The sequence below is a fragment of the Halolamina rubra genome, from assembly GCF_000739555.1.
In the GTDB taxonomy this organism is placed as follows: domain Archaea; phylum Halobacteriota; class Halobacteria; order Halobacteriales; family Haloferacaceae; genus Halolamina; species Halolamina rubra.
Map to the genome: position 1 here is coordinate 1 of NZ_BBJN01000013.1, position 47,402 is coordinate 47,402.

A 47,402-nucleotide genomic window follows, 5' to 3' on the forward strand; every position below is an offset into this window, starting at 1 on the left:
CCGTGGTCGCCGTGCCCGTGGCCCGCGTCCGCCAGCGCCCGCTTCCAGCCCGGGAGGTCGCTGACCTCGCCCTCCTCGAACCGTTCGGTGTCGAGCAGCCACCCCGGGTCGACCTCGGAGAAGGAGGTGCGGACGGTGTCGGCGTCGGGCTGGAGCGCCGCGACGAGCGCCTCGGCCTCGTCGAGTTCGTCGTCGGTGCAGAGGTCGGATTTGTTCAGCACGACCGCGTTCGACACCTCGATCTGCTCGACCAGCAGGTCCGACAGCGGGCGGTCGTCCTCCTCGGCGGCCGTCCGCTCGGGCGTGCCGTCGCCGCCGAACGTGTCGACGAACAGCCGGGCGTCGACGACGGTCACCAGCCCGTTGACGCGATACCGGGCTGCGGCGGCGGACTCGGTCGTGAACAGCCGCGCGACCGGCGCTGGTTCGGAGATGCCCGAGGACTCCACCACGAGGTGGTCGAACTCGCGCTCGCGGGCGAGCCGGACCACGGCGGTCTCGAGGTCGTCCTGGAGCTCACAGCAGATGCAGCCGTTCGAAAGCTCCTCGACGCCGCCGGTCACGTCGGTTTCGGACCCCTCGGCGACGAGCTCGGCGTCGACGTTCACGTCGCCCATGTCGTTGACGAGGACGGCGATGTCGCGGTCGCCGGCGTTCTGCAACAGGTGGTTCAGCAGCGTGGTCTTCCCGGCGCCGAGGCTCCCCGAGAGCACCGTGACCGGGATGCGATCGTTCATGCGTGTGGGTGGGTGCCACTCGCTTTTCAACCTCCCGGCAGCGGCTGGCGCCGCCGGCGGCCGACCCCGCAGCCGCGCCGACGACAGCTTTTACCGCGTGAACTCGTACCATCGGCACGATGGATCTCTCCGAACGGATCGACGCCTACCTCGACAGCCTCGAGGAGTGGCTCAGGGGGCTGTACCACGGGATGATCAGCCACCCGGCCTACGAGAAGATCGAGAAGGAGGCCGAGGACCTGGAGGACGCGTTCATGCTCGCCTGCTTCCCGGACGCCTTCGGCATCCCCTCGCCGGTGTCGTACTACACCGCCGAGATCCTCCCCTACCTCGAAGACGAGTTCGAGGCGTGGGAGCGGCGACTCTGGGACCGGGACACGATGATCGAGCGCAAGGGCCAGCAGTACCACTTCTGATGGAGCCGTTCGTGTTCTTCGGCGGGAAGGGCGGCGTCGGCAAGACCACCGTCTCGTGTGCGTACGCCCGCAAGTGCGCCGACGCGGGCGTCGACACGCTCGTGGTCTCGACCGACCCAGCCCACTCCGTCTCAGACGTGTTCGACCAGGAGTTCGGCGACGCCCCCGAGCCCGTCGAGGGCGTCGACGGGCTCGACGCGCTGGAGATCGACCCCGACGAGGAGGTGACCGCCCACCTCGACGAGATCCGCAACCGGCTCTCCGACCAGGTGTCGGCGTCGATGGTCAACGAGATCAACAAACAGCTCGAGATGGCCCACCAGACGCCGGGGGCCTACGAGTCGGCGCTGTTCGACCGCTTCGTCGACGTGATGAAGGAGAGCGACCCGTACGACCGCGTGGTGTTCGACACCGCGCCCACGGGGTCGACGCTGCGCCTGCTCGGGCTCCCGGAGTTCCTCGAGGACTGGGTCGACCGCCTGATGTACAAGCGCCGCCAGAGCATCGACCTGTTCGAGAAGGCCGCCATCGGGCAGAACGAGCCCCGGCGGGTGATGGAGGGCGACCCCGTGCTCGAACGGCTGCAGGACCGCAAGGAGTTCTTCGAGTTCGCGGGCGGCGCGCTCCGGAACGACGCGGCGTTCTTCCTCGTGTTGAACCCCGACCAGCTCTCCGTCAACGAGACCGCGCGCGCCATCGACGACATGGACGCCGAGGGGCTCGGCGTCGACGGGCTGATCGCGAACAAGCTCACGCCCGCGCCCGACGACGACGAGAACGGCCGCGGCGCGCGCTACCTCCGCGACCGGATCGAGACGGAGACCGACCGGCTGGATCAGGTCCGCGACTCGCTCGCCCCGCCGCTGCTGGCGGAGATCGAGACCCGTACCCGGGAGATCCGGGGGGATCTCCTGGCCGACGTGGCCGCCGAACTCGACGTGTCCGTCGGCGTCGAGGAGCCGACGTTCGTCTGATCGGTGGCCGCTGAGCGCCGTATCTTTTTCACATCGACCGGTCCACCCGTAACGATTGGCCAACGCTTAAGTCCTGCACACCAATCTCTATCACGAAGGTACGTGACACAATGACTCAGGTAATTTGGATCGTGGCGGCGGTGTTGATCACGTTCTCCGTCGGGTACGTCGGGTACTCGAAGTACCTCTCGCAGTTCGTCGACCTCGACGACTCGCGTGAGACACCGGCCCACAAGTACGAAGACGGGCAGGAGTACGTTCCATCGAAGAAACCAGTGCTGCTCGGGCACCACTTCTCGAGCATCGCGGGCGGCGCGCCGATCGTCGGTCCGATCACGGCCGGCGCCATCTGGGGCTGGGTCCCCGCGCTCGCGTGGGTGGCCATCGGGAACCCCCTGATGGGCGCCGTCCACGACTTCGTCTCGCTGTCCGGATCGATGCGGCACGAGGGGAAGTCGATCGGCTACATCATCGGCGAGTACGTGGGTGAACGCGGGAAGAACCTGCTGCTGTGGTTCGCGTTCCTCACCATCATCCTCGTCGTCGCGGTGTTCGCGCTCGTCGTCGGGATCGTGCTGAACGCGTTCCCCTCGGCGGCCACCGCGAGCTTCGTGTACATCGCGCTCGCCGTGGTGTTCGGGTTCTACCTGTACCAACTCGACGGTCCGTTCATCCCCGGGACGGTCGTGTTCGTCGCGGGCGTGTTCGCGGGCGTCTGGTTCGGTATCAACAACCCCATCGCGCTGTTCCCGGCCGTCGAGGCCGGCGCCTACCCCGAGGGGACGATCGTCCTGCTCGGCTTCCTCGGCAACGGGGCGTGGCTCCCCGGCGCGACGCTCGAGGCCAGCGCGATCCTGACCCCGAACGTCGCGGCCTGGGTGCCGACGATCCTGATCTACGCGGCGGTCGCGAGCGCGCTCCCCGTGTGGACGCTGCTCCAGCCGCGTGACTACCTGTCGTCGTTCCTCCTGTACGCGGGGGTCGGCGGCGCGCTGATCGCGATCATCGCCGGCACGCTGCTCGGCACGGCCAGCCAGCCGCTGGTGGTCGCCGACAGCATCGCCGCGTTCGAAGGGTTCCTCGGCGTGCCAGCGGTCTCGCCGTTCCCACTGTTCCCGATGCTGTTCGTGACGATCGCCTGCGGGACGATCAGCGGGTTCCACTCGCTGGTCTCCTCCGGGACGACAGCCAAACAGCTCAACAAGGAGAGCGACGCCCGCCTGATCGGCTACGGCGGGATGCTCGGCGAGGGGCTGCTCGCCGCGGTCGCGCTCTCGACGCTCGCGGTCGCCGGCGGCGCCGAAGCGGCAGCCGGCGGTGGCATCGGCGGGGCGCTGCCGAACTTCGCGAGCGGCGGCGGGATCATCCTCACCAGTCTGGGGATCCCCGCCAGCTTCGGCGCGCCGTTCATGGCGCTCGTGCTCGTGAGCTTCCTGCTCACGTCGACTGACACGGCCGCCCGACTCGGTCGGTACATGATGGAGGAGATCATCGGCACGCCCGGCAGCGGTACGGACACCGGGCTCTCCGGCGATCTCGACTCCTTCGCCCGCGGTCGGTACACGAACCCGATCATCCAGTGTGGCCTCGGCTACGTGCTGGTCATCTCGGGCGAGTGGGCGACGCTGTGGACGCTGTTCGGCGGCGCGAACCAGCTGCTGGCCGCGCTGGCGCTGCTGACCGCGACCGTCTGGCTCGCCAACTGGGACGAGTCCAAACAGCTGGTCTCCACCGGCGTCCCGATGGTGCTGATGGTGTCCATCACCATCCTCGGCATCTCTTGGGTCGCGTTCAAAGAGCAGCTGTACGACCAGCTGATCATGGGCGGCGCGAGCGGGCTCGGTGCCCAGATCTCCGCGTCGGTCCGGATCGTGCTGGCGCTGGTGCTGATGTACCTGGCGCTCTCGCTGGTCAAGATCGGCTACGACAACATCAGCAACGTCCGCGGCGGCAGCGGTGCGACGCCGGAACCGAGTGACGACTGATCGGCATCGTCACCCTGTCGGACCGAGTGACGGCTGATCGTCACTCCGGATCGCGCGACGACTGACCGCCGCCGACACGCGGTCTCGGCGGCGACGGACGCTGCGACGCCGGTCGGCCACGACGCGTGGCCGCACCGTCACGGTCCCCATTACCTTCCCTCCGCAGAAACGAGCCAGCGACAGCTACGTCCAGAACCGCTTGGCGAACCGCGAGAGGAAGCTCTCGCTCGGGCGCTCGACGTCGCCCCAGAGCGCGAACGCCTCGGCGGTGTCGGCCTCGGTGCTCGCGATAGCGGTCTCGCTCTCGGGAGCGACGACGACGAGGTTGATCTCGTAGTGGCCGTAGTAGCCGTACGCCAGTAGCTCCCGCTCGCGGAACCCCTCGACGAACTCCCGGACCGAGTCGGTGAGCTCGTCGGCGACGACGACGAACGTGAACTCCGTCCCGAAGTGCTCCTCGCTCGGGACGATCCAGTCGTCGGCGAGCTCGTGGCCCAGCTCGACCAGCGACTCCAGGTCGGCGACGGTCGGACGGGCGCTCCGGCGGGCGAACAGGTACTCCGCGCGGTCGTGGTCGGCGTAGCTCAGCGCGGGGTGGAAGAACTGCTTCTGGGTGCGTACCCGGAACTCGCCGTACAGGTCGAACGGCTCGCCCGCGACGCGGTAGTCGCGTTCGAGGTCGTAGCTGAACATCAGCCGGTCGCTCACCCGGTCGAAGTACTCGTCGTCCCAGGTCGGCACCTCCTCGCGGACCTCCTGGGGGAGCTCCTCCGGGTCCCGCGCGTCGGCCTCGGTCATCGGCGCCCCCCGAGATCCCGGTCGCGGTCGCCCGTCGCGGTTCGGCGTCTCATGGTCGACTGTGGCACACGGTCGCGCAAAAACCCGTCGCGTGGCCGGCGCCGGCACATCTATCACTGTGGACCCGTAACACACCCTCATGAGCGACGAACAGCCGACGGAAGCTTGCGGGCGCTGTTCGATGACCACCGTCGTCGACGCCGTCAACGCCGACGGCGAGGGGCCGAAGCGTGACCCGTTCGGCGAGGAGCGCATCGAGGTCGACGAGTCGTCGATGCGTCGGATCTCCCCGGTCGCGTGGATGGGGAAGGTCACCGGCCGCCTGAACGCCGCCGTGCAGCGGCTGACGTACGGCAAGTAGTTCTCGGAGCCGGGCGTCGCCGCCGACTCAGCGGCGCTCGCTCGCGCGGTGGTCGTAGTGTGTCGCCGCCTCGTCCCAGCGAGCGAGTAGCTCGCGGGCTTCCTCGGGCACGTGCGCCCGCTCGTAGTTCTCGCCAGCGAACGCGGCGACGGCGTCGTAGTCCGCAAACCGGATCTGGGTGACGAACTCGACCTCGTCGCCGGCCTCCCTGCGCAGCAGGTCGTAGCCGCGATAGCCGTCGCCGGAGAGATTCTCCAGCAGTCCGTCGTCGGGGTCGACGAGGAACCGTTCGTACTCGTCGGCGTCCTCGGGCTCCGTCCAGCCGTGCCAGACGCGGACGATCGCGCCGCCCGTCCGCCCACCGTCTGCGTCGCCCGCCGGACCGTCGTTCGGGTCGGTCGCCGGATCCCCGCTCACCGAGTGACCTCGTGCTCGAGGACGCCGACGCCCTCGACCTCGATCTCGACCGTGTCGCCGTCCTCGAACGGGCCGACGCCCTCGGGGGTGCCGGTGGCGATCACGTCGCCGGGTTCGAGCGTCATGTACTGGGTCGCCTCCTCGATCAGCGCCGGCACGTCGAACACCATCTGGTCGATGGTGGCGTCCTGCTTCACCTCGCCGTTCACCCGGGTCTGGATCGTCGCGTCGTCGGGGACGTGCTCGGGGTCGGCGACGCAGGGGCCGATGGGCGCCGCGCCGTCGAACGCCTTGCCGCGGACCCACTGGGACTCGCTGCGCTGGTCGTCGCGGTTCGACACGTCGTCGACGCAGGTGTAGCCCGCGACGTACTCCATCGCCTCGTCGGCGTCGACGTGCTTGGCCTGCTTCCCGATGACGACGCCGAGTTCGGCCTCCCACTCGACGCGCTCCTTCCCCGCGGGGAGCGTCACGGTGTCGCCGTGGCCCGCGACGGTGTTCGGCCCCTTCAGGAACAGGAGCGGCCGGTCCGGCACGTCGGCGTCGTGCTCCTCGGCGTGGGCGACGTAGTTGCGCCCGACGCAGACGACCTTGCTCGGCTCGCTGGGGGCGAGCAGGTCGACCTCGTCGAGGTCGTACTCCTCGCCGGCGAAGCTGACGGAGTCGCCGTGCCACTCGCCGTCTCGTACCGCGCCGCTGGGGTCTCGGAAGCGTGCGTGTCGCATCACAGTGAGCGTCGCTCCCCCGTGGCTAAGTCGTTCCGACTGCGGCGAACGCGGCGGGGGAGCCGGCGTCTGTCACCCTCACCAGCGCACCTCGAACCCGTCGAGCTCCCGTGGCTCCTCGTACGCCACCGCGACGCCGTCGACGCTGGCGCGCGGGCTCCCGGTGTGACACCAGCCGATCATCGACTCCACCGATCGCGGGTCACCCTCGAACACCGCCTCCACGCGGCCGTCGTCCAGGTTGCGGACCCACCCGTCCACCCCGCGGCGGGTGGCGGTCTCCTCGGTGTTGGCCCGGTAGCCGACGCCCTGTACCGTTCCGCTGACGTGGACGTGTGCCCGCACGTGCTCGTCGCTCATGGTCGGTGGATCGGCTGAGCGACACTTAACTTCGGTGTCGAGCCCCGGCCCGGAACCGGGCAGGCAAAGTAGCCCCACGCCGAGTGCCCGACCATGGAACTGTTCGGAACGGCGGGGATCCGCGGCGACGCCCGCGAGCGGGTGACGCCGTCGCTGGCCCTGCGCGTGGGGCAGGCGGCGGCCGAGGACGCGCTGGAACGGGCGGGATCGGACGAGTCGGTCGAGTTCGTCGTCGCCCGCGACGGTCGCGAGACGGGGCAGGCGCTGGTCGACGCGATGGCGTCCGGGCTCGCCTCGGCCGGCGCGGACGTGGTCGAGATCGGGCAGGCGCCGACGCCAGCGCTAGCGTACGCCAGCCAGGGTCGCTACGGCGTCGCGCTCACGGCCTCCCACAACCCGCCGGCGGACAACGGCATCAAGCTGTTCGAGGACGGCGTGGAGTACAGCGGCGAGGCCGAGGCCCGTATCGAGGGCCGGATCGAGGCGGGCACGGAGCCGACCCACTGGGACGCGTGGGGCAGCCGCGAGGGCGCAGCGGTGCTCGACGACTACCGCGAGGCAGTCGTCGCGTTCGCCCGGCAGTTCGGCGCCGACCTCGACGGGCTCCGGGTCGTCGTCGACTGCGGCAACGGGATGGCGGCGCTGGCGACGCCGCAGGTGCTCCGCGAGCTCGGGGCGGAGGTCGTCACGCTCAACGGCAACGTCGACGGCCACTTCCCGGGCCGCGGGAGCAAGCCGACCGAGGATACGCTGGGGGACTGTATGCGGTTCATGGGCGACGGCGAGTTCGACCTCGGCATCGCCCACGACGGCGACGCCGACCGGATCGTCGTGCTCACGGGCGACGGCGAGGTAGTCCACGAGGACACGGTTCTCGCGATGCTGGCCGAGGAGTACGTCGCCGCAGCGGACTCCGAGGATCCGGCGGTCGTGACGACGCCGAACGCCTCGGCGCGCATCGACGAGCGCGTCCGCGCCGCCGGCGGCCGCGTCGAGCGCGTCGCGCTGGGCTACCTCCACGACGGCATCGCCGACGCACGCGCCGGCGGCGCCGACGTGGCGTTCGCCGCCGAGCCGTGGAAGCACGTCCACACGCGCTTCGGCGGCTGGATCGACGGCGTCGCCTCCGCGGCCGTGCTGGCCCGGCTGGTCGCCGAGATCCCGCTCGCACAGCGCCGCGAGCCGATCCAGGAGCGACCGTACCGGAAGGTGAGCGTCCCCTGTGCGGACGACGCCAAGGTCGACGCGATGGCGCGACTGGCCGAGACGCTGCCGGAGCGGTTCCCGGAGGCCAACGTCGACGACGAGTACGGCGTCCGCCTGGAGCTGCCGGACGCCTCGTGGGTGCTTGTGCGGCCGAGCGGGACGGAGCCGTACCTCCGGATATACGCGGAGAGCGAGGACGTGGAGACGCTCTCTGAAGCCGCGAGGACGGTCGTCGAGGACGCGATCGCCGACGCAGAGTGAGACCAGTCACGGCGAGCGGGCGACCGCGACCTCCGGTTCGCGGTTTCGGAGCCGATGCCGTGACTGGGTGAGAACCGAACCGCAGTCGATCTCAGGCCGACGCGACCAGGCGGTCGTGTTCGACTTTGAGACAGCGGTCCTGTACGAACTCGAGGCCGGCGGCCTCGGCCAGTTCGGCGGCCTCGTCGTTCGCGATCCCGAGCTGGAGCCAGACGGCGCCGGCGTCGTCGCGGGCCTCGTGGCGGTCGATCACGCTCTCGACGATCCCCGGCGCCTCCTCGCTGGGTCGGAACACGTCGACGAGATCGATCTCCGGCTCCACGTCCGCGAGCGAGTCGTACGCTCGCTCCCCCAGGATCTCGTCGGCGAAGGGGTTGATCGGGACGATTCGGTACCCCTGGGACTGCAGATACTTCGGCACGTCGTGGGCGGCCTTCCCCGCGGTCGTCGAGCAGCCGACGACCGCGATGGTGTCGGCGTCGAGCAGGTCGCGCAGGCCGTCGTCGTCGGTGATGGGCATGGCCGGCGCTTCGGGCGCCACCGGCAAAAGGGGTCGGCTCAGGCGTCCGCGAGGTGGACGACCGGGTCGGCCTGCTCCTGCAGCTCGACGACGCCGTCGAACAGCTGCTTGAGGGTGTTGAGCGTCTGCTGGTCGTGGGCGGTCTCGTCGATGCAGTAGAGCCCGAGCCCGTCGACGCTCTGGACGCGACCGGTGAACACGTGGAGGAAGCGGAACACGGTCTGGAGGTCCGAGTACATCAGCAGCGTCGTCAGCGAGTGGAGCATCACGCGGTTGCGCTCGATGTTGCGGTCCTTGTAGAACGCCTGCAGGAACTCCGAGAGCTGGATCCCGATGCCGGTCATGTCCACCGGCGAGGAGGCGTACTTCACCCGGTCGCGTTCCGGCACCTCGTCGCCCTGCTGTTTGGTGACGCAGTCGACGACGGCGACGGGCCGGCTCTCGTAGCCCGTCCGCTCGGCGAACTGCTCCAGCATCCGGTCGGCGCTGTCCTTGGTGGTGACGATGATCGAGCCCTCGCCCCGCTCGGTGCCGGCGGCGAGGATGTCGAGACAGCGCGCCCGTTTCCCAGCCAGCGGCGGGCCGGTGAGGAGGATGTTCGTCCCGGGCTGGACCTCCGCGTCGAGATGGGGGTGGAGGTCGTACATCACGCGAGGGAGGGAGGGACAGCCGCACCGAGGCCTCCAGTCGCGCGACGCGTCGGCTGCCCGAGGGTCATTGGATAACTGGGAAATGATCTGACGCGTTATTATTCTTTGTGATTACCCGTGGGCGTCGACGCCGACGGCGTCGCCGGAACCACCAGACTGAACCGAGTGACTTAACTATGGGTCGGCAGTACGAACTGGTACAGGGCGCTTAGCTCAGCCTGGACAGAGTACTTGGCTTCGGACCAAGCTGTCGCGGGTTCAAATCCTGCAGCGCCCACTCGAAATTTATCCGAACCAGTTACAACTATCACGCTGGCTCCCCGGTCAGCCGATCGGCAACTTACGGCGGGTACACTTTTCTCGGCGTCGACCGATAGCTCCACACACATGTCCGCGGAGGAACTCTGCGAGCGCCACACCTGGGCGTCCGTCGGCGTCGTCGCCCGCGACGGAACGGTCTCGAGGATCTGGGAGTGTGAGAACTGTCCGGTGTGGACCGCCCAGCCGTTCGAACCCGACCACGAGCGGTCCTGGAACGACACCTGGCTCGCCGAGCGCTGAGATGCAGCTATCCGGGGAGCTGCTGCCGCTGGTCTCCGTCGGCGCCGTCGCGCTGTACACGCTCGTGACCGCCGCGAGCCGCGCGATCGACCGCGTGCTGGCGCTCGCGGAGTACTACGACGCGAACGAGGTGCTGGTCGGCATGACCGTCCTCGCGGTGGGGACGAGCCTGCCGGAGCTGAGTTCCCACCTGATCGCGTCGCTGGGCATCCTCTCCGGCCTGCTCGACTACCAAACGACCTCGGCCGTGGTCATCGGCGGCAACACGGGCTCGTCGACGGTCCAGCAGCTCCTCCTCGTCGGCGTGCTCCTGATCGGCTACGGCCGCCTCAAGCTCTCGACCGCGGTGATCCGCGAGAGCTACCTGCCGATGCTGGCCAGCTTCGCGGTGGCGCTCGCGGTCGCCTGGGACGGCACGATCAGTCAGCTCGACGGGCTGGCGCTGCTCGGCCTCTACGTGGCGTACGTCGCGGTCGTCGTCAGCCAGCGCGACAGGACGCAGACCCTGCGCGAGCGGCCGAGCACCGATCCGCGCCGGGACGCGCTCGCGGCGGCGGGACTGCTCGTGCTGGTGTTGCTCGCCGCCTCGCTCGTGCTGTCGGCGATCCAGGCGACCATCCAGATGCTGGCGCTCGGGGGTTCGATGATCGGGGTCGTCACCATCGGCGTCGCCGCCGCGCTGCCGGAGCTGACGACCGTCACGGACGCGATCCGCCGGCGGTCGCCCCACGTCGCGCTGGGGACGCTCGTCGGCAGCAACATCGTCAACACGCTCCTGGGGATCGGGCTCGGCGGCGCGATCTCGACGTACTACGTCCCGCCGGTCGTCGTGCGCTGGGACCTCCCGTTCAAGCTCCTCGTCGGCGTCGGGCTACTGGGCTGGACGATGTACGTGAAGGACGGGGAGCTCACGCGGACGGAGGGCGGCTACCTGCTGGGGCTGTACTTCCTCTTCGTCGTCGGCAGACTGCTGCTGTTCCCGGGGCAGTAACCACCCGGTTCCGAGTGACTTACTCCCCCGAGAGCCGGGATCAGTCGTCCTGGTACTCCTTCTCGAACCCGCGGAACTCGGTGCGGTGGGCCTCCTCGTCGGCGAGGACCGTCACCGCGAGATCCTCGGTCACCGGGTCGTCGGCGGCGACGGCGGCGTCGATGAGCGCGCGGTAGGTGTCGATCGCGTCCTCCTCGGCGTCGAGCACCCCGCGGATCACCGAGAGCACGTCCGTCGAGTCCTCCGGCGGCTGGAGGGAGTCCTGCCGCGCGACGAAGTCGGCCGAGCTGGGCGGCCGGGCGTCGAGCTGCTTGAGGCGGTTGCCGAGCTGTTCGGCGTGGCCGAGCTCCTCCTGGATGTCGGTCTGGAGGCTCTCCTTGATCTCCTCGGCGCGGACGCCGTCGAGGACGATCGCGTTGGTCTGGTAGTTCATCACCGTCTCCATCTCGTCCTGGTACGCCTTGCGCAGCAGGTCGATGACCTTCTCAGAACTCATACGTTCGTAGTTACGTCTAAACAACGATATATCCGTCGGCGGTTCTCGGCTCGCGACATCGACCGACGGTGGCGTCGACGGCGGACCCGCGTTTGGACCCCGTCGCGGACCTACTCGTAGGTGTGCACGTCGCCGGTCGTGTTCGCCTCGATGTACCCCCAGTCGTAGTCGACGCCGAGGCCCGGACCCTCCGGAACCGAGACGGTGCCGCCCTCGACCGCCTCCATCATGTCGGAGTAGTCGCCCTCGTACACCGGCGGCTGGGTGTTCTGGCAGTGCGGGTGGACGAGCGCCATCTCGTAGTAGTTCGAGTTGCGGCAGGCGGCGATGCAGTGGCGCTGGGCCGGCCCGGGGGCGTGGAACTCGATGTCCAGCCCGAACGCCTCGGCGACCCGGGCGACCTTCATCGCGCCCGTGATCCCCGCGTCGTACTCCGGATCGGCCCGCAGGAAGTCCGTCGCGTCGTTGGCGGCGAAGTCGGACTTGAGCTCCAGCCCGCGGACGTGCTCGGTCTGCAGGATCGGCGTGTCGAGCTTCTGGGAGAGCTTCCGGTGGGCGTGCTGGGAGATACCGCCGTCGCGGAACGGGTCCTCGTACCAGAAGAACTCCTGTTCGTCACACGCCTTCCCGAGTTCCAGCGCGTCGGCGAACGTCTCCAGCTCGCAGGCGGGGTCGTGCATCAGGTCCATCTCGTCGCCGACGCGCTCGCCGACGGCGTGGACCGCCTCGACTTCGCGATCGAGGTCGCGGGAGCCGTCGCCGCCGCCCCAGCCGTGGATTTTGAACCCGCCGAACCCTTGGTCCCGGCACTCCTCCGCGAAGTCCGCGAACGCCGCCGGCGAGTCGAGGCCGCCGGCGTCGTCGCCGTGGTACGTCGACGCGTAGGCCGGGATCTCCGTGCGGTAGGTGCCCAGCAGTTCGTGGATCGGCGCGTCGTAGTACTTGCCCGCGAAGTCCCACAGCGCGATGTCGATGGGGCCCATCCCCATCCGGTCGTACTTCCGGAGCGCGCGCTTGATCTCCGACCAGTGTTTCTCGCGTTCGAGCGGGTTCTTCCCGATCAGGTACTTCGCGATGATGTTGTACTGCGCCGCCGCCGGGGAGTTGCCGCCGACGTACTCGCCGGTGATCCCCTCGTCGGTGTGGATCTTCACGCCGAACAGCTTGCGGTAGGTCGTCTCGCCCGGCTCGTACACCAGGTTGAACCCGTGCTCGTCGGTGCCCACGTCCTCCAACGGGTACTCGAACTCCCGGCTCTCGATCCTCGTGATACTGGGTGCCATGCCCGTCCCCTGCGCGGGCCTGGGGTAAAACACCTCGGCATCGACGGGTTCTGTCGGCGACCGCGCTACCGACCGTCCAGCACGCCCATCCGCCGCAGGCCCGGCTCGTCGAGGCGGAACGAACAGCCAACGTGGGGCACCTCCAGCACCCGCGGGTAGCGGAAGGAGGCGGCGTGCTCGTGCAGCACCTTCGGGTCGGCGCCGACGCCCTGCCACATGTCGTGGTGGGTCGGGAGCAGCCGGTCGAGTTCGAGCTGGTTCGCCGCCTCGACCACCTGGTTCTCGTCCATGTACCAGCGCGTCCGCTCGCCCCGGCCCGACTCGTACTTGTAGATCTCGCCGACCGAGCCAAACGCCAGCGCGCCAACGTCGATATCGAACTCGTCGGCGACGCCCGGGAACGCTCCCGGCGCCGGTCGGCTGTCCCCGGCGTGGAAGAACGTCCCCGACTCGTGTTCGATCACGTAGCTCACGGGCTCGATCGCGTCGGGGTCGTTCGCGCCGCGGACGTGGACCGTGAAGTCGCCGACCTCGAACACCTCACCCTCCGCGATCACGTTCCGCCGGTCGTCGGGGGCCCGCATCGCGCCCTCGAAGTCCGGCGACTCGTAGGACGCCTCGGGCGCGTAGAGGTCCGCGCCGAGGTCCTCGACCAACGGGCCGTAGGAGGGTGGGTGCATGTGGTCGATGTGCTCGTGGGTCGCGAGCACGGCGTCGCAGTCGGTCGCGTCCGCGGGGTCGATCGGCACCGGTATCATCCGGACGATGTTGGGCGGGTCGCCGTCGCCGAAGTACGGGTCGACGTAGATCGTCGTCGACGCCGAGCGCAGCACGAACCCGTTACAGCCGAGGTACCAGCCGATCACGCCGTCGCCGGGGTCGGCCGCCTCGATCTCCTCGCGGACGAACCAGTCACCCCACGTCGAGTGAACCATGCCCGCCCGGTTCGGCCGGGGGTTCCAAAGCGTTGACGCCGGGCTCGTCGTGCTGGAAGGACCCCGCGATCAGTGGTCCTGGATCGCGTCGATCACCATCGCCGCGGCGACGACCGGCTCGGTCGGCACGTCGCTCGCGTCGTCGACAGTCACCTCGTAGCGGTCCCGCAGCGACACCTGCCCCTCGATGTCGCCGACGTGATCGCCGTCGCGTCGGTGATCTCGTACTTGTGGGGGATCAGCTCGCCGAGGGGGAGGAGGTTCCGCGCCATCGTCGTGAGCGCGCCGCGGGAGTTGATCTCCGCGAGCTTGGCCTCGGTGTCGGCGTCGCGGATCTTCCAGGTGTCCTGCAGCAGCGAGTAGTCGTTGTCGAGCACCACCACGTCCTCGTCGGTCCGGGAGTCGGTCAGCGTGTAGTCCCCGGCCACGTCGAGCATGCTCCCGGCGTTCACCTCGAACACCTCCTCGTCGTCGCCGTCGACGAACGGGAACTGCTCTTTCAGCTTCAGCATCTTCTGTTTCCCGCGGAGCACCACGTCCCCGTCGTCGTCGAGCGCGCGGAACTTGTTGCGGATCAGCCCCTGCTCGACCGTATAGCGGTCGTCGGTCAGCTCGATCCCCTCGATCGCGTAGTCGTCGGCCATGGGCGGAGATGCCGCCCATTCCTACTTAAGGAATTGGGCCGTTCGGGCGTGAGAAGCTCGTTCCGCTGTCGGCCGCGGCTACAGTTCGACGGTCTCGCCGGCGTCGCTGGCCTCGTACACCGCCTTGATCGTCCGGATGTCCGTCAGCCCGTGCTCGCCGTCGGGGTGGGGCTCGTCGCCGGCGAGCAGGCAGTGCGAGAAGTACTCGAACTCCTCCTCCATCTGGTCGATCTGCTCGAACTCGACGTCGATACTCGTGTCGCCGCGCTCGACCGTGAGCGCGCGGTCGTCCCACGGGTAGAACGCCGGCTCGACGCGCACCCGCCCCTCGGTGCCGAGCACCTCGATGTGGCTCGCCATGTGGGCGTTCTGGCTGGCGGTACAGACCGCGAACACGTTGTCGGGGAAGTCCAGCTGGAACGCGGCGTGTTCGTCGGGCACGTCGTCGAACTCCGGCGCCACCGAGGCGACTTTCCCCCGGACGCGCTCGGGGTCGGCGTCGAGCAGGAACCGCGCGGTGTTCAGCGGGTAGAGCCCGATGTCCATCACCGCACAGCCGCCCGAGAGCTCGCCGTCGAGCCGCCACTGGTCGGGGTCCGGCACGAGGTCGAGGATCGGCTCGGTCATGTTCCCGTTGACGAAGATCGGCTCGCCGATCAGTCCGTCGTCGACGAACTCCTTCGCCCGCCGGATCGCGGGCTCGGTCTGCATCCGGTAGGCGATCATCAGCGTCGCGTCGTGCTCCTCGACGGCGTCGACCATCGCCTCGGCGCGCTCGATCGTCGCCTCCATCGGCTTCTCACAGAGGATCGCCTTCCCCATCTCGGCGGCGGTCTCGACGTAGGGGAGGTGGAGGGCGTTGGGCGTCACCACGTAGACGGCGTCGTAGGCGTCGCTCGCCGCGCCGTCGTGGAACTCCTCGTAGGTGAGCGCGTGCTCGACGGTCTCTGAGTCGGCCGCAACGCGCTCGGCCTTCTCGCGGTCGCCGCTGACGAGCACCGTCGTCTCGCAGAGGTCGGCGCTCTCGACGGCGGGCATCGCCTGCTCGCGGGTCCACCAGCCGACGCCGATCATCGCGAAGCGAATCGGGTCGTCGGTCGCCTCGATCTCCTGCCAGTCCCGCCGGTCGAACTCGTCGGCGAGCGTCCGGATATCCATGGCTGGCGGTCTCGCTCGCGTGGCAAAACGGTTGTGCCGGCCGGCGACGGCGGCGCCGGCTCAGTAGCTGTCGTACACCGTCTTCGAGATGGTGTAGAAGTCGAGCCCGGCCTCACCCTGCTCGCGGTACGTCTCGCTGGAGGAGGCCTTCATCCCGCCGAAGGGGACGTGGAGTTCGACGCCCGTGGTCTGCTGGTTCACCTTCACGACGCCGGCGTCGACGTCGTCGACGAAGCTGTTGGCCTCGGTGTGGTCGTCGGTGACGATGCCCGCGGAGAGCCCGTAGTCGACGCCGTTGGCCACCGCGAGCGCCTCGTCGTAGTTGCTCACGGGGATCACTGACAGCACGGGCCCGAAGATCTCCTCCTGAGCGATCCGGCTCTCCGGGTCCACGTCCGAGAACACCGTCGGCTCGACGAAGTGGCCCTCGCGGTCGAGCGCGCTCCCGCCGGTTTCGAGGTCGCGCCCTCCGCCCGCCCGACCTCGACGTAGTCGAGCGTGCTCTCCAGCTCCTCCGCGGTGACCTGCGGGCCCATGTCGCCGCCGTCCAGCCCGTTGCCGGGCTCGATCCCCTCGGCCTGCTCGACGATGGCGTCGACGAACTCGTCGTACACGTCCTCGTAGACGATCGCCCGGGAGCAGGCGGTGCAGGCCTGTCCCGTCACGCCGAAGGCGCCCCACGAGACGATGCGGGCGGCCTGCTCCACGTCCGCCGAGTCGGAGACGACGGTCGGGTTCTTCCCGCCCATCTCCAGCTGGACGCGCTTGCCGTCCTCCGTTGCCGTGTCGTACACCGCGTTCCCGACCGCCGTGCTCCCGGTGAACGAGACGGCGTCGACGGCGTCGTGGCCGATGACGGCGTCGCCGACCTCGCCGCCGGGGCCGGTGACGACGTTCAGCGTGCCGTCGGGCAGGCCGGCCTCGTCGAGCGCCTCGGCGATCTCGTGGGTCGGGCCGGGCGCGAGCGTCGCGGGCTTGATCACCGCGGTGGTGCCGGCGGCCAGCGCGGGCGCGATCTTCCACGCCGGGATGGCGATGGGGTAGTTCCACGGCGTGATCAGGGCGGCGACGCCGACGGGCTCCTGCTTGGTCCGCAGCACCGTGTCGCCGCCGCTGGCGCTCTTCACCTCGCCGCCGATGTCGCGGGCCTTCGCGCCGTAGTAGTCGAAGATGTCGATGGCGCGCTGGACCTCGCCGCCGGCCTCCGCCTCGGTCTTCCCCTCCTCGCGGACCAGCAGTTCGGTCAGTTCCTCCTTCCGGTCGGCCAGTAGCTGGCTCGCTCGCGAGAGGATGCGCCCGCGCTTCGGGTTGGGGGTCGACCCCCACTCGTCGCTCGCGGCGGCCGCGGCCTCGACGGCGCGCTCGGCGTCCTCGGCGCCGGATTCCGGGTAGGTACCGACGACCGCGTCGGGGTCTGCGGGGTCGTACGTCTCGAACGTCTCGCCGCTCTCGGCGTCGATCCACTCGCCGTCGATGAGGTTCGATCTGCTCGGCATACCCCCGGGTTGGGCCGGTCGGGGGATAACGCTTTACGCCGCGGTCCAGGTGACAGGAGATTTATGCCCACCACGCTCCGCAGGTCCCGCATGCGCTACTACCGCACCGAACGCAACGGCGACGCGCACCTGCTCGTCGTCGCCCGCGACCGCGCCCACGACCTCACCGCGGTCAAACCCCGACTGCGCTCGTTCCGCGACCTCGCCGCGGCCGCCGACGTGGCCGACACCGGCGTCGACGCGCTCGCCGCCGACCTGCTCGCCGACGCGCCCGTCGTCGAGTTCTCCGTCGTCGACCTCGAGCGCCCGGTCCGCGCCGAGGAGGTGTGGGCCGCCGGCGTCACCTACGAGATCAGCGAGCAGGCCCGCGAGGCCGAGAGCGGGATGGCCGACGTGTACCTCGACGTGTACGACGCCGAGCGCCCGGAGATCTTCTTCAAAGCCACCCCGAGCCGGACCGTCGGCCCGCGCGAGGCCGTCGGCGTCCGGGGCGACTCGGACTGGAACGTCCCCGAACCCGAACTCGGGCTGGTGCTGTACGACGGCGAGATCGTCGGCTACACCGTCGGCAACGACGTGAGCAGCCGCGCGATCGAGGGGGAGAACCCGCTGTACCTCCCGCAGGCGAAGGTGTACGACCGCTGCTGTGCGATCGGCCCCTGCGTCGTCGGCGCCGGGGGCGTCGACGACCCGCACGACCTGGGCATGTCGATGCGGATCGAGCGCGACGGCGAGACGGTGTTCGACGACGCCACCTCGACCGCGGAGATGGCCCGGAGCTGCGAAGAGCTGGCGCGCTACTGGCGCGCGCACAACGCGGTGCCGGAGCTGGGCGTGCTGCTCACGGGCACCTCGCTCGTCCCCGAGGAGCAGTTCACGCTCCAGCCCGGCGACACCGTCCGAATCGACATCGAGGGGATCGGCGAACTGGTGAACCCGGTCGTCGAGGTCTGAAACAGCCGTTCCGCGTCACTCCGGCGTCCAAACGTCGCCTACGAGTCGGCTCTCGCCGTCCTCGGTCGCGATTTCGATCTCGAACACGCCACCCTCGGGTAGATCCGTCGCGTTCATCTCGGCCTCCAGTCGCCGGCCGGTGACCGCCGCGAGAACGCAGTACATCGGCCCGGTGTGGGAGACGACGATCCGCGGTTCGTCGGCCACCGTCGCCTCCACGATCTCCCACCAGGCTTCCAGCGTCCGATTCTCCACCTCGCGCCAGGACTCCCCTCGTTCGGGCGCACGGAGCAGCGCTCCGGGACCGTCGCCAGTATGCGACTCTTTCACTCGGTGGTAGCGCGTGTCGTCGAGCCCCTGGAGGACGCCGAAGTCGCGCTCCCGGAGCGCTTTCCGACTGGTGATCGTCGCTCGGTCGCCGAGACGGTCCGCGACGATTTCGGCGCTCTGGCTGGCCCGGCGGAGGTCGGAGGTTTCGATACACACCGCGTCGGCGTCCACGCGCTCGTCGAGGTATGCGCCCGTCGCCCGAAGCTGGTCGCGACCGGCGTCGTTCAACGGGACGGGCGCCCACCCCTGTACGCGCTCGGCAGCCGTCCACGGCGTCTGTCCGTGGCGAACGAGGTACAGTGTCTTCGAACCGGTCATGTGGGATCGGTCGGCGACGGCCGTGTTACGACTGTCGGTCGTCGACGCCCCCGCCCGCCTACCGGTGGAGCGACCGTGTCAGCGTGAACACGAACAGCGCGATCATGAACGCGCCGAGCAGCGCCTCGAAGTTCGCCACCAGCCGGATCAGTTTCGGCTCCACCGAGGTGCCGCCGAGGACGAACGCCGTGAACGACGCCGAACTCAAAAGCACCGCGCCGTCGACGCCCGCGTAGGTCGGTGAAGAGAACCCGGGAACGAGTCGCCACAGTACCCAATAGACGCCGGCGAACACCGCGACGAGTGAGAGCGAGGAGCGCAACGCCCTGCGGGGTCGCTCGCCGTAGCCGGCGACCCAGTCGAAGATCAGGTTGGCGGCGAACTCGCCGTAGTCGCGCTCCCGCCGGTGGATCCGCCGTCGGACCCGGAGTTCGTTCACGAACAGGTTCCCCGCGGTGGTGCTGTCGCCCACGTCGTCGGCCCCCTTCCGTGCCTCGACGTAGGTGAGTTCCTGCGCTTCGAGCGTCCGTGCCACGTCCGCTGGCGCCGCGAGCGCGTTCGCCAGCGCGTCGCGAACCGCCGCCTCGTCTGCCTGCTCGGGGTCAGTACCCGCGTCGATTTCGGCGGCGAGCCCTCGGAGCTCCTCGCTGGCACCACGCGCGAGCGACTCCGCTAGCGCGTCGTCGCCGTCATCGTCCGACTCGAGCCGCCGGGCCAGCAGCGTGGCGACGCCCACGCGGTAGCGTTCCCGCCGGAACGGGAGGACGCCCAACTGTTCGGGGTTCTCGGGGCCGTTCTTCGCGACGCGCTCGACCGTCCGCTCGCCGACCCCATCGAACACGGCGGAAGCAAGCGATTCGGCGCCGGACGGCGGCTCGGTCTCCCGGAGCCACTCGCGAAGCCCCGGCTGGGCCGCACACAGCGCCGCGAAGTCCCGCGCGTACTCGGTCGCCTCCTCGAACGCGCGGCCGAAGGCGACCGTCTCGCGGCGCTCCTGCCGGTCGTCGATCAGCTCCCAGTCGGCGCGCTCGAACCCCCGACGGGCGGCGTCGACGAACTTGAACCCCGAGAACGTCGTGCGGTTCAACCAGAGACACGACGGCGCCGTCGCCTCCCCGGGGTCGATCTCCACGTCGCCCAGTTCCGCGCCTTCGAGGTCGTACACAAGCGTCTCGCCGAGGGGCTGGCCAAGCACGCCCGCCTCGATCGTCGCCCCCCGACAGTCGACCGTCGAGAGCCGCTCGTGGGTCAGCTCCGGCAGGACTCTGAGGTCCGCGAACGTGGCGTCGGAGAGGTCGACACACCCCCCGACGGTGAGCGTGGCGTCGCGCCGGTCGCGACCATGGAGCTTGGTCTCCTCGCGGATCTCGGCGCCGCTGAGGGAGAGACTCCCCCCGATTGCCGCCTCGCCCAGTCGCGTCCCCGTTCGCGTCCCGAGCGAGACTCCCTGGGTGATCGACGCCTCGCCGGCGTCGAAGTCGCCGCCGACATCCATCCGGTAGCCGATCAGCTGGCCCTCGCAGTCGGCCTCGGTCACGTCGACGGCGCCCGCGGCCGTCAGCCCGCGGAACTGGAGCCCGGGGATATCGCTCTCGGGATCCGGTCCCGAGATCGCGATCCCGCGAGCCGAGACGGCGTCGACGACGGACTCCTTGAGCGTGAATCGTCCGCCACAGCCCCCGCTGGTGGCGTCGACGGCGCCGTCGACGTGGGCGAACCCGAAGTCGAAGCGGCTCTCTGCGGTCGCGTGTCGGAGCGAGACGTCGCCGCCGAGGTCCGCGAACCGACAGTCGATCCGACCCTCGACGGCGGCACCTTCAAGACACAACGATCGCTCGATCGTCGCGAACCGCGCGCCGAAGGAGCCGCCGAACGCCGCGTCCGTCGCTTCGACCGCCCCAACGTCGGCGTCGTCGAGTCTGATCGCGCCAGCCAGCGACGCGCCCCCGAGCCGCAGTGTATCGATCGCGGCGCATCGGAGGTCCAGCGCCGCGATGCCCGGCGCTGCGAGCCGCCAGCCCTGCAGGTCAAGCGTCTCCAGTTCGACGCCGAGCAACCGCGTCGCGAGCGTCGAGTAGTCGCCGTCGGGGGCCTCGACGGCGAACGCGTCGGGGTCGGCCTCGCCCCGGAGGCCGTCGACGACCGCGGCGCGGACCTCGGCGTCGGTCGCGTCGTCGGCGTGGAGGACACAGTGCTCGCCCCCCTCGGCTGCCCGTGGACACCGCCAGTGCCCTCGATCGTCGCGAGGGAGATCCGCGAACGCCTCGATCTCCTCGACCGGCGGCTGGTCGTGAATGTAGTCGTACTCGGTCGCCAGCCACGCGGCACATCGCTCCCGGGCCGCGCGGAGGTCCAGTTCGAACTCACACCGGTCAGGCATGGCTCCCGCTTGCGATCCACCCGCCAAATACGTTCTGTCGTGGGCGATCCGCGGTCACGGTGGGGTGCCGATCGCGTCGACGGCGTCAGTGAACACGGTCGAAAAGTGGGCACGGGGAAATCAGACGAACGATCCGGCTACGGCTCCGACACCGTGCCGACCGCCCGCGACAAGGATGGTCCGTCGGGGTCGCTCGTGGTGGCACCCCACCTCCCCACGGCGACGGGTGATCGTCGGCGACTCGGCCCCCTTACCTCATCGGGTGGCGAAGTTCGTCACTGACTGAACGACCGACGCTGTCAACGGGTTTATCGGTGATCCGGACGCGGGTTCGCTCGTTCGATCCCACCCCATGTCGATACTCCACATCGCCCAGCGTCGGTCGACGATCCTCGACTACCTGCGGGACGGCCCCCTCGACAAGCGCGACCTGCTGGATCGCGTGGCTGCGTCGCGGTCGACGATCGACCGCGCGATCGAGGAGCTGATCGACCACGAGATGGTCCGCGAGGTGAGCGGCGGGTACGAGGCGACGCTCGTGGGCGTGCTGGCGCTCGAACGCGCCCGCGAGGCCGAGCGTGACGCCGACGCGATCGCGACGACGGCGCCGGCGCTGACGCCGCTGTGGAAGGAGAGCGACGTGGCCGTCGAGTTCCTCCGCGGCGCGGACGTGTCGCTCGTCGCGGCGGCCGAGGGGATGCGCCTCCTCGCCGCGCTGGGCTCGGCGATCCGGACCGCCGACGAGATCCGGGCGGTGTTCCCGCAGATCGCCCGCCCCGAGCAGCTGGAGACGCTGTACGCGCGGGCCAGCGACGGGCGCGAGACCGAGATCGTCGTCTCGGGATCGCTGTTCGAGACGCTGTCGTCGACGTTCCCCGGCTGGCTCCGCGCGGTGGCGCTGGGGGAGCACGGCAGCGTCTCGGTCGGCACCGTGCCGGAGTACGCCCTCGTCGTCTGCCGGGCCGGCGACGAGCGGGAGGCGTTCCTGCTCACGTACGACGACGGCCGGCTCCACGCCGTGCTCCGGAACGACGGCGCGGCGGCCGCGTGGGCCGACGAGCGGTTCTCGACCGTTCGGGACGCCGCGAACGACCGACGGGAGGAGGTGCGCGAGCTCGACGCCGAGGCCCGGTTCGGCGGCGTCGGTGACGCCACGCCGCCGTTCGGCGAGACCTCCGCTGTCGCGACCGACCACGACGAGGCGGACGGGCCGGCGGACGACCTGCTCGCGAGCGGCTACGCGGTCGACGGCGGGAAGCTCCGGACGCCGGCGTACGGCACCGAGGAGGCCTGTACGGTCGCGTTCTGGATGCGCCCGGCCGACCTCGCCGGCGGCTGGCAGGTGCTGCTGAAGTGGGACTACCTCGTCGTCGCGCTCCGGCGGGGGGAGCTCCACGGAAACGTGTACGACGCCGAGAACGCGGAGCAGCGGGCGTTCACCGCGGTGCCGCTGGCGGAGATCGAGGAGAACCGGTGGCAGCACGTCGCCTACACGTACGACGAGTCGGTCGCGCGGCTCTACCTCGACGGCGAGCTCGTCGACGAGACAGAGGACGACTACCCCCTCCGCGTCGACGAGCTCGGCGCCGCGCTGGGGTATCACTACCGCGATCGGGACACGGGGGTCCACGACCCCACCTACGACGGGCGGCTGTACGACGCCCGGCTGTACGGGGCGGCGCTCTCGCCCGCGGCGATCGAGCGACTCGTCGCGACGACCGACCCCACGGCCGTCGCCTGGGGCGGGGACTGAGTCGCCGCCTCAGCCGCCGAGGAAGCGGCCGGCACGCCGCGCGACCGCCGTCCGGAACCCCGACTCGTCGACCGCCCGCTCGCCGGCAAACAGTCGGCCGTGTTCCTCGCGGTACACGTCCTCGAGCAGTCGATCCCGGAGGCGTCGACGCTCGGCGCCCGCCCGCGATCCCGGAGCCGCGCCGCGACCCGTTCGAACCGCTCGTCGGTCGCGACTGCCTCGGCGAGCGATTCGGCGTCGTCGGCGTCGATGGAACGCGCGGAGTTTGCAGAAAGTTCGGAATTTTCGAGTAGCGCGCGGTTCCCGCGCTTGTCGCGAATCACGACCCCCGCAGCGGGGCCGTCGTACCACGCCGACGCCGGCAGGTCGTACCCGGCGGGGTCGAAATCGCGGCTGTTCAGTTCGCGCTCGACCGTGTTGACCGGATCGAGGCCGAGCCGGTCGAAGATCGCCTCGGCTGCCCCCGGCGGGCGGAACGCGCCGGCCTCGCTCGACCACACGTCGAGCCCGAGGAACGGCGGCAGGCGCTCCCAGTCGTAGTCGATCCGCTCGCGGTGGGTCGCCCAGCCCAGAAACGTCACCCCCGTCACGTCGTCGACGGCGGCCCGGAGCGCCTCGCGGTCGAGTCGCTCGCGGACGTGTCGAACCGCGCGCTGGCACGGGCGTGGGATCGCGTCGTCGTCGCGGTACGCTCGCTCCGGGCCGCCGAACCGGATCGCGCCGGAGTCCCGCAGCTGGAACCGCACCGGCGTCCCCTCGACGTACTCGAGCAGCCAGAGGTGGCCGTCGAGCGTCGGCGCCGCGTCGTCGACGGCCGGCAGCGGCGGGAGCTCTCTCACACCCGACCTCCGGCGGCCGGCGGGGTATGCGTTCCGCCGTCCCCACACCCTTAATCCGGGCCACGCCGAACCGGGGAGCATGATCACGAGCAGACGCATGGCCGCGGTGGACCGCAACGCCGCGGCGCTGGGCGTGCCGCTCCGGGCGCTGATGGAGTCCTCGGGCAACGCCGTCGCCCGGCGGGCCCGGGAGCTCACGGCGCCCGGCGACAGCGTGGCGCTGGTCTGCGGCCGCGGGAACAACGGCGGCGACGGGCTCGTCGCGGCGCGGTTCCTCGACGACCGGGACGTGACCGTCCACCTGCTGGGCCGGCCGGAGAGCATCGCCACCGACATCGCCCGGGCGAACTGGGACGCGCTCGCGGCGTCGGAGATCGACGTCGAGACCGTCGCCGACTCCCGCGAGTTCGCGCTCGGCGAGCCGGACCTGATCGTGGACGCGATGCTCGGGACGGGGATCACCGGCTCCCTCCGCGAACCGGAAGCGACCGTCGCCCGCGCGATCGACGACGCCGCGGCGCCCGTGCTCGCGGTGGACGTGCCCTCCGGCGTCGATCCCGACACCGGCGCGGCCGCCGAGGGCGCCGTGGATGCCGAGCACGTCGTCACGTTCCACGACCGGAAGCCGGGGCTCGCCGACCACCCGGACGTGACCGTCGCCGACATCGGGATCCCGGCGGCCGCGGAGGAGTTCGTCGGTCCGGGTGACGTGGCGGTGCTCGGCGCCGGCGGCGACCGGAAAGGCGACAGCGGCCGGACGTTCGTGATCGGCGGCGGCCCGTACACCGGCGCGCCCGCCCTCGCCGCGGGGGCGTCGCTCTCGGCCGGCGCCGACCTCGCGTTCGTCGCCTGCCCCGAGTCGGTGTTCGAGCCGATCGCGGGCTACTCCGAGGACCTGATCGTCCAGCCCTACGGCGAGGAGGGCGTCGGGGAGGGAGGAACCGACGCCGACCACCTCGCGCCCGAGCACGTCCCGGAGCTGGTCGAGACTGCCGAGAACCACGAGGACGTCGTGATCCTCGGGCCGGGGCTGGGCCGACACCCCGAGACCGAAGCAGCGGCCCGGCAGTTCCTCGGCGAGTTCTCCGGGATCGCGGTCGTCGACGCCGACGCGGTGGCGCTGGTTCCGGAGGTCGACACCGACGCGACGCTGGTGCTCACGCCGAATCGCTCGGAACTGGCAGAGCTCGGCGGCCCCGAGACCGACGACCTGGTGGCCCACGCCGACGATATCCGCGACCTCGCCGCCGATCTCGGCCACACGATCCTCGCGAAGGGCGCCGTCGACGTGATCACCGACGGCGAGACGGTCCGGCGCTGTCGGGCCGGCACGCCGGGGATGACCGTCGGCGGCACCGGCGACACGCTCGCCGGCGTCGTCGCCGCGCTGCTGGCCCGGGCGGAGCCGTTCGAGGCGGCCTGCGCAGGCAGCTACGTCAACGGCCGCGCCGCGGAGCTGCTCGAGAGGGGAAGCGGACTTCGCGCGACAGAACTCCAAGAGACCATCCCGGTGGCGCTCGAAGGGGGCGACGATGCGTGAGAACGACGACGTGGCCGGCGTCACGCCCGGGGCGGACGACGACCCCGTCGACGCCGGCGACACCGACGAACTGACCCACACCACCGACGACGGCGACGTCCAGATGGTCGACGTGGGCGAGAAACCCGACACCGGCAGACGGGCGGTCGCCCGCGGCGAGATTCACCTGACCGAGTCGACGATCGACGCCGTCCGCGCCGACGAGATCGGGAAGGGCGACGTGCTCGCGACCGCCCGGATCGGCGCGATCCAGGCGGTGAAACACACCTGGGAGACGATCCCGATGTGCCACCAGATCCCGATCACGAACGTCGACACCGAGTTCGACGTTCGGGACGACCGGATCGAACTCGAGGTCGCCGTCGAGACGACCGGGAAGACCGGCTGCGAGATGGAGGCGATCCAGGGGGTGACGACCGGGCTCGGCGTCGTCTGGGACATGGTGAAAGCCGCCGAGAAGGAGGTCGTCGAGGAGCGCGACGCGGTGGAAGCCAGCGGCTACCCCGGGACGGCGATCTCCGGCGTCGAAGTCGTGAGCAAGGAGAAGCGGGAGCCGTCGGGGTAGTCGTCGGGCCCCACTCGGACCGTTCTGCGCCTGCGGGGACGCTACACGGCGACGAGAACGAGTCCACTCGCGACGACCACACCGAGGACCAGGGAGACGAGCCGACCCAGCCGGTCGGTGCCGAGAACCCACGCCAACGCCGCCTTGAGAAACGTGTTCGCAGTCGCGGCGATGACGATCCCCGTGGTGGCGACCCGCGTCGAGATCGTTCCGTCGGCAGCGAGTTTACTCAACGTGATCGTCATCGCGTCGACGTCCGCCAGCCCGGAGAGGAACGCCGTGGCGTAGATGCCAGACGTCCCGAACCAGTCGTGTGCGGACTCGGAGACGAGGAGCACGACCGCGAAGATCGCGCCGAAGAGGAGTGCCGGCCGGAGTCGGAACGGGTTCCGCAGCTCGTCGGGTTCGACCGTCTCGTCGGTTCTCGTGTGCCAGTACAGCGCTCCCGCGGCGACGACCCCGACGAACGTCATCACTCCCAGCGGAACCGCGACACTCGAGAGCAGACGCGGGTTGACGACCGCAACCTCGACGAGCGCCCGTGGGAACATCACGATCGACGCGACCACGACCGCGAACGCACAGACGTGATACAGGCCCTCGTTCTGTTTCGCCTTCCCCGCCATCGAGACCGTCGTCGCCGTCGAGGAGACGAAGCCGCCGACGATCCCGGTCACCGCGATGCTCCGTGTCGGCCCGAGGAACCGTCCGAGCACGTACGCGACGAACCCCAGTCCGGTGACGAACACGACCATCAGCCAGATGAATCGCGGGTTCAGTCCGTAGAGGACGTCGAGTGACCGCCCCGGAAGCGCCGGGAGCACGACCAACACCACGAGGACGAACTTCGTCGAGGCCAGGCGCTCGGTCTCGTCGAACTGGTCGGCGAACTCGTGGAGCTGCTCCTTGACCGAGAGGAGCACCGTGACGGCGCCGCCGACGATTATCGCGGTGATCGCCCCCGAGTCGGAGTGCATCGCAGTAGCCCCCAGCACCGCGGTGAGCAGCGCGGCCATCAGTGTCGTCAGCCCGAGGTCCCCCTCCTGCCAGACCTTCCCGGCGTAGGCGACGGTGAGGGGAACGACGAGGAGGCCGAGCGCGACCGGCAGCACTCTCGGGAAGAAGCCGCTGACGAGTCCACCGTACAGCGCGAACAGGGGGAACGTCCGACTCCCCGCGAACGTCCCTCCCGACTCGCTCTGCTCCCGTTCCAGCCCCACGAGGGCGCCGAGTGCGACGCCGACGAGGAGATGCACGAGGACCTCGGTGAGCGGATCGGTGACTGGGTCGACCATCTACCGGCGGTTCGTGCAGCCAGAACGTCAAACTACGGAACCGACGAGTGACACGGATCCACACTGCGGCCGTCGGCGCCTCGTATCGTCCTCGGGGAGAGAAACGGCGCGCCCGAGCGATCAAGCCTCACCGGCGTCGACGGTCGGCGGCTCCAGGTCGGCCGCCTTCGAGCGCGCCTTCGACACCGCCGCGGGCGGCGCCTCGAACTCGACGACGACCTGCTCGTCGCCGTAGGACTCCTCGTGGACGTTCCCGTTGTCGTGGATCCACGAGACGACGCTCATCGCCTCGTCGGTGACGGGCAGCAGCAGTCGCTCGCGCTCCCAGTCGGGGAGTTCGCGCTCGACGCGGTCCCGGAGGGCGTCGACGCGTTCGCCCGTCTTCCCCGAGACGATCACGGGGTTGGGCGCGAGCGCCGAGAGCGCGCGCTTCCGGCGCTCGATCTCCGGCTCCGAGAGCTTGTCGGCCTTGTTGAACACCGTCACGATCGGCGCCTCGTTACGGTCCGAGAGCGTGTCGTGGGAGGTGACCAGCTTCTGGCGCATCTCCTCGACGGGCTCGGAGGCGTCGACGACCAGCAGCACGAGGTCGGCGTGGTACACCGAGTCAAGCGTCGACTTGAACGACTCCACCAGCCAGTGGGGGAGGTCGGAGACGAACCCGACGGTGTCGGTCAGCAGCACCTCCCGCGTGCCCGTGTCGGCCTTGCGGGTGGTGGTACCGAGCGTGGTGAACAGCCGGTCCTCGGACTCGGCGGTCTCGTCGAGGTCCGGGTGCCGGTCCTCGTTCTCGTCCACGTCGAGCTCGGTGGCGAGCCGGCGGAGGAGCGTCGACTTGCCGGCGTTGGTGTACCCCGCCAGCGCGACGAGGTCGAACCCCTGATCGCGGCGCTGGGCCCGGCGCTTCTCCTCCTTCTCGGCGATCCGGTCGAGCTCCTCGGAGATGCGGGAGATCTGGTTTTTGATGTCCTGCTCGCGGGACTCGTCGTACTCCCCCAGCCCCATGAACCCGGGGCGCTCGTCGCGCTTGGCGAGGCTCGCTTTGGCCTCGGCCCGGGGGAGCTCGTAGCGCAGCTCCGCGAGCTCGACCTGCAGTTGGGCTTTCCGGGTCTGGGCGCGCTGGCCGAACACTTCGAGGATGAGCGTGAAGCGGTCGAGCACGTCGACGCCCTCGGGGAGCTTCCCGCCCACGTTGTACGTCTGGAACGGCCCCATCTCGTTGTCGACGACGACGGTGTCGGCGTCGACCTCCCGCACGAGGGCGGCGAGCTCGTCGACCTTCCCCTCGCCGAAGTGGTAGGCGGCGTCCTGGGTGCGCCGCTGGGTGAGCTCGCCGACGACCTCGTAGCCGGCGGCGCGGGTCAGCTCCGTGATCTCCTCGAGGTCGGCCTCGCCTTCGTCGACGCGCTTGGCGACGACGGCTCGATCAGTCGGAATGGCTGTCGGTCACCTCGGTTCCGTTCGCGATCGACGGTTCGTCCATGGTCCACGTTAGTGATCCGCGGGCATGAATCCCGCGGTGGGTTCGGTCGTTCACCGGCGCTCGGCGGCGCTGTTCTCGGTCACGAACGAGACGATCGACTCGGTGCCCTCGAAGCCGCTGGCCATCCGGCCAACGATCTCGCCGTCCTCGAACAGCACCAGCGTCGGGACGCCCTGGACGTCGTACTCGTCGACGAGATCCAGGTCGGTCTGGGGGTTCAGCATCGCGACCGTCGCGGTCGTCGCGCGGGCGACGTTGCCCATCATCGGCTCGATCGACTGGCACACCGTACAGCCCTTGGTGTAGAAGTCGACGACCACGACCTCGTGCTCGGCGACGAGTGCGTCGAGTTCGTCGCCGGTGTCGAGTCGGTGCGGCTTCTCTGATGCTTCGCTCATACCCCACGTAGGCGGCGGAGCGGCTTACGTCCCCCGCCCGCGGTGAGCGGTCGTGGCGTGAGCGCCTCGCAGCCGCCGCGGTCCGGAGCTATTTACGTGGCGAGACCCGGATTCCGACGTATGAGTGACGCCCACGCGGACACGCTGCTGCCGAGCGAACGGATGCGCGACCAGGCTCTCGACGGCGAGGTCACCCAGATCCACCGCGGCCAGGCGTACGCCGAGGCCGGCGACCGCTTCGAGATCGACGGCCAGCAGTTCGAGGTCGTCGACGTGACCGAGCGCACGCTGGGCGACCTCACCGACGAGGACGCCCGCGCGGAGGGCGCACGCGACCTCGATCACTACAAACAGATCCTCCGGATGTCCCACGACGAGTTCGAGTGGGACGACGACGACGAGATCGTCCGCCACCGCTTCGAGCGCGTCTGACTCGGCGGCCCTGGCGACCTCTCCTCCCACTATCTGAACAGCAGTTCAGACCGAAACGGCTATCTGAACACTCCCTCAACCAGCGCTCGATGAGCGACACCGATCAGCGTCTACGGCGCCGGATCGAGGACGAGGTGGGCGAGTGCTGTGACGCCGACGTCCGAGAGCGCCTCGCCGAACTGGACGACCTCGCGGCGTCGGCCACGGGCGACGACGACGCCCGCGACGCGTTCGCCGCGCTGGGCAACGACACGCGCTACCGGCTGGCCAGGATCCTCTCGACGGCCGACGGGGAGCTCTGCGTCTGTGAGCTCGACCCCGTCGTCGACGTGAGTTCGAGCGCCGTGAGTCACGCGCTCGCGGATCTCGTCGACGCCGGGCTCGCGACCCGGCGGAAGGACGGGAACTGGCGCTACTACGACAGCACCGTCCTCGCCGACGACCTGCTCGCCGTCGCCGACGGGGAGGCCGAGGCGTGAGCGACTCGCTGGGCGTCCTCGACCGCTACCTCACGGTCTGGATCGGGGCGGCGATGGCGCTGGGCGTCGGCGTCGGTCGGTTCGCGCCGGGCGTCGTCGACGCGCTGAACGCGGTGACGTGGCACGGGACCAGCCTCCCGATCGCTCTCGGGCTGTTCGTGATGATCTTCCCGATCATGGCCGAGATCGACTACGGGCGCGTGCCGCGGGTCACCCGGACCGCGCGGTCGGAGATCGCGCTCACGCTCGCGTTCAACTGGCTGATCGCGCCGTTCGTGATGTACGGGCTGGCGACGACGTTCCTCGGCGGCCGGCCGGGGTTCGTCACGGGGCTGATCCTCGTCGGGATCGCGCCCTGTATCGCGATGGTGCTGATCTGGAACGAGCTCGCGGCGGGGAACCAGGAGCTCTGTGCGGTCTGTGTCGGCGTGAACAGCCTGCTCCAGATCGCGCTGTTCGTCCCGTACGCCTTCCTGTTCCTGACGGTGATGCGCGGCACGGCCGTCGACGTGTCGATGTCGCTGATCGCCCAGATGGTCGGGGTGTTCCTCGGGCTGCCGCTCCTGCTCGGCTATCTGGTCCAGAAAGCGGCGTTCCGCACGATCGGCCGGGAGTCGTACTACGGCCGCGTCATCCCCCGGATCAGCCCGTTCGGACTGCTTGGGCTCCTGTTCACCGTCGTGGTGATGTTCGCGCTGAAGGGCGACTACATCGTCGCCAACCCCGGCGAGATCGTGCTGATCGCGATCCCGCTGCTGCTGTTCTTCGCCGGGCTCTGGGCGCTCGCCTACGGCGCCAGCGCGGTGCTGGGGTTCTCCTACACCGAGAGCGTCAGCGTCGCGTTCACCGCCTCCTCGAACAACTTCGAGCTCGCCATCGCGGTCGCCGTCGCCGTCTTCGGCGTCGGGAGCAACGTCGCGCTCGCGACCGTCGTCGGCCCGCTGATCGAGGTGCCGGTGATGCTCGCGCTCGTGCGGGTGGCGCTGGTTACGAAGGGTCGCCTCTTCCCCGATAGCGCCGGCGTGAGCAGTCCGATGCCGGGTGATTGACCGTGGGGCCTACCACCGAGAGCGTCAGGGTCGCGTTCGTCTGTGTCCAGAACGCCGGCCGCTCGCAGATGGCGTACGCCTTCGCCGAACGGGAGCGCGAGCGCCGCGGCCTCACGGGCGAGATCGAGCTCCTGACGGGCGGGACCCGACCCGCGGACCACGTCCACCCCGTCGTCGTCGACGCGATGGCGGCGGTCGGGATCGACCTCTCGGGCCGGACGCCACGGTCCGTGACCGTCGACGAACTCCAGGCCAGCGACTACGTGATCACGATGGGCTGTTCCGCCGCGGACGTCTGCCCCGCCGGCTGGGGCGGCGAGAGCCGGGACTGGGACTTAGACGACCCGGACGGTCGCTCGGCCGAGGCGGTCGCGGCGATCCGCGACGAGATCGAGCGGCGCGTCGACGTTCTCTTCGAGGAGCTCGCGGGCGACTGAGTCTACGAGCCGGCGCTGCCCGCGGAGAGCGGTACCCATTTCCGCGTTCGTCCCGAGTTCGAACCGATGGGATTCCACACGTTCGACGCGGCGAACGCGGAGAAACTCGACGACGCCGCCTCGCGGTACCGGTACGTGTCGGCCGAGGAGCTGCTCTGGGCGGTCGGCGCCGAGGGGACCGACGTGCTCGCGGATCTTGGCAGCGGGACGGGGTTCTACACCGACGACGTGGCGGCCCGCGCCGGGACGGTGTACGGCGTCGACGTACAGGCGGAGATGCACGAGTACTACCGCGACAAGGGGGCGCCAGAGAACGTCGAACTGGTCACCGCGGAGGTGGCCGACCTCCCGTTCGACGACGCCGAGCTCGACGGCGCGTTCTCGACGATGACGTTCCACGAGTTCGCGGACGACGCCGCGATCGAGGAGGTCGCACGCGTCGTCGAAACGGGCGGCCGCGTCGCCGTCGCCGACTGGTCGGCCGCGGGGGACGGCGAGGCGGGCCCGCCGCTGTCCGAGCGGTTCGGACTCGACGACGCGAAAGCGCAGTTCCGCGCCGCCGGCTTCGAGGTCGAGTTCGGTGCGAGCCGCTCCGAGACGTTCCTGCTGGTCGTTCGCGCGCCGTAATTCGGGGCGTCAGTTCGCGGCGGTTAGCTTCTCGCGGCGTCACTGACTACACGAAAAACGCCGCGTGCGGGAGCCGCCTCTGACTTGTGAGCGATCGCCCGGCCGCGGGAGGTACTCAGAGTGACACGTCCGTACCTCGAGTGCGGTATTGTGGTAACCACACAAAACACTTTTGAAGCGCTGATCCCTACGTACAGGTACGTTATGGCCGACTCCATGCGGGAGATGCTCCAGTCCGATATGCACTGCGAGGGGCTGCTGGAGTGTTTCCACGACCTGAAGCGCATCGACAAGGAGGTGTTCCGCCTCCTCAACGACCGACCGGACGGGCTGACCGTCGACGAGATCGCCGAGGGCGTCGATCGCGAGCGCTCGACCGCCTACCGATCGGTGCAGCGACTGCTCTCGGCTGGGTTCATCCAGAAGGAGCAGAAGAACTACGAGCAGGGCGGCTACCACCACGTCTACCACCCGCGCGACGCCGAGAAGATCGCCCAAGAGATGCAGCGCACGCTGAACGACTGGTACGCCAAGATGGGGAACCTCATCGGCGAGTTCAGCGAGAAGTACGGCGACGAGCCCGCCGCCGTCGCCGAGAGCTAGAGATCCCGGCGCGCGAACACCCGCCGGCTCAGTGCCACGAGGACGGTCGTGGCCGCGAGCAACACCACCGCGCCGACCACGTCGTACTGTCCGTCGACCAGCACCGCCGACGTGTCGAGATACCGCGTCGGCGTGACGGCGCCGGCCCACGCGTAGTCGCTCACGTCCAGCAGCGACTCGGCGAGCCAGGCGGCGAACACGAGCGCCAGCGCGACCCGCCCGGCGGTCCGACTCCTGCCGACGACGACGCCCAGGAGGAGCCCCACCGCCCCCCAGCAGAGGAGGTACGGCACCGACAGCGCGGGAGCGCGAGCAGGTCGGCGGCCGGCAGCGGGTCGCCGACGGCGGCGGCCGCCAGATACAGCACGGGCGCGGTGACGGCGTTGATCCCGACGATCGGCACCAGCAGCGCGAGGAAGCTCCCCAGGAGGACGCCGCCCCGCGAGATCGGCGCCGCGAGCATCGTGTCCATCCTCCCGGACTCCACATCGCCGGCGACCGAGCCCGCGGCGGTGTAGGCGACGTAGCCCGCCAGCCCGACCAGCCAGCCGAACGTGTAGTACTCCCCCGCGAGCAGCCCCGACAGCGACGCGAGGCTCTCGAACCCCAGCAGCTCGACCATCACCGGCGGCATCGCGTCGAGCAGTACCTGGAGCTCCTCTCCCCCGACGAGGTCGGGGCCGACCCAGACGAACAGCACGCCGTAGGCCGACAGCACCGCGGCGGCGACCGCCGTCGTCCGGAGCCGCTTGCGCCCCTCGAAGCGTGCGACCGTCAGTACCGTCGACCGACGGCGGCCGGCGGGTGGCTTCACGACAGATCCACCTCCCGGAACCAGGCGGCGCTCGCGATTAGGAGGACGAGCGTCGCGCCGAGCAGGATCCCGGCACCGGCGAGGTCGTACTCGCTCGCGGTCAGGATCGCGGTCGGGTCGTAGTAGCGCATCGGCGCCACCGCACCGAGCCACGGGAGGTCCGCGGCCGCGCTCACCGTCTTGAGCAGAAAGGCGCCGACGACGCCGCCGGCGGCGACGCCCTCGGCGACGACCCGCCCCGGCGCCGACACCGACGCGAGCGTTCCGAACGCGGCACAGCAACAGAAGTACGGGATCGAGAGCGCGTGGACGGCGAGGAGGTCCACGGCCGCGATCGGGTCGCCGACGAACCGCGTGGTGGCGAAGACGGTCGCGAACACCGCGACGTTCGCGGCCAGGATCGGCAGCAGCAGCGCGAGGGACGTCTCCGTCACCAGCCGCTCGCGCGAGATCGGCGCCGCGAGCACGGTGTCGATCCGGCCGCTCTCCACGTCGCCCGCGACGGCGCCCCCGGCGCTGTAGGCGACGTAGGCGCCGAGGCCGACGAGCCAGAGGAACTCGTACAGCTCGATCGCGAGGAACCCCTCGATCGACCCCATCAGCTCGAGGTCGAACGCCTCGACGAACGCCGGCGGCAGCTGTTCGGCCAGCGCCGCCACGTCGACCTCGCCCAACACCCCGGGCGCGAGCAGGGTCATCATCGCCGCGAACGCCGCCAGCCCGCCGGCGAGCGCGAGCGATCCCAGCAGCCGCTTCTCGGCCTCGTACCGCGCCGTCTCAAGCATCGTCGGCCTCCCGTCCGGTGTCGACGCCGTCGCGCGGCGGTGCGCCCTCGGTCGCCCGCCCCGCGTCGTCTGCTGTCGCCTGCCCCTCGTCGTAGAACCGCATGAACACGTCCTCGAGCGGCGCCTCCTCGATGGTCAGATCGCGGAGGTCGTGCTCCAGAACCCGGCGCAGCAGCGGCTCGTACGCCCCGGTGTAGGTGAACGAGACGGTCGTCACCCCGTCCTCGCGGTCGGCCGCGTCGGCGCCGCCCCGGCCGCCTACGGTCACGTCGTGAACGCCCTCGAGGTCGAACGCGCCGTCGTCGACGCTGTCGCCGAGCGTGAGCCGGACGTGCTTCCCGCTGCGGTCGAGCAGCGAGTCGACCGACGCCACCTCGACGAGCCGGCCGTCGCGGATGATCCCCACGCGGTCACAGACCTTCCGCACCTCGCTCAGGACGTGCGAGGAGAAGAAGAACGTCGTCCCGCGCTCCCGTTCGGTCCGGACGAACTCGTGGAACGTCTCCTGTTTCAGGGGGTCCAGCCCCGAGGTGGGCTCGTCCATGATCAGCAGGTCGGGATCGTGCATGAACGCCAGCACGATGGCGAGCATCTGTCGGTTCCCCCGCGAGTAGTCGCCGACGGGCCGGTCCAGCGGCGGCTCGAACATCTCCAGCAGCTCGTCGCTGCGAACGTCCCCCCGGAGCGCGCCGTGGTACGCGAGCAATCGGCGGCCGGTCACGCGGTCGTCGAAGGCGGGCTCGCTCGGGAGATACCCCACCCGTGCCCGGGCCTCCCGCAGCGCGGCGGCGTCGGTCACGTCGGCGCCCAGCACCGTCGCCGTCCCCCGAGTCGGCGACTGGAACCCCAGCAGCGTCCTGATCGCCGTGGTCTTCCCGGCGCCGTTGGGGCCGAGGAAGCCGAACACCTCGCCCTCCTCGACCGAGAACGAGAGGGCCTCGACGCCGCGCACGTCGCCGTAGTACTTGGTTAGCTCGTCGGTGCGGATGGCGACCATTCCCGTAAACGAGGGGACAGGATCGGCATCAAGCTATCGCCCGTTGGGAGCGACGACGACCTGCACCGGGAGCGGTTTTCGACGCTCTCACCAGGCAAAGTTAACTGCGTCTCGTCCGCAACGGGAAACAGAGCTATGTCTCGCCAACGAGTCGTCACCAGCCAGCCGGTCGGCGGGCCCGCGCCGGGAAAGCGCGGCGTCGGTCGGCCCGAACGTGGGGGCGTCGATGGTTGATCCGGTCGCCGCGAGCCGGCTCCAGTTCGCGGTCACCACCATCGTCCACATCGTGTTCCCGGTGATGAGCATGGGGCTCGCCCCGTTCCTGATCTACTTCACCTGGAAGGAGATCCGGACGGGCGAGGCGATCTACGAGCGACTGCGGCGGTTCTGGGTGAAGATCTTCGCCGTGAGCTTCGTCGTCGGCACCGTCACCGGGCTCGTGCTGGAGTTCGAGTTCGGCACCAACTTCGCGGCGTTCTCGACGTTCGCGGGCGAGCTGTTCGGCGGACCGCTCGCGACGGAGGGGATGATGGCGTTCATGCTCGAGGCGACGTTCCTCGGGATCTTCATCTACGGCCGCGACCGCGTCTCCGACGCGTTCTACTTCCTCTCCAGCGTCGCGGTCGGGCTCGGCACCTGGCTCTCGGCGGTGTGGATCCTGATCGCGAACTCCTGGATGCAGACCCCGCGGGGGTACGAGATCGTGAGCGAGGGCGGCCAGGAGGCGATCCGCCTCACCGACCCCATGGCGGCGTACTTCAACCCGCGGTTCCAGTACATGTTCATCCACATGCAGAACTCGGCGGTGGAGTCGGTCGCGCTGTTCATGGCCGGCGTCGCCGCCTACTTCGTCTACAAACACCACGTCCGCGGCGACGAGGTGGAGAACGCCGCCTTCTGGGTGAAGACGCTGAAGATCGCGATCGTCGCGCTGGCCATCACGGCGCCGCTGCAGGTGATCCACGGCGACCTGTACGCCCGGCACGTGTACGAGACCCAGCCCCAGAAGTTCGCCGCGATGGAGGCGCTCTGGGAGACCGACACGTACGTTCCGGAGTACATCGTCGCCTTCCCGACAGACCCCTCGCACATCCTCGACCCGCGGGCGAAGGAGCTGCTCGGGATCGGGATCCCCGGCGGCGCGTCGTGGCTCGCCAGCGGCGGCGACCCGCAGGCGGAGATCCGCGGGCTGAACTCCTTCGAGACGGAGGCGCCGCCGGTCGCGATCGTGTTCTGGGCGTTCCGCATCATGGTCGGGCTGGGGTTCTGGTTCATCCTGCTCGCGTTCTGGGCGAGCTACCGCTGGTACCGCGGCGAGCTCGTCGAGGACGACCTGCTGCACAAGGCGTTCATGGGGTCGTCGCTGCTGGGCATCGTCGCCGTCGAGACCGGCTGGATCGTCACCGAGGTCGGCCGCCAGCCCTGGGTGATCCAGGACGTGATGCTGACCGAGAACAGCGTCTCGCCGAACCTCACCGGCGCCGAGGCGACGTTCACCCTCGCCGGCTTCGTCGGCGGCTACGCGCTGCTGCTGGCGCTGTACACGTACGTGATCCGCCGGATCATCAAGCACGGCCCGCCCGAGGTCGAGGGGGGTTCCGTCGGGACCGATTCGGGCGCCGACGCCCCGCCCGAGGCCGAGGTGAGTGTCGATGACTGATCTCGCCGGCGAGGCGCTGTTCGGGCTCCCGCTGCCGGAGATCTGGTTCGGGCTCGTCTTCTTCGTGCTGGCGATGTTCCTGTTCCTCGACGGGTTCGACTTCGGTATCGGCATCCTGTTCGCCACCCGCGAGGACCCTCACGAGAAGGAGACGCTGCTCGCCGCGATCGGGCCGTTCTGGGACGGCAACGAGGTGTGGCTGGTCGTGTTCGGCGGCGCGCTGTTCGCGGCGTTCCCCGAGGCGTACGCCAACCTGTTCAGCCGCTACTACCTGCTGATGTTCGCGATCCTCGCCGCGCTCGGCCTGCGGGGGCTCTCGCCGGAGATGTACGAGGAGCGCGAGGACGACCAGTGGCGGCGCTACTGGGGGTACGCGTTCGTCGTCGGCAGCGCGCTGACGCCGTTCCTGCTCGGAATGTTCGCGATCAACTGGCTCACCGGCGTCGCCGGGATCGTCTCGGTCCCTGGCGTGCTCGGCGGGCTGGTCGTCGTCGCGCTCACGGTCGTCGACGGCGCCGCCTTCCTCGGGCTCAAAACCCGCGGCTCGCTGCGGGACGACGCCGTGGCGTACGGCAGCCGCGCGGTCGTCGCCTACCTCGGCCTCGTCGTGCTCACGCTCGCGGCGGTGTACGTCACGACGCCCGCGCTGCAGTCGGCGCTGCTCTCCCTGCCCGTGATCGCCCTCGTGCTGCTGTCGGTCGCGCTGGCCGGCGGGTACGTCGTCGCCACGCGCCGCGGCGAGTACCTCGTCGCCTTCGCGTCGGTCGGGGGGCTGGTGTTCGGGCTCGTGACGGTGATCGCGGCGACGATGTTCCCGCTCATCGACCGCGCGACGGGGCTGACCGTCGCCGACGGGATCGTCTCGACGCTCCCGCTCAACCTCATGACGATCATGATGGCGCTGCTGCTGCCGATCGTGCTGTCGTACTTCGGGATCCTCTACTCCGTGTTCAGCGGGCCGATCGAGAGCGGGGAGACGTATGGGTGAGGCGGGAGTCCCGCCGAACCTCGGCTCGCGGATCGTCGTGACGTGGGCGGAGCTCACCGTCCTCGGCCTCGCCGGCGGGATCCTCGGCACGGCCGTCGGCGGCCCGCCCGCGCTGGTGGTGTACTTCGCGACGACGCTGCTGTCGGTGGCGATCCTGCTGTACAACGTCAACGTGCTCGTCCAGCGGTCGATTGACGCCCGTGTCGGCGCCGACGGCGGGTGAGCGGGGCGTCTCGCCCCGTTCGAACATCCTACACGCTGCGGAAATTCCGCGGTGTCTCGACCGTGGGCGGCTCCCGGCCGGCCGTTTAAGCACTCGCCCGCCCAACGGACGGTCGATGGAACTCCGGAAGCTCGTCCGGGGCAGCCCCGAGTGGCCCCAGGTCGAGTCCGTCGTGCGCGAACTCGCCGAGCGGTACGGCCGCGAGGTCGTCCACGTGCGGTTTCTGGACGCCGACAACTGGCTCTCGACGCCGCTGGTACTCGACGACGAGTACTTCGTGAAGCTGGTGACCGAGCAGAACTCGCTGGTCCACGCGCTCTTTACGGCGACGCGGAACCTCGGCGCGTTCTCCTCGGGGACGGAGGGCTTTTTCGGCCACTACGGCACCCCCTACCAGATGGCCCAGCACGAACTGGAGGCGACCGAGCGCCTGCGCGAGGTGGGCGTGAACGCGCCCGAGCCCGTCGAGGCGCTGGAGATCGAGGGGATGGGCGTGCTGGTGATGGAGTACCTGCCCCAGTTCGACACGCTGGACGACCTCGACGAGCCCGCCGAGCGCCGGCTCGCGCCCGACGTGTTCGCCGCGCTCCACCGGATGCACGACTACGGCCTCGCCCACGGCGACCTGCGCGCGGAGAACGTGCTCGTCGTCGAGGGGGAGATCTACGTCATCGACGCCACGAACGTCCGCGAGGACGAGGGCGAGGGGGCGACGATGGCGGCGGCGCGGTCGTACGACCTCGCCTGTGCGCTCGCATCGCTGGAACCCCTCATCGGCGCGAAGGCGGCCGTCGACGCCGCGCTGGAACACTACGACGCCCGGGAGCTGCTGGAGGCCCGTGAGTTCCTCGACTTCGTGAGCGTCCGCCCCGACCACACGTTCGCCCTCACGGCGCTGAAAGGGGCGATCGAGACCCGTGCTGGCGAGGCCGAGCGGGAGCGTCGCTGACGGGAGACCGAGCGGGTCCGCGGGAGGGTCGCCGAGGGCCGACCGGCAGGCTTTATCACGCCTACGCCCCCACTGTTCGGACACATGAGCAGCGAACCCTACATGCACTACATCGACGGCGAGTGGGTCGAAGGAACCGGCAGCGAGACGTTCACGAGTCAGAACCCCGCGAACGGGGAGACGCTCGGGGAGTTCCAGCGCGGCACGGAGGAAGACGTCGACGCCGCGCTCGCGGCGGCCGACGACGCGTTCGAGGAGTGGAAGGAGCTCTCCCACATCGACCGCGCGGAGTACCTCTGGGACATCTACCACGAGCTCAAGGACCGCCACGAGGAGCTCGGCGAGATCGTCTCCATGGAGTGCGGGAAGGAGATCTCCGAGGGGAAGGCCGACGTGACCGAGGCGTGGCACATGGTCGAGTGGGCCGCCGGCGACGCCCGCCACCCGAAGGGCGACGTGGTCCCCTCCGAGATCCCGTCGAAGGACGCCTACATGCGGCGCAAACCGCGCGGCGTCGTCGGCTGCATCACTCCGTGGAACTTCCCGGTCGCCATCCCGTTCTGGCACATGGCCGTCTCGCTGGTCGAGGGCAACACCGTCGTCTGGAAGCCGGCCGAGCAGACGCCGTGGTGCGGCCAGATCATCGCCGAGATGTTCGAGGACTCGGGCATCCCGGACGGCGTGTTCAACATGGTCCAGGGGTTCGGCGACGCCGGCGCGGCCATCACCGACGACAGCCGCGTCGACACCGTGCTGTTCACCGGCAGCGCCGCGGTCGGCCACGAGATCGCCTCGAAGGTCGGCGGCGAGCCCGGCAAGCTCGCCGCGTGTGAGATGGGCGGGAAGAACGGCATCGTGATCACCGAGGAGGCGGACCTCGACGTGGCCGTCCACTCGGCGGTGATGTCGAGCTTCAAGACGACGGGCCAGCGCTGTGTCTCCTCCGAGCGCCTGATCGTCCACGAGGACGTGTACGACGAGTTCAAGGAGCGATTCGTCGAGAACGCCAAAAGCGTCGCCGTCGGCGACCCGCTCGACGAGAACACGTTCATGGGGCCGCTGATCGAGGAGGAGCACGTCGAGAAGGTCGCCCGGTACAACCAGCTCGCGAAGGACGAGGGCGTGAACGTGCTCGTCGACCGCGAGGAGCTCGACGCCGACGAGATCCCCGAGGGTCAGGAGGACGGCCACTGGGTCGGCCCGTTCGTGTACGAGGCCGACGCGCAGGCCGACCTGCGCTGCACCCACGAGGAAGTGTTCGGCCCGCACGTCGCCCTGCTGAAGTACAGCGGCGACATCGAGGACGCGGTCGAGATCCACAACGACACCGAGTACGGCCTCGCCGGCGCGATCATCTCCGAGGACTACCGGCAGATCAACTACTACCGCGACAACGCGGAGATCGGGCTGGCGTACGGCAACCTCCCCTGCATCGGCGCCGAGGTCCAGCTCCCCTTCGGCGGCGTGAAGAAGTCCGGCAACGGCTACCCGAGCGCCCGGGAGGTCATCGAGGCCGTCACCGAGCGCACCGCCTGGACCCTGAACAACTCGAAGGAGATCGAGATGGCCCAGGGGCTGAGCGCGGACATCAAGACCAGCGACGACTGAGACGGCGGGGTTCACGGTTCGGCGCCCGTCGCACTCTGGGCACCGACAGCCCACCCACCCACGGCTTTTTTGACGACACAGCTACTCCACAGCGCCGTACAACATGGACGACCCCGGCGGCACGATCCGTGTCCTCCTCGTCGACGACGACCCCGACCTCGCGACGATGACGGCGACGTTCCTCGAGCGCGAGGACGACCGGTTCGACACCGAGACGGCGATCGGCGCCGCGGCGGCGCTCGACCGGCTCGACGACGGGATCGACTGCGTCGTCGCCGACTACGAGATGCCCGACATGACGGGGATCGAACTGCTCGAAGCCGTCCGGGAGGAGCACCCCGACCTGCCGTTCGTCCTCTACACCGGGAAGGGGAGCGAGGAGATCGCCAGCGACGCCATCTCCGCGGGCGTCACCGACTACCTCCAGAAGGAGCGCGGCACCGGCCAGTACGCGGTGCTGGCGAACCGCATCGAGAACGCCGTCGAGGCGTACCGCTCCGAGAAGCTGTTGAACCGCCGGACCCGCCGGCTCGAACGGCTAATCAGCAACCTCCCGGGGATGGTGTACCGCTGCCGGAACGCCCCTGACTGGCCGATGGAGACCGTCGAAGGCGAGGTCGCCGCGATGACTGGCTACGCCGCCGACGCGCTGGAGTCCGGCGACGTACAGTGGGGTGAAGACGTGATCCACCCCGCCGACCGCGAGGAGACCTGGGCCCGGGTGCAGGACTCCCTCGACGAGCGCGGCCGGTTCGAGCTCAGCTACCGGATCCGGACGCGCGACGGCGAGACGCGGTGGATGTGGGAGCGCGGCCGCGGCGTCTACGACGACGGCGAGCTGACCCATCTCGAGGGGTTCATCACCGACGTGACCGAGCGCGAGCGTCGCGAGAGCCGGCTGCAGGAGACCAGCGCGCGGCTGGAGGCGCTGTTCGAGCAGTCGCCGGACATGATCAACCTCCACGACGCAGACGGGACGATCTCCGAGCCCAACGCCCGGCTCTGTGAGAAAACCGGCTACGACCGCGAGGAGCTGATCGGCACGAAGGTGTGGGAGATCGACTGCTCGATCGACTCGGCGTCGGCCGCCGAGATCTGGGACCGGATGGAGCCCGGCGACAGCCGCCGCCTCGAGAGCGAGTACGAGCGCGCCGACGGCTCGACGTTCCCCGTCGAGGTCCACATCCGGCGCATCGACGCCGCCGACGAGACGCTGTTCGCCGTGATCAGCCGGGACATCAGCGAGCGCCGGGAGCGCGAGCGCGAACTCGAGCGCGTCCAGCGGGAGTACGAGGAGCTCATCAACGGGATGAACGACACGGTGTGGGTGATCAGCCGCGAGGGGGAGTTCGTCGCGGTCAACGACGCCGCCGTCGAGCAGATCGGCTACGACCGCGAGGAGCTACTGGGGATGCGCCCCCACGATATCGACGCCGGCATCGACCCCGAGGAGATCACGGCGCTGATCGAGGGGATGCCCGAAGACGACGTGCAGGTGTTCGAGACGGTCCACGAGACCAAGTCCGGCGAGGAGATCCCCGTCGAGATCAGCTCGACGCTCATCAGCTACCAGGGCGAGACGGCGATCCTGAGCGTCGGCCGCGACATCACCGAACGGAAGGAGCGCGAGCGCCGCCTGGAGCGGTTCGCCTCCATCGTCTCCCACGACCTGCGCAACCCGCTGAACGTCGCCCAGGGGCGGCTCGAACTGGCCGCCGAGGACTGCGACAGCGAGCAGCTCGAACACGTCGCCGACGCCCACGAGCGCATGAACGCGCTGATCGACAGCCTGCTCGGGCTGGCCCAGCAGGGCGAGGTCGCGACCGAGACCGAGCCGGTCGCCCTCGAGACGGCGGCCGAGCGCGCGTGGTCGAGCGTCGCGACCGACGAGGCCACGCTCCGGACAGCCGTCACGGGAGCCGTCGTCGCCGACCCGAGCCGGCTCGCACAGCTGTTCGAGAACCTGTTCCGGAACGCGGTCGAGCACGCCGGCCCGGGCGTCACTGTCACGGTCGGCGACCTCGACGACGGGTTCTACGTCGCCGACGACGGCGTGGGGATCCGCGAGGCGGAGCGCGACTCGGTGTTCGAGACCGGCTACACCACCGGCGACGGGACGGGGTTCGGCCTCGCGATCGTCGAGCAGGTCGCCGACGCTCACGGCTGGTCGGTCTCGGTCGCGGAGAGCGAGAACGGCGGGGCGCGCTTCGAGTTCACCGGCGTCGAAACCGCGTAGCGGCCGGGCGGCTGTTCAGCCCGACCGCGCCGTCTCGACGACCGAGAGCTCGCCGTCCAGCGTCACCGTCAGCGTCTCGTCCTCGCAGTCGATCGCGACCTCGAAGCGCTGTGGCTCCTCGCTCGCGAGTTCGATCGCGTCGTCGCTGACACACCACGAGAGCGTCCAGTACGGGCGCTCCGAGAGCGAGACGCCGTGTTCGCGGTGGAAGCCGACCACCTCGCTGTCGTCGAGCAGCGCGAGCCCGACCGCCGAGCAGAGCTGGTGGTTGCACTGCGAGCAGCGGTGGGTCGCGGTGAGACTGCTGCCGAGACAGCACTCGTCGGCGCGCTCGACGGTGGTCACCATCCGGCCGCTGCACTCCGGACAGACGCCGTCCTTCGCGAGGCAGTGGAGATGACGCACGCGCTGGTCGAACGCCGCGAGGATCTCGTCGTCGTCCCGGTCGGTCAGCCCGCCCGGCGGGAACGCGTACTCGCCGTGGCCGTAGCCGCAGTCGGGACACTGGATCGAGAGCCGTTCGTCGTCGTAGACGGCCTCGAGCTCGGCGCCACACTGCACGCACGGGTCGCCGACGTCGATCGGCGCCAGGGTGGGGTGTTCGGTGAACGACCCCGCGAGCACCGCCTGCACCACCTTCTCGCCGGCGTGGCGGAGCTCGTAGCCGTCATCGAGTTTCCGGACGAACTGGTCGGTCAGCTTGTCGAGGTGGTAGTTGAACTGCGCGCTGTCGCGCATCCCCACGGCCTGCCTGAGGTCGGTGAACCGCACCGGCGACGCCTCGGCGGTCCAGAGCGCCTCGAGGATCGAGAGCCGCGTCTCGTTGGCCACCAGCCCGAACGCGTCGGCGGGTTCGACGCAGTCGCCACACTCCTGAATCGACTGGAGCCTCTCGCTCATGCCCTAAATCTCGGCGCTCACCCGAAAAAGTGTTCGGTGAACTGAGTTCCTGTAAGACTGGCGACTGTTCTCAGAGCCGGACGCAGACGCCGGGGCGCTGCAGGCAGAGCCAGAGCGGCCCCGACGAGCGCCGCTGGAAGACGGCGAAGCCGGCGACGGCGCCGACGATGACGCCGACCAGCAGGCCCGCCAGCAGCATCGGCGACGCCGTCGCGGCGAGCAGGCCACCGAGCAGCAGGGCGACCGTCACCGCGGCGCCGCCCAGGGTGCGGGGCTGTTCGACGCGTCGCGGGACGCGCGTGCCGGACGTATCGAGTCGGGGGACGACGGGGTCGGCATCTGGGTCGGTCATGCGAGTAGGAGTACGGCGTGGGCGCCCAAAAGAGTAATCTGAATGATGTTTCTGTAACCGTCGTTACTGAAGCGGAGTTCACCAGTGGCGCGCCGTCCTCCACGGCGCCCGACGCCGGCTCCGTCGCCAACCGTTTTCCCGTCGGCTCCCAACCCGGACCCATGGACCTACAGGGACTTGTCGACGCCGCGTCGACGCGCGACTGGGACACCGACACCGAGGGAACCGTCTCGCTGGCCGTCGTCGGCCTCGGCAACTACGCCCGGAACGTCTCGATCCCGGCGATCGAGGCGGGCGAGTACACCGACCTCGGCGCCGTCGTCTCCGGCGACCCGGAGAAGGCCGCCCGCGTCGCCGACGACCACGACGCCGTCGCGCTCGACTACGAGGGGTACGCCGAGGGCGAGGCCGTCGACGCCTACGACGCGGTGTACGTCGCGACGCCGAACCGACTCCACCTCGACCAGATCCGGACCGCGGCGGACCACGGGAAGCACGTGATCTGCGAGAAGCCGCTGGAGGCGACGACCGAGCGCGCCGCCGCGGCCGTCGACGCCTGCGAGGACGCGGGCGTGACGCTGATGACCGCCTACCGGATGCAGACCGACCCCGTGATCCGGGCGCTGGGCTCGTTCGTCTCGGCGGGCGGCATCGGCGAGCCGACGAAGGCGATGGGGGAGTTCACGTTCCCCGTCCTCGGCGGCTCGAAGGGGCCCGACCAGTGGCGCCTCGACGCCGAGCTCGCGGGCGGCGGCGCGCTGATGGACGTTGGCGTCTACCCGCTGAACACGACGCGGTACCTGCTCGGCGCCGACCCCGGCGCCGTCGAGGCGATGGCCCGGGCGGACGAGCCGTTCGGCGACCGCCCGGAAGACCCCGAGAGCCCGCGGTTCGCCGACGAACACGTCCACGTGCTCGCGGCGTTCCCCGACGGCGTCGTCGGCGAGTTCACGGCGAGTTTCAGCGGCGAGGCGGACACGTGGCTGGAGCTTGTCGGGAGCGACGGCCGGATCAGGGTGGAGAACGCGTTCGTCCCGGACGGCGACCGCGTCGTCCGGATCAGCACCGACGCCGGCGACGTGGAGTTCGCGGGCGTCGGCGCCGACGAGACCCGCGAGGAGTTCGACTACTTCGCCCACTGCGTGCTGACGGGGACGCCGCCGGAGCCCGACGGCCGGGACGGGCTGACCGACGTGGCCGTCACGGGCGCGGCGTACGAGGCGGCCGAACGCGGCGAGCGCGTCGCTGTCGAGCGACAGTGATCGAAAGGGGGTAGCGCGGTGGAAGGCGGGCGGAGGCGGATAGTCGGACCGGGTGGCCCCCGTGGTCGGTCCGACAGTGCGCCCTTGGTGGCGGACCCCTCGCCACGCGGTCGAGCGCGGTTGGCTGTCGACGTTACGGCGAGAAAAGCGCCGTGTCCGTCGACGGTAGCCCGTATCCGAGTGACGGACATAAATCCACGGGTCCCGGCCCGTGAACGACGGGCCAGTCGCGCGACAGGAGCCGACTACAGTCGGCGGTCCCGCAGCGCCGGGAACTCCTCGCGCACCGACTCGACGCGCGATGGCGAGAGCGACGCCGTCACCAGCTCCGGATCGTCGTCGCAGGTTGCGATCGGCGTCCCCCACGGGTCGTACACGGTCGAGCGACCGACGAGTTCGTCGTCGCCCATCTCGCCCGATCCGTTCACCGCGGCGACGTAGGTGAGGTTCTCGATCGCCCGCGAGCGCGGCAGCGTGCGCCAGTGCTCGACGCGGGGGTACGGCCACGCGCTCGGGACCAGCACCAGCGAGACGCCCGCGTCGGCGAGCTCACGGTAGAGCTCGGGGAACCGCAGGTCGTAGCAGGTCGTCATGCCGACGGTGAACCCCTCGAACTCCACGGTCGGCAGCGACTCGCCGGGCGTGAGCAGCTGGTTCTCCGCGGAGTCGTAGCCGAACAGGTGCTGCTTGCGATAGACGGCCTGCAGCTCGCCCTCGCGGTCGAGGAACACGGAAGCGTTGGCGAGCCCGTCGGGCTCCGGCGTGTCGAACCCCGCGTCGGCGCTCGCGGCGAGATCCTCGACGACGCTGCCGGCCTGGACCGCGACGCCGTGGTCGGCGGCGGCGTCGCCGACGCGCTCGAGCGTCGGGCCGTCGATCGGCTCGGCGTGCCGGGCGTAGGCGTCGAACGCGAAGTAGCCGACGTTGAACATCTCCGGCAGGCAGACGAGGTCGGCGCCCTCCTCGGCGGCGCGCTCGACGGCGGCGACCGCGCGGTCGACGTTCGCGTCGACGCGGCCGGCCTCGACGCGGTGCTGGGCCAGCGCGACCGTGATCTCGTCGTCGCGGCCGATCGGCTCGGTCATGGTTTCAGCCCCAGCTCCTCGCGGAGCGCGGCCTCGAGGTTGTCGAGCTCGGCCTCGAAGTTCTTCTTGAAGAACCGCTCGACGCCGGGGAGCCGGCCGTCGACGACGAACTCGTTGCGCAGCGTCGTCGTCTCGCCGTCGGAGTCGATGGTGTGTCGGCCGGTCACCCGGAGCGCCTTCGACTTCCCGACGAACTCGACGTACTCCGGCGGGTCGCGCTCGACGTCCTCGGTCTCGACGGCGACGGTGGCGCCGATCCCCGGGATCGGCAGGCTGACCTGCCAGACGGCCTCCCGGCCGTCCTTGCCGGTGATCTCGTACGATTCGACGACGCTGATCGCCTCGGCTCGCTTGGCGGGGTCCGCGATGAACTCCCACACCTGCTCGGCCGGGGCGTCGAACGTGAAGGTCCGTTCGACACGGACGGTCATAGCGGTCGTACGGGACGGGGGGTGATAACGGGTAGGGACTGCGACAACGAGCGCGGGGTGGTTACCCCTGGGGTTCGACTCGCCAGGTGGTGGACTTCGAGCGCCCCCACTTCTCGATCTCCACGTCGTCGGACTTCTCCGCCAGCGTCGGCAGCCGGCTGCGACCTGTTTGGCCGAGAGTCCGATGGACTCGGCGATGTTCTTGGCCCGGAAGTACCGGTCCCCAGAGGAGACGCTGTGGCGCAGGTACGCGACGATGCGTGCCTCCTCCTCGGTGTAGTCGGTCATTCGCGTAAGGGTAGGGCGTTCGCGGTCTTAACGGTTTCCCGGCTACTCCCCCCAGAGCAGGTGGATCGCGGCGACGGCGCCGACGCCGACGGTCATCGCGACGGCGAAGGGGATCGCCGCGACGTGCATCCCGCTGTCGAACGTCGCGCTCGGGGAGGTCACCGCGAGCCAGGCCGCGGCGGCCAGCGCCACCACGGTGAGGGTGACGCCGACGCCCAGGCCGAGATCGGACGAGCTTTCGTGTGCCATACTCCCTCTTCCGGCGGCCCGGCAAGTAGTTCTTGCGAACCGACGGCTTCGACCTGTTGCTGCGGGCCCCGGAGGGCCCTGGCGAAAGCTCGACCGAGAGCCTGCGAGCTCCCTTCGGT

The 47,402-nt window shown here is 69.9% G+C and carries 50 protein-coding genes, 1 tRNA gene and 3 pseudogenes; 25 read left to right on the forward strand and 29 right to left on the reverse strand.

Annotated elements, in window-relative coordinates:
* Window positions 1-737: CobW family GTP-binding protein (locus ACP95_RS03985; RefSeq protein WP_161782046.1), on the reverse strand; the 737-nt coding region annotated here is incomplete at its 3' end.
* 119 nt (window positions 738-856) lie between these two features.
* On the opposite strand from ACP95_RS03985, the gene ACP95_RS03990 reads away from it, so the two are divergent.
* From ACP95_RS03990 to ACP95_RS04000, 3 genes are all read left to right on the forward strand, one after another.
* Window positions 857-1,153 (forward strand): hypothetical protein, encoded by a 297-nt coding sequence (locus tag ACP95_RS03990; protein WP_049979968.1) that lies wholly within the window; start codon window positions 857-859, stop codon window positions 1,151-1,153.
* Window positions 1,153-2,127: an ArsA family ATPase gene (locus ACP95_RS03995; protein WP_049979969.1), complete on the forward strand. Its 975-nt coding sequence runs from the start codon at window positions 1,153-1,155 to the stop codon at window positions 2,125-2,127. The genes ACP95_RS03990 and ACP95_RS03995 overlap by 1 nt, the downstream gene beginning before the upstream one ends.
* A gap of 110 nt (window positions 2,128-2,237) precedes the next feature.
* Window positions 2,238-4,112, forward strand: coding sequence for a carbon starvation CstA family protein (locus ACP95_RS04000; protein ID WP_049979970.1), 1,875 nt, complete (start codon window positions 2,238-2,240; stop codon window positions 4,110-4,112).
* Window positions 4,113-4,295: 183 nt separating this feature from the next.
* Here ACP95_RS04000 and ACP95_RS04005 read toward each other — a convergent pair whose 3' ends face one another.
* Complete coding sequence (locus tag ACP95_RS04005; RefSeq protein WP_049979971.1) at window positions 4,296-4,910, reverse strand: hypothetical protein; 615 nt, start codon at window positions 4,908-4,910, stop codon at window positions 4,296-4,298.
* 139 nt (window positions 4,911-5,049) lie between these two features.
* On the opposite strand from ACP95_RS04005, the gene ACP95_RS04010 reads away from it, so the two are divergent.
* Window positions 5,050-5,271 carry a hypothetical protein gene (locus ACP95_RS04010; RefSeq protein WP_049979972.1) on the forward strand — a complete coding sequence of 74 codons (222 nt, stop codon included), beginning with the start codon at window positions 5,050-5,052 and terminating at the stop codon, window positions 5,269-5,271.
* 27 nt (window positions 5,272-5,298) lie between these two features.
* Here ACP95_RS04010 and ACP95_RS04015 read toward each other — a convergent pair whose 3' ends face one another.
* From ACP95_RS04015 to ACP95_RS04025, 3 genes are all read right to left on the reverse strand, one after another.
* Entirely contained in the window at window positions 5,299-5,688 is a 390-nt protein-coding gene (locus ACP95_RS04015) for an antibiotic biosynthesis monooxygenase (protein ID WP_237560397.1), read from the reverse strand.
* Window positions 5,685-6,413 carry a fumarylacetoacetate hydrolase family protein gene (locus ACP95_RS04020; protein ID WP_049979973.1) on the reverse strand — a complete coding sequence of 243 codons (729 nt, stop codon included), beginning with the start codon at window positions 6,411-6,413 and terminating at the stop codon, window positions 5,685-5,687. Before ACP95_RS04020 ends, ACP95_RS04015 begins: the two co-directional genes overlap by 4 nt.
* Before the next feature lie 78 nt (window positions 6,414-6,491).
* Window positions 6,492-6,773 carry an acylphosphatase gene (locus tag ACP95_RS04025; protein WP_049979974.1) on the reverse strand — a complete coding sequence of 94 codons (282 nt, stop codon included), beginning with the start codon at window positions 6,771-6,773 and terminating at the stop codon, window positions 6,492-6,494.
* A gap of 93 nt (window positions 6,774-6,866) precedes the next feature.
* On the opposite strand from ACP95_RS04025, the gene ACP95_RS04030 reads away from it, so the two are divergent.
* Window positions 6,867-8,240, forward strand: coding sequence for a phosphomannomutase (locus ACP95_RS04030; protein WP_049979975.1), 1,374 nt, complete (start codon window positions 6,867-6,869; stop codon window positions 8,238-8,240).
* Between the two features lie 91 nt (window positions 8,241-8,331).
* Here the strand turns inward: ACP95_RS04030 and ACP95_RS04035 are convergent, their stop codons facing one another.
* Both ACP95_RS04035 and ACP95_RS04040 read right to left on the reverse strand, forming a co-directional pair.
* Complete coding sequence (locus ACP95_RS04035) at window positions 8,332-8,760, reverse strand: CoA-binding protein (RefSeq protein WP_049979976.1); 429 nt, start codon at window positions 8,758-8,760, stop codon at window positions 8,332-8,334.
* Window positions 8,761-8,798: 38 nt separating this feature from the next.
* On the reverse strand, window positions 8,799-9,407 hold the full coding sequence (locus ACP95_RS04040) for an RAD55 family ATPase (protein ID WP_049979977.1): 609 nt from the start codon (window positions 9,405-9,407) through the stop codon (window positions 8,799-8,801).
* A 205-nt stretch (window positions 9,408-9,612) separates the two neighbouring features.
* Here ACP95_RS04040 and ACP95_RS04045 point away from each other — a divergent pair.
* The 3 genes from ACP95_RS04045 to ACP95_RS04050 all read left to right on the forward strand — a co-directional run bounded on the left by ACP95_RS04045 (window position 9,613) and on the right by ACP95_RS04050 (window position 10,962).
* Window positions 9,613-9,687: transfer RNA gene (locus tag ACP95_RS04045), tRNA-Arg, on the forward strand.
* A gap of 110 nt (window positions 9,688-9,797) precedes the next feature.
* Window positions 9,798-9,971, forward strand: coding sequence for a hypothetical protein (locus ACP95_RS15555; RefSeq protein WP_154018430.1), 174 nt, complete (start codon window positions 9,798-9,800; stop codon window positions 9,969-9,971).
* Between the two features lies 1 nt (window position 9,972).
* A complete protein-coding gene (locus ACP95_RS04050) occupies window positions 9,973-10,962 on the forward strand; it encodes a sodium:calcium antiporter (RefSeq protein WP_049979978.1) in 990 nt (329 codons plus the stop codon).
* Between the two features lie 40 nt (window positions 10,963-11,002).
* Here ACP95_RS04050 and ACP95_RS04055 read toward each other — a convergent pair whose 3' ends face one another.
* From ACP95_RS04055 to xacF, 6 genes and pseudogenes are all read right to left on the reverse strand, one after another.
* Window positions 11,003-11,458 carry a ferritin-like domain-containing protein gene (locus ACP95_RS04055; RefSeq protein WP_049979979.1) on the reverse strand — a complete coding sequence of 152 codons (456 nt, stop codon included), beginning with the start codon at window positions 11,456-11,458 and terminating at the stop codon, window positions 11,003-11,005.
* A 110-nt stretch (window positions 11,459-11,568) separates the two neighbouring features.
* A complete protein-coding gene (locus ACP95_RS04060; RefSeq protein WP_049979980.1) occupies window positions 11,569-12,741 on the reverse strand; it encodes a mandelate racemase family protein in 1,173 nt (390 codons plus the stop codon).
* Window positions 12,742-12,806: 65 nt separating this feature from the next.
* Window positions 12,807-13,676 (reverse strand): MBL fold metallo-hydrolase, encoded by an 870-nt coding sequence (locus tag ACP95_RS04065; protein ID WP_049979981.1) that lies wholly within the window; start codon window positions 13,674-13,676, stop codon window positions 12,807-12,809.
* A gap of 69 nt (window positions 13,677-13,745) precedes the next feature.
* A pseudogene (locus ACP95_RS04070) lies at window positions 13,746-14,320 on the reverse strand (LURP-one-related/scramblase family protein).
* 78 nt (window positions 14,321-14,398) lie between these two features.
* Window positions 14,399-15,478 carry a D-xylose 1-dehydrogenase Gfo6 gene (gene gfo6 / locus ACP95_RS04075; RefSeq protein WP_049979982.1) on the reverse strand — a complete coding sequence of 360 codons (1,080 nt, stop codon included), beginning with the start codon at window positions 15,476-15,478 and terminating at the stop codon, window positions 14,399-14,401.
* 60 nt (window positions 15,479-15,538) lie between these two features.
* Window positions 15,539-16,974, reverse strand: a pseudogene (gene xacF / locus ACP95_RS04080) (2,5-dioxovalerate dehydrogenase).
* 90 nt (window positions 16,975-17,064) lie between these two features.
* On the opposite strand from xacF, the gene ACP95_RS04085 reads away from it, so the two are divergent.
* Window positions 17,065-17,928 carry a fumarylacetoacetate hydrolase family protein gene (locus tag ACP95_RS04085; RefSeq protein WP_049979983.1) on the forward strand — a complete coding sequence of 288 codons (864 nt, stop codon included), beginning with the start codon at window positions 17,065-17,067 and terminating at the stop codon, window positions 17,926-17,928.
* A 15-nt stretch (window positions 17,929-17,943) separates the two neighbouring features.
* On the opposite strand, the gene ACP95_RS04090 is transcribed toward ACP95_RS04085, so the two are convergent.
* A complete protein-coding gene (locus ACP95_RS04090; protein ID WP_049979984.1) occupies window positions 17,944-18,576 on the reverse strand; it encodes a histidine phosphatase family protein in 633 nt (210 codons plus the stop codon).
* 58 nt (window positions 18,577-18,634) lie between these two features.
* Window positions 18,635-20,956: a hypothetical protein gene (locus ACP95_RS04095; RefSeq protein WP_049979985.1), complete on the reverse strand. Its 2,322-nt coding sequence runs from the start codon at window positions 20,954-20,956 to the stop codon at window positions 18,635-18,637.
* A 352-nt stretch (window positions 20,957-21,308) separates the two neighbouring features.
* On the opposite strand from ACP95_RS04095, the gene ACP95_RS04100 reads away from it, so the two are divergent.
* Window positions 21,309-22,709, forward strand: a complete 1,401-nt coding sequence (locus ACP95_RS04100) for a LamG domain-containing protein (protein WP_049979986.1) — start codon at window positions 21,309-21,311, stop codon at window positions 22,707-22,709.
* Here ACP95_RS04100 and ACP95_RS15150 read toward each other — a convergent pair.
* On the reverse strand, window positions 22,595-23,548 hold the full coding sequence (locus tag ACP95_RS15150; RefSeq protein WP_237560398.1) for a hypothetical protein: 954 nt from the start codon (window positions 23,546-23,548) through the stop codon (window positions 22,595-22,597). The two genes, ACP95_RS04100 and ACP95_RS15150, sit on opposite strands and share 115 nt — an antisense overlap.
* 79 nt (window positions 23,549-23,627) lie before the next feature.
* Here ACP95_RS15150 and ACP95_RS04105 point away from each other — a divergent pair, with 79 nt between their 5' ends.
* Together ACP95_RS04105 and moaC are read left to right on the forward strand one after the other, a co-directional pair.
* Window positions 23,628-25,088, forward strand: coding sequence for a bifunctional ADP-dependent NAD(P)H-hydrate dehydratase/NAD(P)H-hydrate epimerase (locus ACP95_RS04105; protein ID WP_049979987.1), 1,461 nt, complete (start codon window positions 23,628-23,630; stop codon window positions 25,086-25,088).
* Window positions 25,081-25,653 carry a cyclic pyranopterin monophosphate synthase MoaC gene (moaC, locus tag ACP95_RS04110; protein WP_082224554.1) on the forward strand — a complete coding sequence of 191 codons (573 nt, stop codon included), beginning with the start codon at window positions 25,081-25,083 and terminating at the stop codon, window positions 25,651-25,653. Before ACP95_RS04105 ends, moaC begins: the two co-directional genes overlap by 8 nt.
* 41 nt (window positions 25,654-25,694) lie before the next feature.
* On the opposite strand, the gene ACP95_RS04115 is transcribed toward moaC, so the two are convergent.
* The 3 genes from ACP95_RS04115 to ACP95_RS04125 all read right to left on the reverse strand — a co-directional run bounded on the left by ACP95_RS04115 (window position 25,695) and on the right by ACP95_RS04125 (window position 28,829).
* Window positions 25,695-26,948, reverse strand: a complete 1,254-nt coding sequence (locus ACP95_RS04115; protein WP_049979988.1) for an MgtC/SapB family protein — start codon at window positions 26,946-26,948, stop codon at window positions 25,695-25,697.
* Between the two features lie 120 nt (window positions 26,949-27,068).
* A complete protein-coding gene (hflX, locus tag ACP95_RS04120) occupies window positions 27,069-28,385 on the reverse strand; it encodes a GTPase HflX (RefSeq protein ID WP_049979989.1) in 1,317 nt (438 codons plus the stop codon).
* Between the two features lie 96 nt (window positions 28,386-28,481).
* Window positions 28,482-28,829 carry a thioredoxin family protein gene (locus ACP95_RS04125; protein ID WP_049979990.1) on the reverse strand — a complete coding sequence of 116 codons (348 nt, stop codon included), beginning with the start codon at window positions 28,827-28,829 and terminating at the stop codon, window positions 28,482-28,484.
* A 120-nt stretch (window positions 28,830-28,949) separates the two neighbouring features.
* Between ACP95_RS04125 and ACP95_RS04130 the strand changes: the two genes are divergently transcribed.
* The 6 genes from ACP95_RS04130 (at window position 28,950) to ACP95_RS04155 (ending at window position 32,456) form a co-directional block, all read left to right on the forward strand.
* Complete coding sequence (locus tag ACP95_RS04130) at window positions 28,950-29,261, forward strand: hypothetical protein (RefSeq protein WP_049979991.1); 312 nt, start codon at window positions 28,950-28,952, stop codon at window positions 29,259-29,261.
* An 89-nt stretch (window positions 29,262-29,350) separates the two neighbouring features.
* Entirely contained in the window at window positions 29,351-29,740 is a 390-nt protein-coding gene (locus tag ACP95_RS04135; protein WP_049979992.1) for a metalloregulator ArsR/SmtB family transcription factor, read from the forward strand.
* Entirely contained in the window at window positions 29,737-30,789 is a 1,053-nt protein-coding gene (arsB, locus tag ACP95_RS04140; protein ID WP_049979993.1) for an ACR3 family arsenite efflux transporter, read from the forward strand. The genes ACP95_RS04135 and arsB overlap by 4 nt, the downstream gene beginning before the upstream one ends.
* A 2-nt stretch (window positions 30,790-30,791) precedes the next feature.
* Window positions 30,792-31,226 (forward strand): arsenate-mycothiol transferase ArsC, encoded by a 435-nt coding sequence (locus ACP95_RS04145; RefSeq protein ID WP_272913163.1) that lies wholly within the window; start codon window positions 30,792-30,794, stop codon window positions 31,224-31,226.
* 66 nt (window positions 31,227-31,292) lie between these two features.
* Window positions 31,293-31,853 carry a class I SAM-dependent methyltransferase gene (locus ACP95_RS04150; RefSeq protein ID WP_049979995.1) on the forward strand — a complete coding sequence of 187 codons (561 nt, stop codon included), beginning with the start codon at window positions 31,293-31,295 and terminating at the stop codon, window positions 31,851-31,853.
* Window positions 31,854-32,057: 204 nt separating this feature from the next.
* Window positions 32,058-32,456 carry a helix-turn-helix domain-containing protein gene (locus ACP95_RS04155; RefSeq protein ID WP_049979996.1) on the forward strand — a complete coding sequence of 133 codons (399 nt, stop codon included), beginning with the start codon at window positions 32,058-32,060 and terminating at the stop codon, window positions 32,454-32,456.
* On the opposite strand, the gene ACP95_RS16035 is transcribed toward ACP95_RS04155, so the two are convergent.
* From ACP95_RS16035 to ACP95_RS04170, 4 genes are read right to left on the reverse strand one after another with little or no spacing between them, the layout of a single operon-like run.
* Complete coding sequence (locus ACP95_RS16035; protein ID WP_202593772.1) at window positions 32,453-32,620, reverse strand: hypothetical protein; 168 nt, start codon at window positions 32,618-32,620, stop codon at window positions 32,453-32,455. The genes ACP95_RS04155 and ACP95_RS16035 overlap by 4 nt on opposite strands.
* The gene (locus tag ACP95_RS04160) at window positions 32,617-33,270 is read right to left on the reverse strand and encodes an ABC transporter permease (RefSeq protein WP_202593773.1); all 654 of its coding nucleotides are present in this window, start codon (window positions 33,268-33,270) and stop codon (window positions 32,617-32,619) included. The genes ACP95_RS16035 and ACP95_RS04160 overlap by 4 nt, the downstream gene beginning before the upstream one ends.
* The gene (locus tag ACP95_RS04165; RefSeq protein WP_049979997.1) at window positions 33,267-34,055 is read right to left on the reverse strand and encodes an ABC transporter permease subunit; all 789 of its coding nucleotides are present in this window, start codon (window positions 34,053-34,055) and stop codon (window positions 33,267-33,269) included. The genes ACP95_RS04160 and ACP95_RS04165 overlap by 4 nt, the downstream gene beginning before the upstream one ends.
* Entirely contained in the window at window positions 34,048-35,052 is a 1,005-nt protein-coding gene (locus tag ACP95_RS04170) for an ABC transporter ATP-binding protein (RefSeq protein ID WP_082224556.1), read from the reverse strand. The genes ACP95_RS04165 and ACP95_RS04170 overlap by 8 nt, the downstream gene beginning before the upstream one ends.
* A gap of 226 nt (window positions 35,053-35,278) precedes the next feature.
* On the opposite strand from ACP95_RS04170, the gene ACP95_RS04175 reads away from it, so the two are divergent.
* The 6 genes from ACP95_RS04175 (at window position 35,279) to ACP95_RS04200 (ending at window position 42,716) form a co-directional block, all read left to right on the forward strand.
* Complete coding sequence (locus ACP95_RS04175) at window positions 35,279-36,712, forward strand: cytochrome ubiquinol oxidase subunit I (RefSeq protein ID WP_049979998.1); 1,434 nt, start codon at window positions 35,279-35,281, stop codon at window positions 36,710-36,712.
* Window positions 36,705-37,700, forward strand: coding sequence for a cytochrome d ubiquinol oxidase subunit II (gene cydB / locus ACP95_RS04180; protein ID WP_049979999.1), 996 nt, complete (start codon window positions 36,705-36,707; stop codon window positions 37,698-37,700). Before ACP95_RS04175 ends, cydB begins: the two co-directional genes overlap by 8 nt.
* Complete coding sequence (locus tag ACP95_RS04185) at window positions 37,693-37,923, forward strand: hypothetical protein (RefSeq protein ID WP_049980000.1); 231 nt, start codon at window positions 37,693-37,695, stop codon at window positions 37,921-37,923. The genes cydB and ACP95_RS04185 overlap by 8 nt, the downstream gene beginning before the upstream one ends.
* A 115-nt stretch (window positions 37,924-38,038) precedes the next feature.
* Window positions 38,039-38,872: an RIO1 family regulatory kinase/ATPase domain-containing protein gene (locus ACP95_RS04190; protein WP_049980001.1), complete on the forward strand. Its 834-nt coding sequence runs from the start codon at window positions 38,039-38,041 to the stop codon at window positions 38,870-38,872.
* Between the two features lie 84 nt (window positions 38,873-38,956).
* Window positions 38,957-40,480 carry an aldehyde dehydrogenase family protein gene (locus ACP95_RS04195; protein WP_049980002.1) on the forward strand — a complete coding sequence of 508 codons (1,524 nt, stop codon included), beginning with the start codon at window positions 38,957-38,959 and terminating at the stop codon, window positions 40,478-40,480.
* Window positions 40,481-40,583: 103 nt separating this feature from the next.
* On the forward strand, window positions 40,584-42,716 hold the full coding sequence (locus ACP95_RS04200) for a PAS domain S-box protein (protein WP_049980003.1): 2,133 nt from the start codon (window positions 40,584-40,586) through the stop codon (window positions 42,714-42,716).
* Between the two features lie 15 nt (window positions 42,717-42,731).
* Here ACP95_RS04200 and ACP95_RS04205 read toward each other — a convergent pair whose 3' ends face one another.
* Entirely contained in the window at window positions 42,732-43,616 is an 885-nt protein-coding gene (locus ACP95_RS04205; protein ID WP_049980004.1) for a DUF7351 domain-containing protein, read from the reverse strand.
* A 70-nt stretch (window positions 43,617-43,686) separates the two neighbouring features.
* Window positions 43,687-43,968 carry a hypothetical protein gene (locus tag ACP95_RS04210; protein WP_049980005.1) on the reverse strand — a complete coding sequence of 94 codons (282 nt, stop codon included), beginning with the start codon at window positions 43,966-43,968 and terminating at the stop codon, window positions 43,687-43,689.
* Between the two features lie 161 nt (window positions 43,969-44,129).
* Here ACP95_RS04210 and gfo6 (ACP95_RS04215) point away from each other — a divergent pair, with 161 nt between their 5' ends.
* A complete protein-coding gene (gene gfo6, locus ACP95_RS04215; protein WP_049980006.1) occupies window positions 44,130-45,230 on the forward strand; it encodes a D-xylose 1-dehydrogenase Gfo6 in 1,101 nt (366 codons plus the stop codon).
* Between the two features lie 245 nt (window positions 45,231-45,475).
* Here gfo6 (ACP95_RS04215) and ACP95_RS04220 read toward each other — a convergent pair whose 3' ends face one another.
* The 4 genes and pseudogenes from ACP95_RS04220 to ACP95_RS04230 all read right to left on the reverse strand — a co-directional run bounded on the left by ACP95_RS04220 (window position 45,476) and on the right by ACP95_RS04230 (window position 47,283).
* Window positions 45,476-46,285, reverse strand: a complete 810-nt coding sequence (locus tag ACP95_RS04220) for a carbon-nitrogen family hydrolase (RefSeq protein WP_049980011.1) — start codon at window positions 46,283-46,285, stop codon at window positions 45,476-45,478.
* Window positions 46,286-46,311: 26 nt separating this feature from the next.
* Window positions 46,312-46,746: an SRPBCC family protein gene (locus ACP95_RS04225; RefSeq protein ID WP_049980007.1), complete on the reverse strand. Its 435-nt coding sequence runs from the start codon at window positions 46,744-46,746 to the stop codon at window positions 46,312-46,314.
* Window positions 46,747-46,807: 61 nt separating this feature from the next.
* Window positions 46,808-47,034 (reverse strand): annotated as a pseudogene (locus ACP95_RS16280) (DUF7123 family protein).
* Between the two features lie 42 nt (window positions 47,035-47,076).
* Window positions 47,077-47,283: a hypothetical protein gene (locus ACP95_RS04230; RefSeq protein ID WP_049980008.1), complete on the reverse strand. Its 207-nt coding sequence runs from the start codon at window positions 47,281-47,283 to the stop codon at window positions 47,077-47,079.
* Window positions 47,284-47,402 lie beyond the last annotated feature (119 nt).

Coding starts and splice junctions, on each gene's coding strand:
- ACP95_RS03990 (WP_049979968.1), top strand. CDS start 857: ATGGATCTCTCCGAACGGATCGACGCCTACCTCGACAGCCTCGAGGAG.
- ACP95_RS03995 (WP_049979969.1), top strand. CDS start 1,153: ATGGAGCCGTTCGTGTTCTTCGGCGGGAAGGGCGGCGTCGGCAAGACC.
- ACP95_RS04000 (WP_049979970.1), top strand. CDS start 2,238: ATGACTCAGGTAATTTGGATCGTGGCGGCGGTGTTGATCACGTTCTCC.
- ACP95_RS04005 (WP_049979971.1), bottom strand. CDS start 4,910: ATGACCGAGGCCGACGCGCGGGACCCGGAGGAGCTCCCCCAGGAGGTC.
- ACP95_RS04010 (WP_049979972.1), top strand. CDS start 5,050: ATGAGCGACGAACAGCCGACGGAAGCTTGCGGGCGCTGTTCGATGACC.
- ACP95_RS04020 (WP_049979973.1), bottom strand. CDS start 6,413: ATGCGACACGCACGCTTCCGAGACCCCAGCGGCGCGGTACGAGACGGC.
- ACP95_RS04025 (WP_049979974.1), bottom strand. CDS start 6,773: ATGAGCGACGAGCACGTGCGGGCACACGTCCACGTCAGCGGAACGGTA.
- ACP95_RS04030 (WP_049979975.1), top strand. CDS start 6,867: ATGGAACTGTTCGGAACGGCGGGGATCCGCGGCGACGCCCGCGAGCGG.
- ACP95_RS04035 (WP_049979976.1), bottom strand. CDS start 8,760: ATGCCCATCACCGACGACGACGGCCTGCGCGACCTGCTCGACGCCGAC.
- ACP95_RS04040 (WP_049979977.1), bottom strand. CDS start 9,407: ATGTACGACCTCCACCCCCATCTCGACGCGGAGGTCCAGCCCGGGACG.
- ACP95_RS15555 (WP_154018430.1), top strand. CDS start 9,798: ATGTCCGCGGAGGAACTCTGCGAGCGCCACACCTGGGCGTCCGTCGGC.
- ACP95_RS04050 (WP_049979978.1), top strand. CDS start 9,973: ATGCAGCTATCCGGGGAGCTGCTGCCGCTGGTCTCCGTCGGCGCCGTC.
- ACP95_RS04055 (WP_049979979.1), bottom strand. CDS start 11,458: ATGAGTTCTGAGAAGGTCATCGACCTGCTGCGCAAGGCGTACCAGGAC.
- ACP95_RS04060 (WP_049979980.1), bottom strand. CDS start 12,741: ATGGCACCCAGTATCACGAGGATCGAGAGCCGGGAGTTCGAGTACCCG.
- ACP95_RS04065 (WP_049979981.1), bottom strand. CDS start 13,676: ATGGTTCACTCGACGTGGGGTGACTGGTTCGTCCGCGAGGAGATCGAG.
- gfo6 (WP_049979982.1), bottom strand. CDS start 15,478: ATGGATATCCGGACGCTCGCCGACGAGTTCGACCGGCGGGACTGGCAG.
- ACP95_RS04085 (WP_049979983.1), top strand. CDS start 17,065: ATGCGCTACTACCGCACCGAACGCAACGGCGACGCGCACCTGCTCGTC.
- ACP95_RS04090 (WP_049979984.1), bottom strand. CDS start 18,576: ATGACCGGTTCGAAGACACTGTACCTCGTTCGCCACGGACAGACGCCG.
- ACP95_RS04095 (WP_049979985.1), bottom strand. CDS start 20,956: ATGCCTGACCGGTGTGAGTTCGAACTGGACCTCCGCGCGGCCCGGGAG.
- ACP95_RS04100 (WP_049979986.1), top strand. CDS start 21,309: ATGTCGATACTCCACATCGCCCAGCGTCGGTCGACGATCCTCGACTAC.
- ACP95_RS04105 (WP_049979987.1), top strand. CDS start 23,628: ATGATCACGAGCAGACGCATGGCCGCGGTGGACCGCAACGCCGCGGCG.
- moaC (WP_082224554.1), top strand. CDS start 25,081: ATGCGTGAGAACGACGACGTGGCCGGCGTCACGCCCGGGGCGGACGAC.
- ACP95_RS04115 (WP_049979988.1), bottom strand. CDS start 26,948: ATGGTCGACCCAGTCACCGATCCGCTCACCGAGGTCCTCGTGCATCTC.
- ACP95_RS04125 (WP_049979990.1), bottom strand. CDS start 28,829: ATGAGCGAAGCATCAGAGAAGCCGCACCGACTCGACACCGGCGACGAA.
- ACP95_RS04130 (WP_049979991.1), top strand. CDS start 28,950: ATGAGTGACGCCCACGCGGACACGCTGCTGCCGAGCGAACGGATGCGC.
- ACP95_RS04135 (WP_049979992.1), top strand. CDS start 29,351: ATGAGCGACACCGATCAGCGTCTACGGCGCCGGATCGAGGACGAGGTG.
- ACP95_RS04150 (WP_049979995.1), top strand. CDS start 31,293: ATGGGATTCCACACGTTCGACGCGGCGAACGCGGAGAAACTCGACGAC.
- ACP95_RS04155 (WP_049979996.1), top strand. CDS start 32,058: ATGGCCGACTCCATGCGGGAGATGCTCCAGTCCGATATGCACTGCGAG.
- ACP95_RS04165 (WP_049979997.1), bottom strand. CDS start 34,055: ATGCTTGAGACGGCGCGGTACGAGGCCGAGAAGCGGCTGCTGGGATCG.
- ACP95_RS04170 (WP_082224556.1), bottom strand. CDS start 35,052: ATGGTCGCCATCCGCACCGACGAGCTAACCAAGTACTACGGCGACGTG.
- ACP95_RS04175 (WP_049979998.1), top strand. CDS start 35,279: ATGGTTGATCCGGTCGCCGCGAGCCGGCTCCAGTTCGCGGTCACCACC.
- cydB (WP_049979999.1), top strand. CDS start 36,705: ATGACTGATCTCGCCGGCGAGGCGCTGTTCGGGCTCCCGCTGCCGGAG.
- ACP95_RS04185 (WP_049980000.1), top strand. CDS start 37,693: ATGGGTGAGGCGGGAGTCCCGCCGAACCTCGGCTCGCGGATCGTCGTG.
- ACP95_RS04190 (WP_049980001.1), top strand. CDS start 38,039: ATGGAACTCCGGAAGCTCGTCCGGGGCAGCCCCGAGTGGCCCCAGGTC.
- ACP95_RS04195 (WP_049980002.1), top strand. CDS start 38,957: ATGAGCAGCGAACCCTACATGCACTACATCGACGGCGAGTGGGTCGAA.
- ACP95_RS04200 (WP_049980003.1), top strand. CDS start 40,584: ATGGACGACCCCGGCGGCACGATCCGTGTCCTCCTCGTCGACGACGAC.
- ACP95_RS04205 (WP_049980004.1), bottom strand. CDS start 43,616: ATGAGCGAGAGGCTCCAGTCGATTCAGGAGTGTGGCGACTGCGTCGAA.
- ACP95_RS04210 (WP_049980005.1), bottom strand. CDS start 43,968: ATGACCGACCCAGATGCCGACCCCGTCGTCCCCCGACTCGATACGTCC.
- gfo6 (WP_049980006.1), top strand. CDS start 44,130: ATGGACCTACAGGGACTTGTCGACGCCGCGTCGACGCGCGACTGGGAC.
- ACP95_RS04225 (WP_049980007.1), bottom strand. CDS start 46,746: ATGACCGTCCGTGTCGAACGGACCTTCACGTTCGACGCCCCGGCCGAG.
- ACP95_RS04230 (WP_049980008.1), bottom strand. CDS start 47,283: ATGGCACACGAAAGCTCGTCCGATCTCGGCCTGGGCGTCGGCGTCACC.